Source organism: Kitasatospora sp. NPDC004272 (assembly GCF_053603035.1).
Genome location: NZ_JBSGET010000072.1, coordinates 1 through 40,944, shown reverse-complemented (window position 1 = coordinate 40,944; position 40,944 = coordinate 1). Strand labels below are relative to the sequence as shown.

Annotated in this window: 38 protein-coding genes and 3 pseudogenes; 30 read left to right on the top strand and 11 right to left on the bottom strand. The window is 74.4% G+C overall.

Translation table 11 applies throughout. The features are described from left to right. Positions 1 to 159 precede the first annotated feature (159 nt). From ACWEO5_RS22335 to ACWEO5_RS22325, 3 genes are read left to right on the top strand one after another with little or no spacing between them, the layout of a single operon-like run. On the top strand, positions 160 to 1,188 hold the full coding sequence (locus tag ACWEO5_RS22335) for a Rieske 2Fe-2S domain-containing protein (RefSeq protein ID WP_452164048.1): 1,029 nt from the start codon (positions 160 to 162) through the stop codon (positions 1,186 to 1,188). Beyond that, complete coding sequence (locus tag ACWEO5_RS22330) at positions 1,185 to 1,361, top strand: hypothetical protein (protein WP_452164047.1); 177 nt, start codon at positions 1,185 to 1,187, stop codon at positions 1,359 to 1,361. Before ACWEO5_RS22335 ends, ACWEO5_RS22330 begins: the two co-directional genes overlap by 4 nt. After that, positions 1,358 to 2,314 (top strand): PDR/VanB family oxidoreductase, encoded by a 957-nt coding sequence (locus tag ACWEO5_RS22325; protein ID WP_452164046.1) that lies wholly within the window; start codon positions 1,358 to 1,360, stop codon positions 2,312 to 2,314. Before ACWEO5_RS22330 ends, ACWEO5_RS22325 begins: the two co-directional genes overlap by 4 nt. A gap of 4 nt (positions 2,315 to 2,318) precedes the next feature. On the opposite strand, the gene ACWEO5_RS22320 is transcribed toward ACWEO5_RS22325, so the two are convergent. Then, positions 2,319 to 3,131: a PaaX family transcriptional regulator gene (locus tag ACWEO5_RS22320; RefSeq protein WP_344555948.1), complete on the bottom strand. Its 813-nt coding sequence runs from the start codon at positions 3,129 to 3,131 to the stop codon at positions 2,319 to 2,321. 124 nt (positions 3,132 to 3,255) lie between these two features. Between ACWEO5_RS22320 and ACWEO5_RS22315 the strand changes: the two genes are divergently transcribed. The 6 genes from ACWEO5_RS22315 to ACWEO5_RS22290 all read left to right on the top strand — a co-directional run bounded on the left by ACWEO5_RS22315 (position 3,256) and on the right by ACWEO5_RS22290 (position 10,930). Further along, positions 3,256 to 4,158, top strand: a complete 903-nt coding sequence (locus ACWEO5_RS22315; protein WP_452164045.1) for an SDR family NAD(P)-dependent oxidoreductase — start codon at positions 3,256 to 3,258, stop codon at positions 4,156 to 4,158. Between the two features lie 14 nt (positions 4,159 to 4,172). Further along, positions 4,173 to 5,066 carry an amidohydrolase family protein gene (locus tag ACWEO5_RS22310; protein ID WP_452164044.1) on the top strand — a complete coding sequence of 298 codons (894 nt, stop codon included), beginning with the start codon at positions 4,173 to 4,175 and terminating at the stop codon, positions 5,064 to 5,066. A gap of 21 nt (positions 5,067 to 5,087) precedes the next feature. Next, the gene (locus ACWEO5_RS22305) at positions 5,088 to 6,587 is read left to right on the top strand and encodes an acyl-CoA synthetase (RefSeq protein WP_452164043.1); all 1,500 of its coding nucleotides are present in this window, start codon (positions 5,088 to 5,090) and stop codon (positions 6,585 to 6,587) included. Positions 6,588 to 6,658: 71 nt separating this feature from the next. Beyond that, on the top strand, positions 6,659 to 7,114 hold the full coding sequence (locus ACWEO5_RS22300; protein ID WP_452164042.1) for a MaoC family dehydratase: 456 nt from the start codon (positions 6,659 to 6,661) through the stop codon (positions 7,112 to 7,114). A gap of 359 nt (positions 7,115 to 7,473) precedes the next feature. Then, on the top strand, positions 7,474 to 9,045 hold the full coding sequence (locus ACWEO5_RS22295) for an MFS transporter (RefSeq protein ID WP_452164041.1): 1,572 nt from the start codon (positions 7,474 to 7,476) through the stop codon (positions 9,043 to 9,045). A gap of 511 nt (positions 9,046 to 9,556) precedes the next feature. Then, entirely contained in the window at positions 9,557 to 10,930 is a 1,374-nt protein-coding gene (locus tag ACWEO5_RS22290) for an alpha/beta hydrolase (protein ID WP_452164040.1), read from the top strand. A 104-nt stretch (positions 10,931 to 11,034) separates the two neighbouring features. Here the strand turns inward: ACWEO5_RS22290 and ACWEO5_RS22285 are convergent, their stop codons facing one another. Then, a complete protein-coding gene (locus ACWEO5_RS22285) occupies positions 11,035 to 11,712 on the bottom strand; it encodes a type III effector protein (protein ID WP_452164039.1) in 678 nt (225 codons plus the stop codon). Positions 11,713 to 11,823: 111 nt separating this feature from the next. Between ACWEO5_RS22285 and ACWEO5_RS22280 the strand changes: the two genes are divergently transcribed. The 4 genes and pseudogenes from ACWEO5_RS22280 (at position 11,824) to ACWEO5_RS22265 (ending at position 13,168) form a co-directional block, all read left to right on the top strand. Further along, entirely contained in the window at positions 11,824 to 12,258 is a 435-nt protein-coding gene (locus tag ACWEO5_RS22280) for an Hsp20/alpha crystallin family protein (protein WP_452164038.1), read from the top strand. Positions 12,259 to 12,363: 105 nt separating this feature from the next. Then, positions 12,364 to 12,690: an STAS domain-containing protein gene (locus ACWEO5_RS22275; protein ID WP_452164037.1), complete on the top strand. Its 327-nt coding sequence runs from the start codon at positions 12,364 to 12,366 to the stop codon at positions 12,688 to 12,690. A gap of 63 nt (positions 12,691 to 12,753) precedes the next feature. Further along, a pseudogene (locus ACWEO5_RS22270) lies at positions 12,754 to 12,900 on the top strand (DUF2267 domain-containing protein); the annotation flags it as partial. Between the two features lie 22 nt (positions 12,901 to 12,922). After that, positions 12,923 to 13,168, top strand: a complete 246-nt coding sequence (locus ACWEO5_RS22265) for a hypothetical protein (RefSeq protein ID WP_452164036.1) — start codon at positions 12,923 to 12,925, stop codon at positions 13,166 to 13,168. 26 nt (positions 13,169 to 13,194) lie between these two features. Here the strand turns inward: ACWEO5_RS22265 and ACWEO5_RS22260 are convergent. The 3 genes and pseudogenes from ACWEO5_RS22260 to ACWEO5_RS22250 form a co-directional block, all read right to left on the bottom strand. Further along, a pseudogene (locus tag ACWEO5_RS22260) lies at positions 13,195 to 13,410 on the bottom strand (aldo/keto reductase); the annotation flags it as partial. A 44-nt stretch (positions 13,411 to 13,454) separates the two neighbouring features. Continuing rightward, positions 13,455 to 16,160, bottom strand: a complete 2,706-nt coding sequence (locus ACWEO5_RS22255; RefSeq protein ID WP_452164035.1) for a beta-L-arabinofuranosidase domain-containing protein — start codon at positions 16,158 to 16,160, stop codon at positions 13,455 to 13,457. A gap of 301 nt (positions 16,161 to 16,461) precedes the next feature. Beyond that, on the bottom strand, positions 16,462 to 17,493 hold the full coding sequence (locus ACWEO5_RS22250) for a LacI family DNA-binding transcriptional regulator (protein WP_452164034.1): 1,032 nt from the start codon (positions 17,491 to 17,493) through the stop codon (positions 16,462 to 16,464). Between the two features lie 464 nt (positions 17,494 to 17,957). Between ACWEO5_RS22250 and ACWEO5_RS22245 the strand changes: the two genes are divergently transcribed. From ACWEO5_RS22245 to ACWEO5_RS22210, 8 genes are all read left to right on the top strand, one after another. Beyond that, positions 17,958 to 18,941 (top strand): ABC transporter substrate-binding protein, encoded by a 984-nt coding sequence (locus ACWEO5_RS22245; protein ID WP_452164033.1) that lies wholly within the window; start codon positions 17,958 to 17,960, stop codon positions 18,939 to 18,941. A 67-nt stretch (positions 18,942 to 19,008) separates the two neighbouring features. Beyond that, the gene (locus tag ACWEO5_RS22240) at positions 19,009 to 20,529 is read left to right on the top strand and encodes a sugar ABC transporter ATP-binding protein (protein WP_452164032.1); all 1,521 of its coding nucleotides are present in this window, start codon (positions 19,009 to 19,011) and stop codon (positions 20,527 to 20,529) included. Then, a complete protein-coding gene (locus ACWEO5_RS22235; protein WP_452164031.1) occupies positions 20,526 to 21,608 on the top strand; it encodes an ABC transporter permease in 1,083 nt (360 codons plus the stop codon). The genes ACWEO5_RS22240 and ACWEO5_RS22235 overlap by 4 nt, the downstream gene beginning before the upstream one ends. After that, positions 21,605 to 22,576 (top strand): galactofuranose ABC transporter, permease protein YjfF, encoded by a 972-nt coding sequence (gene yjfF / locus ACWEO5_RS22230; protein WP_452164030.1) that lies wholly within the window; start codon positions 21,605 to 21,607, stop codon positions 22,574 to 22,576. The genes ACWEO5_RS22235 and yjfF overlap by 4 nt, the downstream gene beginning before the upstream one ends. A 236-nt stretch (positions 22,577 to 22,812) precedes the next feature. Continuing rightward, a complete protein-coding gene (locus ACWEO5_RS22225) occupies positions 22,813 to 24,516 on the top strand; it encodes a ribulokinase (protein ID WP_452164049.1) in 1,704 nt (567 codons plus the stop codon). Positions 24,517 to 24,522: 6 nt separating this feature from the next. Beyond that, on the top strand, positions 24,523 to 25,194 hold the full coding sequence (locus ACWEO5_RS22220) for an L-ribulose-5-phosphate 4-epimerase (protein ID WP_452164029.1): 672 nt from the start codon (positions 24,523 to 24,525) through the stop codon (positions 25,192 to 25,194). 13 nt (positions 25,195 to 25,207) lie between these two features. Beyond that, entirely contained in the window at positions 25,208 to 26,713 is a 1,506-nt protein-coding gene (gene araA / locus ACWEO5_RS22215) for an L-arabinose isomerase (protein WP_452164028.1), read from the top strand. Positions 26,714 to 26,828: 115 nt separating this feature from the next. After that, a complete protein-coding gene (locus ACWEO5_RS22210) occupies positions 26,829 to 27,914 on the top strand; it encodes an aldose epimerase family protein (RefSeq protein WP_452164027.1) in 1,086 nt (361 codons plus the stop codon). Positions 27,915 to 28,098: 184 nt separating this feature from the next. Here ACWEO5_RS22210 and ACWEO5_RS22205 read toward each other — a convergent pair whose 3' ends face one another. Together ACWEO5_RS22205 and ACWEO5_RS22200 are read right to left on the bottom strand one after the other, a co-directional pair. Beyond that, positions 28,099 to 28,887 carry a hypothetical protein gene (locus ACWEO5_RS22205; RefSeq protein ID WP_452164026.1) on the bottom strand — a complete coding sequence of 263 codons (789 nt, stop codon included), beginning with the start codon at positions 28,885 to 28,887 and terminating at the stop codon, positions 28,099 to 28,101. 177 nt (positions 28,888 to 29,064) lie between these two features. Further along, entirely contained in the window at positions 29,065 to 29,862 is a 798-nt protein-coding gene (locus ACWEO5_RS22200) for a methyltransferase domain-containing protein (RefSeq protein ID WP_452164025.1), read from the bottom strand. A gap of 136 nt (positions 29,863 to 29,998) precedes the next feature. On the opposite strand from ACWEO5_RS22200, the gene ACWEO5_RS22195 reads away from it, so the two are divergent. Together ACWEO5_RS22195 and ACWEO5_RS22190 are read left to right on the top strand one after the other, a co-directional pair. Further along, positions 29,999 to 30,673 carry a biliverdin-producing heme oxygenase gene (locus ACWEO5_RS22195; RefSeq protein WP_452164024.1) on the top strand — a complete coding sequence of 225 codons (675 nt, stop codon included), beginning with the start codon at positions 29,999 to 30,001 and terminating at the stop codon, positions 30,671 to 30,673. Positions 30,674 to 30,758: 85 nt separating this feature from the next. Further along, entirely contained in the window at positions 30,759 to 31,058 is a 300-nt protein-coding gene (locus ACWEO5_RS22190; protein WP_452164023.1) for a hypothetical protein, read from the top strand. Between the two features lie 112 nt (positions 31,059 to 31,170). Here the strand turns inward: ACWEO5_RS22190 and ACWEO5_RS22185 are convergent, their stop codons facing one another. After that, a complete protein-coding gene (locus ACWEO5_RS22185; protein ID WP_452164022.1) occupies positions 31,171 to 31,647 on the bottom strand; it encodes a MarR family winged helix-turn-helix transcriptional regulator in 477 nt (158 codons plus the stop codon). A 43-nt stretch (positions 31,648 to 31,690) separates the two neighbouring features. On the opposite strand from ACWEO5_RS22185, the gene ACWEO5_RS22180 reads away from it, so the two are divergent. Beyond that, the gene (locus tag ACWEO5_RS22180; protein WP_452164021.1) at positions 31,691 to 32,617 is read left to right on the top strand and encodes an alpha/beta hydrolase; all 927 of its coding nucleotides are present in this window, start codon (positions 31,691 to 31,693) and stop codon (positions 32,615 to 32,617) included. A 72-nt stretch (positions 32,618 to 32,689) separates the two neighbouring features. On the opposite strand, the gene ACWEO5_RS22175 is transcribed toward ACWEO5_RS22180, so the two are convergent. Beyond that, the gene (locus ACWEO5_RS22175; RefSeq protein ID WP_452164020.1) at positions 32,690 to 34,324 is read right to left on the bottom strand and encodes an HtaA domain-containing protein; all 1,635 of its coding nucleotides are present in this window, start codon (positions 34,322 to 34,324) and stop codon (positions 32,690 to 32,692) included. Positions 34,325 to 34,538: 214 nt separating this feature from the next. Continuing rightward, positions 34,539 to 36,023: an HtaA domain-containing protein gene (locus ACWEO5_RS22170; protein WP_452164019.1), complete on the bottom strand. Its 1,485-nt coding sequence runs from the start codon at positions 36,021 to 36,023 to the stop codon at positions 34,539 to 34,541. A gap of 171 nt (positions 36,024 to 36,194) precedes the next feature. Between ACWEO5_RS22170 and ACWEO5_RS22165 the strand changes: the two genes are divergently transcribed. The 5 genes from ACWEO5_RS22165 (at position 36,195) to ACWEO5_RS22145 (ending at position 39,751) form a co-directional block, all read left to right on the top strand. Then, positions 36,195 to 37,223 carry a heme/hemin ABC transporter substrate-binding protein gene (locus tag ACWEO5_RS22165; RefSeq protein ID WP_452164017.1) on the top strand — a complete coding sequence of 343 codons (1,029 nt, stop codon included), beginning with the start codon at positions 36,195 to 36,197 and terminating at the stop codon, positions 37,221 to 37,223. Then, positions 37,220 to 38,356, top strand: a complete 1,137-nt coding sequence (locus ACWEO5_RS22160; RefSeq protein WP_452164016.1) for a FecCD family ABC transporter permease — start codon at positions 37,220 to 37,222, stop codon at positions 38,354 to 38,356. Before ACWEO5_RS22165 ends, ACWEO5_RS22160 begins: the two co-directional genes overlap by 4 nt. Continuing rightward, the gene (locus ACWEO5_RS22155; protein WP_452164015.1) at positions 38,353 to 39,138 is read left to right on the top strand and encodes a heme ABC transporter ATP-binding protein; all 786 of its coding nucleotides are present in this window, start codon (positions 38,353 to 38,355) and stop codon (positions 39,136 to 39,138) included. The genes ACWEO5_RS22160 and ACWEO5_RS22155 overlap by 4 nt, the downstream gene beginning before the upstream one ends. A 171-nt stretch (positions 39,139 to 39,309) precedes the next feature. Beyond that, the gene (locus ACWEO5_RS22150; protein WP_452164014.1) at positions 39,310 to 39,453 is read left to right on the top strand and encodes a hypothetical protein; all 144 of its coding nucleotides are present in this window, start codon (positions 39,310 to 39,312) and stop codon (positions 39,451 to 39,453) included. Between the two features lie 91 nt (positions 39,454 to 39,544). Then, a complete protein-coding gene (locus ACWEO5_RS22145) occupies positions 39,545 to 39,751 on the top strand; it encodes a hypothetical protein (protein ID WP_452164013.1) in 207 nt (68 codons plus the stop codon). A 10-nt stretch (positions 39,752 to 39,761) separates the two neighbouring features. On the opposite strand, the gene ACWEO5_RS22140 is transcribed toward ACWEO5_RS22145, so the two are convergent. Then, positions 39,762 to 40,307, bottom strand: a complete 546-nt coding sequence (locus ACWEO5_RS22140; RefSeq protein WP_452164012.1) for a CGNR zinc finger domain-containing protein — start codon at positions 40,305 to 40,307, stop codon at positions 39,762 to 39,764. Between the two features lie 95 nt (positions 40,308 to 40,402). Here ACWEO5_RS22140 and ACWEO5_RS22135 point away from each other — a divergent pair. Then, a pseudogene (locus tag ACWEO5_RS22135) lies at positions 40,403 to 40,944 on the top strand (MFS transporter); the annotation flags it as partial.

Here is a 40,944-nt window from a genome sequence, read left to right as displayed (position 1 = left end):
CCCCGGCGGCGGGCCGCGCGGTGGTGGACCGGGCAGCGCGTCGGGCGGCGGTCCGGGCGGTGCCTTTCGCCTGACGGAAGTCCCGTTGTCGGTCCGCGGGGGGCGCTGGGAGCCTCGTCGCATCCCGCTGAAACCCCACCCGAGCCAGGGACGGCCCCCATGACACAGTTCGCCCGCAACCAGTGGTACGTCGCCGCGTACACGACCGAGGTCGGCGACGACCTGCTCGGCCGCACGATCCTCGGCGAGCCCGTGGTGCTCTACCGCTCGCGGGAGGACGGCCGGGCGATCGCGCTGGCGGACCGCTGCGTGCACCGCCGCTTCCCGCTCTCCGAGAGCCGCCGCGAGGGCGACACCGTCATGTGCGGCTACCACGGCTTCACCTACGACCGGGCCGGCGCCTGCGTGTCCGTCCCCGGCCAGACCCGGGTGCCGCGCACCGCGCGGGTCGCGTCCTACCCCGTCGTCGAGCAGGACTCGCTGGTGTGGATCTGGGTGGGCGACCCGGCCGCCGCCGACGCCTCCCGCGTCCCGCGCGCCCCGCACCTGGTCGACCCGGCGATGACCACCGTGCGCGGCATGGAGCCGATCGACGCCGACTACGGCCTGCTGGTGGACAACCTGCTCGACCTCTCGCACGAGACGTACCTGCACGGCGGCTACATCGGCACCCCCGAGGTGGCCGCCACCCCGATCACCACCGAGGTGGACGAGGAGGCCGGTGTCGTCCGGGTCTCGCGGCACATGGCCGACGCCGAGTGCCCGCCGTTCTACGCCCGCTCCACCGGCATCGAGGGCCGGATCAGCCGGCTCCAGGACATCGAGTACTCCGCCCCCTGCCTGTACCTGCTGCACAGCCGGATCACCCCGGTCGGGCAGTCCGCGCCCGTCTTCCGCACCGAGATCACCTACGCGATCACCCCGTCCGCACCCGGCAAGGTCTACGACTTCTGGGCCGTCTCGCGGGACTTCGCGGTCGGCGACGAGGAGGTCACCGCGTTCCTGCGGGACTTCAACCACACCGTGGTGATGCAGGACGTGGACGCCCTCAACCTGCTCCAGCGCGCCCTGGACACCGAGCCCGGCCCCTACCAGGAGCTCAGCATCAACATCGACACCGGCGCGCTGGCCGCCCGCCGGATCCTCGCCGCACTGGCCGCCGCGGGCACCGGCCGGGCCGACGCGTGAGCGCCGCCCCCGAACGCCGGGTGTACCGCGTCGACTGGCTGCCCGGCGGCGACGTGCTGGACGCCCGCTGCTTCTGCGGCGCGCGCTCCACCCAGCCGGACCCGGTCACGGTGTGGGCCTGGCTGCTCGACCACCCCCGGCACGCCGCCCCGCCGGAAGGAGAACGGCCGTGACCGCGCCCGAACCGACCCTGGACCTGGTCGTCATCGGCCGCCGGGACGAGGCCGAGGGCGTCGTCTCGCTCACCCTGGCCCGCCCCGACGGCGGCCCGCTGCCCGGCTGGACGCCCGGCGCCCACCTCGACCTGCTGCTCGGCGGCGGGCTGGAACGCCAGTACTCGCTGTGCGGCGACCCGGCCGAGAGCGCCGCCTGGACCGTCGCCGTGCTGCGCGAGGCCGGCGGGCGCGGCGGCTCGGTCCGCGTCCACGACACGCTCCACCTGGGCGCGGCCGTCCGGGCGCGGGGCCCGCGCAACCACTTCGCGCTGCTGCCCGCCCCGCGGTACCTGTTCGTCGCGGGCGGCATCGGGATCACCCCGCTGGTGCCGATGCTCGCCGCGGCCGAGGCGGCCGGCGCCGACTGGAGCCTGCTCTACGCCGGCCGCTCCCGCTCCTCGATGGCCTTCGCCGGGCAGCTCGCCGACCGCTACGGGCCGCGCGTCCTGCTCCACCCCCGGGACGAGGCGGGCCGACCCGACCTGGCCGCCCACCTCGACGCGCTGGACGAACGGGCCGAGGTCTACTGCTGCGGCCCCCGCCCGCTGCTGGAGGCCGTCGAACGGCACCGCGAGCGCACCGGCCGCCCGCCCGCCCGGGTCGAGCGGTTCCAGCCGCGCGAGCCGGCCGGGGCCGGGCCGGACCGGGCCTTCACCGTGGTGCTGGCCCGGTCCGGGCTCACCCTGACCGTCCCGGCGGACGCCTCGGTGCTCGACACCGTGCGGGGCGCGGGCGTCGAGGTCCTCTACTCCTGCGAGCAGGGCACCTGCGGGACGTGCGAGACCGACGTCCTGGACGGGCGCCCCGAGCACCGGGACGCGCTGCTCACCGAGGCGGAGCGGGCGGAGTCGGCCAGCATGATGGTCTGCGTCTCGCGCTGCCTGGGGGAGCGGCTCGTGCTCGACCTGTGAGCGCTCACCCGGTGCGCAGGACGTCCATCAGCCGGGCGGCCTCCTGGCCCGCGGCGGCGGCGACCTGCCGGGCGATGGTGCGGAACAGCTCCTCGGCCCGGATCGCCGGCCAGTCGGCCGGGAGGTGCTCGGCGGGCAAGTGGGGATCCCGCCGGACGAGCTCCAGCCAGTCGGTGTGGAGGAGGAGTTGGCGGCTCAGGGGGTCGTCGGGTTCGGTCGCGGGGCCGCTCCAGCGGGCCAGGAACGCGCGGTAGCCGGCGGCGATGGCCTCGGTGTCGAAGGCGGACTCCACCACCTGCGCGACCTCGGTCGGCGCCAGCACCGTGCCCCGGAAGACCCGCAGGTGGGCGTCGAGGTCGAGGTCGCCGAGCAGCGCGGCGACGTCCACCTCGCCCGGCGCCACCCACAGGCCGTTCTGCAGCGGCCCGAAGCCGCCCCAGGTCAGCCGGGAGCGCAGGTCGTGGCGCTGGCGGCGCCACGCCTCCGGGAGGGAGAACCCGACCAGGGTCCACTGCCCCCGCCAGTGCCGGTTGACCGCCCCGGTGCTCCAGACCCGGTCGTGGCCGTCCTGGAGGACGGAGACGGCCCTGGAGGTGAGGCCGAAGTACATCTTGCGCCCCTGCCGGTGCCGGTCGAGCAGCCCGCGGTTGACCATCCGGGTCAGCGTGGAGCGCACCGCCTCCTCGGTGACGCCGACCCGCTCGAAGATCTCGATGACGCAGCCGGAGGACAGGGCCGCGTCCCGCCCCAGGACGTGGACGCCGAAGAAGGTGAGCATCAGGGACTGCGGGCGGGGTGCGGGGTCGAGGTCGATCACGGGCCCAGCCTAGGACCCCGGACCGGGCCGGGGGACCGGGGACCACAATATTTGGCAATATCTTGACGGCTAACACGAACCTGCCTAAGTTGAGGCCGGTTCCACCCCACGAAGGAGAAGCCCCATGGATCTGAACGGCAAGGTCGCCGTGGTCACCGGCAGCGGTCGCGGCCTCGGACTCGCCTACGCCAAGGCGCTCGCCGCCGCCGGCGCGGCGGTCGTCGTCAACGACGTGGACGCCGAGGCCGCCGCCGGCGCGGTGAAGGAGATCGAGGCGGCCGGCGGCCGGGCGGTCGCCGAGGTCGGCGCGGTCGGCTCCGCGGAGACCGCCGAGGCGCTGGTCGCGCGGGCCGTCGACGCGTTCGGACGGCTGGACGTGATGGTCACCAACGCCGGCGTCCTGCGCGACCGGGTGCTGTGGAAGATGTCCGACGAGGACTTCGACACCGTCCTCCAGGTCCACCTGCGCGGCACCTTCACCTGCGTGCGCGCCGCCGTGGCGCGGATGCGCGAGCAGGGCGAGGGCGGGCGCGTCATCGTCGCCGGCTCCCCGGCGGGCCAGCGCGGCAACTTCGGCCAGACCAACTACGCCGCCGCCAAGGCCGGGATCGCCGCCATGGTCCGCACCTGGGCGATGGAGCTGGCCAAGGCGGGCATCACCGCCAACGCGGTCATCCCGGTCGCCGCCACCGCGATGACCAGGACCATCCCCGCCTTCGCCCCGCACGTCGACGCGCTGGAGCAGCACGGCACGCCGCTGCCGGACGGCCTGCGCAAGGGCGAGGGCTTCGGCACCCCCGAGGACGTCGCCCCCCTGGTCACCTACCTCGCCTCCGACGCCGCCGCGGCCGTCACCGGCCAGTGCATCGGCATCGGCGGCGACAAGCTGGCGCTGTGGTCGCACCCGCAGGAGGTCTCGGTCGCCTACGCGGACGGCGGCTGGAGCGCCGACGCGATCGCCGCGGCCTGGCCCGTCTCGGTCGGACGGGTGCCCGAGACCTACGGCATCCCCGCCCCGCGGATCTGAGCGGCGGCCGCCCGATGACCCCCCAGCAGCCCGCCCTGCGGCTCGACGAACTCGTCGCCATCGACGTCCACACCCACGCGGAGGTCTCGGAGAGCGGCCGGGGCTCGCTCTCCGAGGAGCTCGACGCCGCGGCCGGCGACTACTTCCACGCCGAGCACCGCCGACCGACCCTGCCGGAGATCGCCGCCCACTACCGCGAGCGGAAGATGGCCTGCGTGGTCTTCACCGTGGACGCGGAGGCCGCCACCGGCACCCCGGCCGTCCCCAACGAGGAAGTGGCCGAGGCCGCCCGCCGCAACCCCGACGTGATCATCCCGTTCGCCAGCATCGACCCGCACAAGGGCCGGGCCGGGGCCCGCCGGGTGCGCCGCCTGGTCGAGGAGCACGGCGTCCGCGGCTTCAAGTTCCACCCCAACGTGCAGGCGTTCTTCCCGAACGACCGGCTCGCCTACCCGCTGTACGAGGCGATCGAGGAGGCCGGCGCCATCGCGGTCTTCCACACCGGGCAGACCGGCATCGGCGCCGGCGCGCCCGGCGGCGGCGGCATCCGGCTGAAGTACTCCGACCCGATGCTGGTGGACGACGTCGCCGCGGACTTCCCCGGCATGCCGATCGTCCTGGCCCACCCGTCCTTCCCCTGGCAGGACGAGGCGCTGGCGGTGGCCACCCACAAGCCGCAGGTGTACATCGACCTGTCCGGCTGGTCGCCGAAGTACTTCCCGCCGCAGCTGGTGAAGTACGCCAACAGCCTGCTCCAGGACAAGGTCCTGTTCGGCTCCGACTACCCGCTCATCAGCCCCGACCGCTGGCTGGCCGACTTCGCGCAGCTGCCGATCAAGGACGAGGTGCGGCCGAAGATCCTCAAGCAGAACGCCGCCCGCCTGCTCGGCCTCGACAAGCAGCAGTGACGCAGACGAAGGAGTCCCGCGTTGCACAACGACGGCATCGGTTCCTGGCCCGCCCGCCGGGCCCGTAAGACCCCGCACCGCACCGCCCTGGTCCACGAGGGGCGCACCACCAGCTACGCCGAACTGCACCGCAGGACCGGCCGGCTGGCCCGGCTCCTGCGCCGGCGGGGGGTGCGCCGCGGCGACCGGGTCGCCTTCCTCGGCCCCAACCACCCCGCCTTCCTCGAAACGCTGTTCGCCGCAGGGCAGTTGGGCGCGGTGTTCGTCCCGCTCAACACCCGGCTGACCGCGCCCGAGCTGCGCTACCAGCTCCGCGACAGCGGCAGCTCCCTCCTGCTGGCGGTCCGTCAGGACGCCGCCCTGCTGGCGGAGCTGTCCCGGGACACCGAGGTGTGGGCGGCCGAGGGGGCGGAGTTCGAGGCGCTGCTCGCGGACGCACCCGGGGAGCCGCCGGACCTGCCGGTGGCCCACGACGACCCGTGCATGATCATGTACACCTCGGGGACCACCGGCCGCCCCAAGGGCGCCCTGCTCACCCACGGCAACATCGTCTGGAACAGCCTCAACGTGGTGGTCGACACCGACCTCGCCGGCGACGAGGTCACCCTGGTCAGCGCACCCCTGTTCCACACCGCCGCGCTCAACATGACCTGCCTGCCGACCCTGCTCAAGGGCGGCACCGCCGTCCTGGAGTCCGGCTTCGACGCCGAGCGCACCCTCGTGCTGATCCGGGAACTCGGGGTCACCTGCCTGTTCGGCGTCCCGGCCATGTACGACGCGATCGCCCAGGCGCCCGGCTGGGCCGGGGCCGACCTGAGCGGCCTGCGCACCCTGATGTGCGGCGGCGCGCCCGTGCCCGCCCGCACCATCCGCACCTACCTCGACCGCGGCCTGGCGTTCGTCCAGGGCTACGGCATGACCGAGGCCGCGCCCGGCGTGCTGCTGCTCGACCGGGCGGACGCCCTGGAGCACGCCGGCAGCGCCGGCGTGCCGCACTTCTTCACCGACGTCCGCCTGCTCGACCCGGCCGGCGAGGAGGTCGGCCCGGGCGAACCCGGCGAGGTGGTGGTCGGCGGCCCCAATGTCACCCCCGGCTACTGGGGGCTGCCGCAGGAGACCGCGAGCGCCTACCACGACGGCCGGTGGTTCCGCTCCGGCGACGTGGCCGTCCGGGACGAGGACGGCTACGTCCGGCTGGTCGACCGCCTCAAGGACATGATCATCTCCGGCGGGGAGAACATCTACCCCGCCGAGGTGGAGGACGCCCTGCTCGAACACCCCGCCGTCGCCGAGTGCGCCGTGTTCGGCGTCCCCGACGAGAAGTGGGGCGAGGTGGGCCGGGCCGTCGTGGTGCTGCGCCCCGGCGCCACCGCCAGCGCCGAGGAGGTCCTCGCCCACCTCGACGGCCGGCTGGCCCGCTACAAGATCCCCAAGTCCGTCCGCTTCACCGACGCGCTGCCCCGCAGCGGCGCGGGCAAGCTCCTCAAGGGGCCGCTCCGCACCGCCCACGGGCGCGCCTGACCCGCTCCCCGCGCGCCCCCGCGCGGGGGCCGCTCCCCGCGCGCTCGGCGCGCCACCAGGAAGGACCCCACGTGCCCCGCACCGTCCACGGCCTCACCGACCTGCTCGCCCTCGACGGCACCGACCTCGGCCACAGCCAGTGGCTGGAGATCGCCCAGGACCGGGTGAACACCTTCGCCGACGCCACCGGCGACCACCAGTGGATCCACACCGATCCCGAACGCGCCGCCGCCGGCCCGTTCGGCGCCCCGATCGCCCACGGCTACCTGACGCTCTCGCTGCTCATCCCGCTGTGGAGCGAGCTGCTCCAGGTCGAGGGCGTCGCGATGGCCGTCAACTACGGCCTCAACAAGGTCCGCTTCCCGTCCCCGGTCAAGGTCGGCGCCAAGATCCGCGCCCACGGGGCGATCGCCTCGGTCGCAGAGGTGAAGGGCGGCGCCGAGGTGACCGTCGACCTGACCGTCGAGATCGACGGTGTGGCCAAGCCCGCCGTCGTGGCCCAGGCCGTCTACCGCTTCTACGTCTGAGCACTGCTGCTACGCCTGAGCGCTGCTTCCGCGCCTGAGCGCTGCTGCTACGCCTGAGCACTGCTTCCCCGCCCGAGCACCGCTTCCGCGCCCGAGTACCGCCGCGGTGCCCGGGTGCTGCCCGAACGGCGTGCGTGCGTGCGGCGGACGGCAGCCAATCCTGTGCAGATTATTGACGGCCGACAAAGAGTAGCCCTACATTCGCCGCACGGCCGGTACCCCGCCCCCTCGCCGCCCACCCGGGCCGGCCCCACCCCCGGTGCCCCGCCGTCCCCCTCGTGCGAACGCCGACGTCCGGCCCCGGCCCCCGTCCGGGCCCACCGGACCCCGCCCGCGCCCTCCCCCCAGGAGAAGCACCCATGTCCACCTCCACCCGTCCGTCCGCGCCCACCGCCCAGGGCAGACCAACCCTGCGGCGCGGCACCCTGGTCGCCGGCCTGCTCGCCGTCTGCACGGCCCAGATCGGCCTGGCCATCCCGGCCACCCTCAACGGCCTCTTCCAGAGCCAACTGAACCCCGTCGGCTCGCAGTTGACCTGGATCTCGGACGCCTTCCTGCTGCCGGTCGCGGTGCTGGAGCTGACCTTCGGCCTGCTCGGCGACCTGCTCGGCCGCAAGCGGCTGCTGGTCGGCGGAGCCGCGCTGCTGGCCGTCGGCGAGATCGTCAGCACCACCGCCGACGGCATCCACCAGCTCTGGGTCGGCCAGGCCCTGGCCGGCCTCGGAGCCGCCGCGCTCTTCCCGACCTCGCTGGCGATCCTCGCCGCCGGCGCGGCCTCCACCGCCCAGCGGGCCAAGGTCGTCGCGCTGTGGGCCGCCCTGCTCTCCTCCGGAGGCTTCGTCGCCCCGCTGATCGGCGGCATCACCGCCACCTACGGCTCCTGGCGCTGGGCCTTCGTCGTCGTCACCCTGATCGGCGCGGCCAGCGCCCTGACCAGCGCCCTCTGCGCCGACGACTCGCGCGCCCCCGAAGGCCGCTCGCTCGACCTACCGGGCCAACTCACCATCGGCGTCGGCCTGTTCGCCCTGCTCTACGCGATCATCCAGGGCCCCGAGGACGGCTGGACCGCCGCCCCCGTGCTGATCGCCCTCGCCCTCGCCGTGCTCGGCCTGGTCGGCTTCGTGGCCGCCGAACTGCGCTCCTCCTCCCCGCTGCTGCGCCTGGACCTGTTCCGCAACCGCTCCTTCGCGGTCGCCTCCGTCATCACCGTGGTCGGCATGTTCAGCTTCCTCGGCACCGCCTACTCGGTCAGCATCCGCCTCGGCCCCGTCCAGGAACTGCCCCCCATGCGGACCGCCCTGGCCTTCCTGCTGCTCAACGGCATCGCCCTGGCCATGCTGCCGGTCACCCACCGGCTGCTGAACGCGGTGGCGCCGCGCCTGCTGCTCGGCTCCGGCCTGCTGCTGATCGCGGCCGGCAACTACTGGGCGGCCGCCCTGCCGGTCGACGACCACTCCTTCCTCCCGCTGATCGCGCCGCTCGCCCTAGTCGGCCTCGGCTTCGCCGTGACCGTCTCCTCCGTCACCGCCACTGCCGTCACCACCGTGCCCCCGCACCTGGCCGGCATGGCCAGCGCCACCACCAACCTGCTGCGCGACTTCGGCTTCACCCTGGGCCCCGCCGTGATCGGCGCGATCGCCCTCAGCCGGGCCGGCCACCACTTCACCACCGCCCTCGGCACCTCCGACCTGCCCGCCCCGCTCAAGGGCGCGGGCGCCGCGATCCTGGAGGAGGGTGGCCCGCTGGCCGTCAACGGCGCCTCGAACGCGCCCAAGCTCGCCGCCCTGCACCCGATCGCCGAGAACGCCCTCGGCGCCGGCTACTCGGTCGGCTTCGTGGTCTGCGGCTGCGCCGCGCTCTTCGCCGCCGTCCTCGCCCTGCTGGCCCTGCGCGGCCGGGCCGCGGACGGGGAGCCGGTACCCGTCCACTGAAGCACCACCCGCCCCGGCGACCGGTGACCACCGGCCTCCGGCGGCGGCTGCCGGTCACCGGCCTCCGGCGGCCGAGAACCGGCTTCGGCGGTTGGGGAGCAGCCCCGGGCAGTCGGGAGACCTCGGCGGTCGGGGAGCAGGCCCGGCGGTTGACGGTCACCAGCCTTCGATGGCCGACCACCGGCCGGGGAGCAGCCCCGGGCAGTCGGGAGACCTCGGCGGTCGGGGAGCAGGCCCGGCGGTTGACGGCCACCAGCCTCCGGCGGCCGGTGAGGTGACCACCGACCACCGGCCCCGGCGGCCGACCACCGGCCCCGGCCACCGGGAAGCAGTCCCGGTAGCAGCGACCAGCGCGCCGACGGCGAGCCGCGAGGCCGTCGGTGCGCTCCGCGGCCCGGCTACCGCCCTCCAACGGGTGGCAGCCGGGGCCCCCTCGACCCGCGGTAAGAGAACGGCCCCGTCCCCGCGGCGCGCCCGCGCCGCCGACCCACCCACCGTGTTGGAGCCCCTGATGACCCGATCGCCCCGCCGGGCGCTGGCCGCCCTGTGCGCCGCCACCGCGCTCGCCCTCACCGCCCCGCTCGCCGCCACCGCCCCGGCCGCCGCCGCCACCACCACCGCCACCGCCACCGCCCACTACAGCGGCACCCTGGCGGACGGCGCGACCTGGATCGCCGACAAGCCCGCCCGGTGGAACGGCGTCCTGCTGCTGTTCAGCCACGGCTTCGGCGCGCTCACCGCCGCCAACGCCCCCTCCGACGCCGTCAAGGACCGGCTGCTCGCCGAGGGCTACGCCCTGGCCGGCTCCTCCTACGACCCGAACGGGTCGGCCTGGGCCCTGCGCTCCGCCGAGCGGGACCAGTTCGCCACCGTCACCGCGTTCGGCGACACCGCCGGCCGGCCCGCCCACGTCGTCTCCGTCGGGCTCTCGATGGGCGGCCTGGTCAACGCCCAGATCGCCCGCGACGGCGCCGGTCGCATCGACGGCGCGCTGAACCTGTGCGGGCTCGTCGCCGGCGGCGTCGACCTGGAGGACTACCAGCTCGACGCCGAGTACGCCCTGGCCTGGTTCTTCGACCGCGCCGACCTGCCGAACCTGGTCGACCTGTCCGATCCGGACGCCGCCTCCGCGCTGGCCAACCGGCTCTCCACCGCCGTCGACGCCGCCCAGCGGACCCCCGCCGGACGGGCCAGGATCTCCCTCGCCGCCGCCTACCTCAACCAGTCGGCCTGGGCCCCGGGCCAGACCCCGCCCGCCCCCACCGACTACGCCGGCCAGGAGTACCAGCAGTACCAGTGGCTCCAGCAGGGCCTGCTGTACTTCATCGTCCCCGGCCGCTACGCCGTCGAGCAGTCCGCGGGCGGCAACCCCTCCTCCACCGAGGGCGTGGACTACACCGCCCTGCTCGACAAGTCCTGGCACGCCGACGAGGTCCGCGCCCTGTACGCCGCGGCGGGCCTCGACCCGAAGGCGGACACCGCCGCGCTCACCGCCCACGCCGACATCACCGGCTCCGCCGCCGCCCGGGCGAACCTGACCGCCAGCTCCACCGTCACCTCGCTCAACGTCCCGATGCTGTCCCTCCACACCACCTCCGACCAGCTCGTGCCGGTCGAGCAGGAGAACGCCTACGCGGCGCGGATCCGGGCCGCGGGCGACAACGGCCTGCTGCGGCAGGCGTTCGTCGCCCGGCAGGGGCACTGCAACTTCACCACCGCCGAGATCGTGGCCGGCCTGCACGCCCTGGAGCAGCGCCTGGTCACCGGCTCCTGGAGCAACGCCGCCACTCCCGGGTCCCTCCAGGAGCGCGCCACCGCGCTCCACCTGGACGGCGCCGCCTTCGTCGACTGGAAGCCCTCCGCGCTGTCCGGCGTCCGCCGCTGACCCGGCCCCCGCCCCCGAGCACCCGTCGGCCCACCGGCCGGCGGGCGCCCGGGCGTCCGGGGGCTCGGGTGTTCAGGAGCTTGAGGACTTGAGAAGTCGGGTGCTCAGGCGCGGCGCCGGTTGCTGGCGGCGCGGAGGTGGCCGGTGCGGTCGGCGAGGGCGTCGAGGCGGGTGGCCAGTTCCGCCTGGTCGCCGCACAGGTGGGGGCGCAGCTCGGTGAGCGGGGCGAGCAGGTCGGCCGCGTCCGCCGTCCCGAGGGCGGCGGTGAGGACCTCCTGGGCCGGGCGGGCGTCGGGGCCGAGCCCGGCCGCGCTGAGCTGGGCGGCCAGCACGCGCAGCTCGGCGGCGTGGTCGCGGGCCCAGGCCGAGACGGCCCGGTCGGCGGCCCGGTGGTCACGCACCGCCTTGACGCGCTCCGCGCCCGTCCCCGGAGCGCCCTCCCCGGCGCGGCGCAGCCGCAGGTAGCGGTTCTCGGCGGCCTGGCGGCTGGCCACCCCCATCGGGTGGGCGAGGTCGGCCCAGGTGGCGCCGCCCGCGCGGGCGCTCTCCACCAGCCCGGCCTCCCAGCCCGCGAGTCGGGCCCGCAGCTCGCGCAGCAGCAGCAGGGCGGCCAGGGCCGGCGCCGGGTCGTCCCGCCGCTCCTGCTGCTCCCGGGGCCCGGGCGCACCGGCGCGGTGGACGGCTTCCTCGATGGCGGCCAGCGCCGCGACGGCGGCGACCGGCGAGACCGGCTGGCCGGCCCCGCTGAGGGGGGTGTCGGATGGCGTCGGCTTGTCATTCATGACGTCATCCTAATGACGACACCTTTGCTTTGTCATCGGATGGACGACGTGCTACAACGGTTCCAGGTGATGTGCACCGGCACCCTTTGATCCCACAGGAGGTGTTTCGCGATGCTGCTGCGCACCGACCCGTTCCGCGAACTCGACCGTCTCACCCAGCAGTTCACGGGTGCGAACGGCACCTGGTCGCGTCCGGCCCCGATGCCCCTGGACGCCTACCGGGCCGGCGACGAGTACGTGATCCACTTCGACCTGCCGGGAGTCGACCCGGACGCGATCGACGTCGACGTCGAACGGAACATGCTGACCGTCAAGGCCGAGCGCCGCCCCCGCCTGCGGACCGAGGACGTCAAGTGGGAGCTCTCGGAGCGCCCCCTCGGCGTCTTCTCCCGCCAGGTGATGCTCTCCGACACCCTCGACCCCGGGGGCATCACCGCGGACTACGACCAGGGCGTACTGACGCTCCGCATCCCGGTCGCGGAGAAGGCCAAGCCCCGCAAGGTCGCCGTCGGCCACAGCGGGACGCGCAAGCAGATCCGCGCCTGACCCCGGCCCGGGCCCCGCCGACCGCAGGCACCGCCCGCGGACACCGCGGGGCCCGGCCGACCGCCGACCGAACGAACAGCGAACGGTCCCGTGCCGCAACGAACGGTGACCACCCCCCTGGTGCGGACCCACGGCGAGATCGACGCCGACACCGCCCCCCGCCTGCGCCGCCAACTCCTGCGCGGGCTGGCCGCGCACCCCGAAGCGGTGCTCGACCTCTCCGACGCCACGTTCACGGACTGCACGGGGCTGCGCGTCCTGGGCGAGGCCCGGACGGTCGCCGCCCGGAAGGGCGGCCACCTGGTCCTGCGCAGCGTCGGCACCCCCGTCGCCCGGCTGCTCCGCCTCACCGGCCTGGAGTCCCTCGCCGACCCGCCCCCGCCCTCGTCCCGCCCGTCCCGTCCGCCCCACGCCGAGCGGCGGACGCCTTGATCCTCCGCCCCCGCCACCCCGCCGCCGCGCGCACTGCGGCGGCCGCCCAGGAAGGCCCCACCGATGACCCGGCACCGCCGCCTCGTCCAGCAGGTCCGCGCCACGGGCCGCTACCCCAGCGACGAGGAAGCCGAACGCGTCCTGACCGCGGTCCTGAGCCGGCTCGGCGCCCAGCTCGACGGGGACGAGCGCTGCGCCCTGGCCGCAGCCCTGCCCCCCCTCCCTCCGCCGGGTGTTCGCCGACCAGATCCCGCTGCCCGCCCCCGTCAGCGCCCCGGCCTTCGTGGAGGCGCTCGCCGCCACCCTCGCCACCAGCCTGGCCGCCGCCCGCTGGGACGCCTCCTCCGTGCTGACCGCCCTGGCCGACCTCGCCGGCCCCGACCTCGCCGGCCCCGACCTCGCCGACCGCCTGCCGGCCCGGCTCCCGCGCGGCTACGCCCTGCTGTTCGGCCGCGCCGACCTGGCCGCTGCGGCCTGAACCACGACCTGAACCACGGACGCGCCCGGCCTGGCGGCCCGGGCCCCGGCGAGGTGGTGGGGGCGGACGTTGGACAGGCCCAGGTGGCGGATCAGCCCGGCCTCGCGCAGTTCGGCGAGCGCGCCGAAGCGCTCGGCGATCGAACCGGCTCCGACGACGCGCAGGTTCACCACGTCGAGGTGGTCGCGGCCGAGCCGGCGCAGGTTCTCCTCGACCTGGCCGCGCAACTGCCCGGTGGCAGCTACGTCCCCGACTTCCTCACCCCGGCCCCCGGCGTGCCGGTGCGTCAGACGAACCGCCACAGGTGGTCGCCGGTGCCGTTGTCGTCCCAGAGCACGACCTGCGCACCCTGCGCGGTGGACGCCCCGGAGACGCCGAGCACCCGGCCGCTGACCGCGGACTGCAGGCGGAAGGAGTCGCCGCCGCCGTGCCGCAGCAGCCAGCGGTGGTCGGCGCCCCCGTTGTCGGCCCACTGGACGATCCGGGAGCCGTTGGCCGTGCCGCCGCCCTCCACGGCGAGCACCTTGCCGCTGTTGGCGTTGCGCAGCCGCAGGTACCCGCCGGAGTCGACCACCGCGCTCCACAGGTGGTCGGCGGTGCCGTTGTCGCCCCACTGGACCACCAGAGCGCCGTCGGCGGTCGACATGCCCGACACCCCGAGCACCAGCCCGCTGGCCACGTTCTGGATCCGCCGGGTGCCGGTCGGGACGAACCACCACCGGCTGGTGGCCGCTGAGGTGTCCGGGGCCTGCACGGCGAACGCCCCCTGCGCGGTGGAGCCGCCCGCGAGGCCCAGCAGCTTGCCGCTGTTGACGTTGCGCAGGCCGTGCGCGCCGTCGGCCGTCGCGACCACCGTCCAGCGGTGGTCGGCCGTGCCGTTGTCCGCCCACTGCAGCACGGCGGCGCCGTCGGCCGTGGACATGTTCTGCACGCCCAGCACCTTGCCGCTGTTGGCGTTGCGCAGGCGCAGCGCGCCGCCGTCCACCACCAGGCCCCAGTCGTGGTCGGCGGTGCCGCTGTCGGCCCACTGCAGGGCGGCCGCGCCGTCCGCGGTGGACATGTCCTGCACGCCCAGCACCAGCCCGCTGCCCGCGTTGAGCAGGCGGAACCCGGAGCCGCTCCGGGTGCTCCAGTAGACGGTGTAGTTGAAGCCCTGCGCGTCGTGGAACGGGCCGAGGTTCACCGGCGCGCCGTCGGCGGTCGCGGTGAAGGCGAGGCCGGTGGTGCCGCTGCGGGTGATCGACCGCGGGTCCAGCACCGGGAGCGCGCCGAGCGTCGCGCTGCCGTAGTTCCCGCACAGCACGACCGGGCCGTAGGTGACCGCGGCGACGTCCGGGTCGTCGTCGGCGGCGGCGAGCGCGACACGCATGGGCAGCTTGACGGTCACCGTGTCGCCGGAGGCCCAGGCGCGGGTGAGGACGGCGTAACTTCCGGGCGTGGCAGCGGTGTTCTGCACGGTGCCGTTGACGCTGAGGGTGGCGCCGGAGGCCCAGGACGGGATGCGGACGCGCATCGACCAGGTGTCGCCGGTGGTGCCGGTGACCTTCAGCACGGTGGTGTCCTCGGCGGGGAACGCGGTGGTCTGGGTGACCGTCAGGCCGCGCTCGGTCCAGTTGAGGACGGTGGGCACGAACAGGTTCACGATCAGGGTGGTGCCGTCGCGGAAGTAGACCGAGTCCGCCAGCTTGGTGTTGGACTCCACGCCGGTGCCCTGGCAGCACCAGAACGAGTCGTAGTCGGTGCTCCAGGTGCCCCCGCCCCAGGCCGGGCCGACGCCGCGGCGGGCGCCGGGCTTCAGCGGGGTGAAATAGGTGACGTGCCCGTGCGGGTCGGCGGGGTTCTGCGCGCCGACCACGTGGTTGAGCAGCGTGCGCTCGTAGAAGTCGAAGTAGCCGGCCCGGGCCGGGTCCAGCAGCCAGAGCTCGCGGGTGAGCTTGAGCATGTTGTACGAGTTGCACAGCTCGCAGTTGTCGTTGGTCAACTGGGAGGCGATCGCGTGCGGGGCGCGGAAGTGCTCGGCCTGGCTGTTCCCGCCGATGGCGTAGCTGTGCGCGGTGGTGCAGAAGGTCCAGGCGTTCGCGGCGATGTCGTGGTAGCGGGCCGTCCCGGCGGCCAGGTACTCGCGGGCGGCGCCGATCCACTTGGGCACCTGGGTGTTGGCGTGCAGGCCGTTCAGCTGGTCCTGGCCCGCCGCCAGCGGGTCGAACACGGCGGCGTGGTCGAAGCGCTGGGCGACCGCCAGCCAGCGGGCGTCGCCGGTGTGCAGGTGCAGGTCGGCCAGCACCTCGTTCATCCCGCCGAACTCGGTGCCCAGCTGCGCCTGCTGCTGCGCCTGGGTCAGCCGGCCGGTGCGCTGGTCGATCCAGCCGGCCATGGCCAGCAGCACGTCGCGGGCCTGGGTGCTGCCGAGCAGCCGCCACACGTCGAGCAGCCCGGCCATGGTCTTGTGGACGCAGTAGTACGGGACGTTGCCGTTCTTGAGCGTCCCCGCCTCCAACTGGGCGAAGTCGCTTTCGGGGAAGCCCGAGAGGTAGCCGGGGGAGAACCCGGCCGCGCCGTTGTTGGCCTGGCACTTGGCCAGTTCGGCGACCATGTAGAGGGCCTTGTCCCGGCAGGTGGTGTCGCCCGTCCCGGCGTGGGCCTGGGCCCAGGCGCTGAGGAAGTGCCCCTGCACGTGGGTGCGGAACGGGAACGAGGGGGCGTCCCAACCCCCGTTCTGCGTCGCGGCGTTGGTGGACAGGCGGTGGTTGGAGCGGAAGTTGTACAGCAGGCGGTCGACGTCGACGAAGCGCAGGTACGCCAAGGTGCGGTCCTGGTTGTCGCGCAACCGGCCCGCGGTGAGCCGGACCTGGCCGAGGTCGAACGGCCGGGTCGAGGAGGTGACGGCCGCGGCGGCCGCGGCGCTCGGTGCGGCCAGGCCGACGGCGGGGGCCAGGGCGAGGACGCCGGTCGCCTTGAGCAGGCTGCGGCGGTCCATGGGGGAGGGAGACATCGCGGATCTGGTCCTTCCGGGTGGGGGAGGGAGCCGGGGCGGGGGATCTCGTGGGCGCCCATAGCTGGCTTGCACGCCTGGATTTCGGCGTTGTTAGCGCTAACAAGCCGTTATATCCCGCGCCTCGCGGCTCGTCCAGGGGTCCGACCGCACGGTGACGCAGCGTCAGCCGGGCGAGTCCGTGGTGTATCCGCCCGGACCGGCGACCGGCAACTGTGCTGCGCGGCGTCCGAGTTCGCCGAACTCCTGCTCGGCCGCGCCGCCACTCGTCCTCCGGTCCGGATGGTGGCCCGTGGTGTGCTCAGCCGCGCTTCGCCGGACCGGTGCTGCGGCGCAGGACCAGCTCGGGGGCGATCTGCACCCGGGTGACCGGGTGCCCGGTGCCGCCGAGTTCGGCCACCAGCAGTTCCAGGGCGCGGCGGCCGAGTTCGCCGAAGTCCTGCCGGACGGTGGTGAGCGGCGGGATGAAGTAGGCGGCCTCGGGGATGTCGTCGAAGCCGACCACGCTGAGGTCGCCGGGCACCGGGCGGCCGGTCTCGTGCAGGGCGCGCAGCAGCCCCAGGGCCATGTGGTCGTTGGCGCAGAAGACGGCGGTGACGTCGTCCAGCCGGGAGATCCGCTGCCCCGCCTCGTAGCCGGAGCGGGCGCTCCAGTCGCCGACCACCACGGCCGGCACCCGGGCGCCGGCGGCGGCCAGGGCCAGGCGCCAGCCCTCCTGGCGGTCCTGGCTCTCCAGCCAGCCGGGCGGGCCCGCCAAGTGGTGGACGGTGCGGTGGCCGAGGTCGAGCAGTTGCCGGGTGGCGGCCTCCGCGCCGGAGCGGTTGTCGACGGTGACGGTCGGGATGCTGGAGCGGGCGCCGGAGCCGACCGCCACCACCGGCACCGAACTGGAGAGCTTGGCGACGGCGCTGACCGCCGAGGTCTGCGGCGCGACCACCACGACCCCCTCGACGCCCTGGTCGCGCAGCCGGTCCACGGCCTCCTGGACGGAGCGGCTGTCCAGGGCGCGCAGGCTGGCGACGCTGACGAAGTACCCGGCGCTGCGGGCCGCGCGCTCGATGCCGTCCAGCATCGAGGCGGGCCCGTACAGGGTGGATTCGAAGCTGACCACGCCGAGGGTCTGCGAGCGGCGGGTGACCAGGGCGCGGGCCGCCGAGTTGGGCCGGTAGTCGAGTTCGCGGATGGCGGCGAGCACCCGGTCTCGGGTGCCGGGGCGGACGTGCGGGGCGCCGTTGAGGACGCGTGACACCGTCTGGTGGGAGACCCCGGCCAGTTTCGCGACGTCCGCCATCACGGGCTGCCGGGCCTCCGGGCCGGCCGTTTCGGTCCCCAACGTTCCACTCCTCACCGACCGCGAAGGCGGGCCGGGCGCGGCCGGTCCGCCCCGTGCGGTGCGGGGGGAGCGGTGCTGACGTCACGCGCCGGTGCCCCGGAATCGTACCCGCTGTTTCTGTTAGCGCTCACAACGCGGTGGAAATCCGGCCGCCGGAGCGTGCGGCGCCCCGACCTGCGGAAAGGGGCGCGCGGTCGCTCCGACGTGGTGCGAGGGGTGGTCAAGATTGGGTAACGGGCGGTGACTTGGGTTGTCGGCTTCGAATGTGAGCGCTAACAATCTCCCTCAAGCGAAACGGCGCCGCCACACCGCGTTCACCCGGACGAGACGGAGCGCCTTCCCCTGCCGCGCCCCGGTCCGGTCGTCTCGCCCCCCGTACGCCCCCGTACGTCCCTGCACCCCCCCGTGAGCGCCGGGCGGCCCCGCCGTCCGTGCGATCGACGATCCCGAGAGGAACTTCCCCCATGTCCAAGAGAGCTGCGGCGGCCCTGGTCGCCGGCGCGATGGTCGCCGTCCTCACCGCCTGTGGTTCCGGTGGCGGTTCGGGCTCCGCCGACAAGGGTTCCGGCCACAAGCTCACCATCGGCTTCTCCCAGGTCGGTGCCGAGAGCGGCTGGCGCACCGCCAACACCAAGTCGATCCAGGACGCGGCGAAGAAGGCCGGTGTCACCCTCAAGTTCTCCGACGCGCAGCAGAAGCAGGAGAACCAGATCAAGGCGATCCGCTCGTTCATCCAGCAGAAGGTCGACGTGATCGCCTTCTCGCCGGTGGTCGAGTCGGGCTGGGACACCGTCCTCAAGGAGGCCAAGGCGGCGCACATCCCGGTCATCCTGACCGACCGCGCGGTCGACTCCAAGGACGAGTCGCTGTACGTCTCCTTCCTCGGCTCCGACTTCGTCGAGGAGGGCAAGAAGGCCGGCGACTGGCTGGTCAAGGAGTACGCGGCCACCAGCGGCGAGGTGAACATCGTCCAACTGGAGGGCACCACCGGCTCCGCGCCCGCCAACGACCGCAAGTCCGGCTTCGCGGACGCCATCAAGGGCGAGCCGAAGTTCAAGGTCGTGGCCTCGCAGACCGGCGACTTCACCCGCGCCAAGGGCAAGGAGGTCATGCAGGCCTTCCTGAAGTCCCAGCCGAAGATCGACGTGCTGTACGCGCACAACGACGACATGGCGCTCGGCGCGATCCAGGCGATCGAGGAGGCCGGCAAGAAGCCCGGCACCGACATCAAGATCGTCTCCGTCGACGGCGTCAAGGACGCCTTCACCGCGATGAGCCAGGGCAAGATCAACTACGACGTCGAGTGCAACCCGCTGCTCGGCGACCAGCTGATGGAACTGGCCAAGAAGGTCAAGGCCGGCGAGACCATCGAGCGCCGGATCAAGACCGAGGAGAGCACCTTCACCCCCGAGCAGGCCACCGCGGCCCTGCCCAACCGCCAGTACTGACCCACCCCGTCCGGAGGGGGCCGCCGCGCGGCGGCCCCCGCCCGGAAGACACGAGAGGAGAACCGGGGTGCGGCAGCAACCGGTCCTGGAAGTCCGGGGGATCCGCAAGGAGTTCCCCGGGGTGGTGGCGCTGGACGGGGTCGACTTCCGGCTCTACCCCGGCGAGGTGCACGCCCTGATGGGGGAGAACGGCGCCGGGAAGTCCACCCTGATCAAGGTGCTCACCGGCGTCTACCAGTCGGACGGCGGCGAGGTCGAACTGGCCGGCGAACCGGTGCGGATCGCCGGACCGCTGCAGGCCCAGCAGGCCGGCATCAGCACGGTCTACCAGGAGGTCAACCTCTGCCCGAACCTGTCGGTCGCGGAGAACGTCTTCATCGGACGCGAACCCCGCCGGTTCGGCCTGATCGACTGGGCGGCGATGCGCCGCCGGGCCACCGAACTCGTCCGCGGGATCGACCTCGACATCGACGTCAGCGCCCCGCTGAACAGCTACTCCATCGCCGTCCAGCAGCTGGTGGCGATCGTCCGCGCGGTCGACGTCTCCGCCAAGGTCCTGATCCTGGACGAACCGACCTCCAGCCTGGACCGCGACGAGGTCCGCCAGCTCTTCACCGTCATGCGGCGGCTGCGCGACCAGGGCGTGGCGATCCTGTTCGTCTCGCACTTCCTCGACCAGGTCTACGAGATCTGCGACCGGATGACCGTGCTGCGCAACGGCCGCCTGGAGGGCGAGTACCTCACCAGCGAGCTCGACCAGGTCGCCCTGGTCTCCCGGATGATCGGCGCCGAACTCGCCGGACTCGACCAGCTCGGCGGCGGCAAGCGGCGCGAACGCACCGCCCGCACCGGCAAGGCGTTCCTGCAGGCCGACCGGCTGTCCCGGCGCGGCGCCGTCGAACCGTACGACCTCGACATCCGCCCCGGCGAGGTGATCGGCCTGGCCGGACTGCTCGGCTCCGGACGCACCGAGGCCGCCCGGCTGCTGTTCGGCGCCGACCAGAGCGACGGCGGCACGCTGCGGATCGAGGGCGCCGTCACCACGCTGCGCAGCCCCCGGGACGCCATCGCCCGCGGCATCGCGTTCTGCTCGGAGAACCGCAAGACCGAGGGCCTGGTCGGCGAACTGACCGTCCGCGAGAACATCGTGCTGGCCCTGCAGGCCGCCCGCGGCTGGACCCGCCCGCTCTCCCGCACCGCCCAGGACGCCTACGCGCTGAAGTGGATCCGCGCCCTGGACATCCGCCCCGGCAACCCCGAGGCGCTGGTGCGCAACCTCAGCGGCGGCAACCAGCAGAAGGTGCTGCTCGCCCGCTGGCTGATCACCGACCCGAAGCTGCTGATCCTCGACGAGCCCACCCGCGGCATCGACATCGGCGCCAAGGCCGAGATCCAGAAGCTGGTGGCGAACCTCGCCGAGGACGGCATGGCGGTGCTGTTCATCTCCGCCGAACTGGAGGAGGTGCTGCGGCTCAGCCACCGGGTCGGCGTGCTGCGCGACCACCGGATGGTCGCCCAGCTCGACAACGACGGCGAGCTCACCCCGGAGCGCGTCATGGCCACCATCGCGAGCGGAGCGCACCCATGAGTACGGCAACGGCGGCGAGCACGGTGAAGGCGGTGACCCGGTCCCGGCTGTTCTGGCCGGCGGTGGTGCTGGCCGTGCTCCTGGTCGCCAACCTCGCCTTCACCCCCGACTTCTTCGCCGTCCGCCTCCAGGGCGGCCACCTGTACGGCTCCCTGATCGACATCCTGCACTTCGGCGCCCCGCTGATCCTGGTCTCCCTCGGCATGACCCTGGTGATCGCCACCGGCGGCATCGACCTCTCGGTCGGCTCCACCGTCGCCATCTCCGGCGCCCTGGCCTGCCTGCACATCAGCGAGTCCACCGACCCGGGCAGCCTCGCCACCGTGCTGACCGCCGTCGGCATCGCGCTGGGCACCGCGCTGGTGCTCGGCGTCGTCAACGGCCTGCTGGTGGCCAAGGTCGGCGTCCAGCCGATCATCGCCACCCTGATCCTGATGGTCGCCGGCCGCGGCGTGGCCCAGCTGATCACCGACGGCCAGATCATCACCGTCACCAGCGACCCGTACAAGATGATCGGCGGCGGCTACTGGCTCACCATGCCGTTCGCGATCCTGCTCAGCGCCCTGGTGGTGCTGGCCACCGTGCTGCTGACCCGCTCCACCGCGCTCGGCCTGCTGCTGGAGTCCGTCGGCGGCAACCCGGTCGCCAGCCGGCTGGTCGGCATCCGGGCGATGCGCCTGGTCGCCCTGGTCTACGTGTTCAGCGCGCTGTGCGCCGCGCTGGCGGGCCTGATGGTCTCCTCCAACGTCTCGGCGGCCGACGGCAACAACGCCGGACTGTGGATCGAACTCGACGCCATCCTCGCCGTCGTGCTCGGCGGGACGTCCCTCAACGGCGGACGGTTCTCCATCGGCGGCACCGTCCTGGGCGCGCTCATCATCCAGACCCTCTCCACCACCGTCTACACCATCGGCATCCCGCCCGAGACCACCCTGGTGTTCAAGGCGTTCGTGGTGATCGCGGTCTGCCTGATCCAGTCGCCCGCCTTCCGCGCCAAGCTCGCCGCCCGCGCCGCCCGCACCCGGCGCACCACCCGGCCGCACCCCGCGGCCCCCACCAACCGGGAGGTCGGCGCATGAACGCCCACGCCCTGCTGACCCGCCTGCGCGGACAGATCCCGCTGCTGGTCACCGCGGTCCTGCTGGTGTCGATGTTCAGCGTCGGCTCGGTCCAGTACGAGGGCTTCTTCTCCGGCCAGGTCGTGCTCAACCTGCTGATCGACAACGCCTTCCTGCTGGTCGTCGCGGTCGGCATGACCTTCGTCGTGCTCACCGGCGGCATCGACCTGTCGGTCGGCGCGGTGGTGGCGCTGTCCACCATGGTCTCCGCCTGGCTGGTCGAACAGCACGGCTGGCCGCCGCTGCTGGTGATCCCGCTGGTCCTGCTGATGGGCACCGCCGGCGGCTGGCTGATGGGTTGGATCATCCACGTCTTCGAGATCCAGCCGTTCATCGTCACCCTGGCCGGCATGTTCCTGGCCCGCGGCCTGTGCTACACCATCAGCGTCGAGTCGATCTCCATCACCGACCCGCAGTACACCGCGATGGCGCAGACCCGGATCCCGCTCGGCGACCTGTTCGTCTCGCCCAGCGCGCTGATCGCCCTGCTGGTGGTCGCCGTCGGATTCGTCGTCCTGCACTACACCCGGTTCGGCCGCAACGTGTACGCGCTCGGCGGCAGCGAGCAGTCCGCGCTGCTGATGGGCCTGCCCGTGCAGCGCACCAAGGCCGGCGTCTACGCGATCAGCGGCTTCTGCTCCGCGCTCGGCGGCGTCCTGCTCACCTTCTACATGCTCTCCGGCTACGGCCTGCACGCGGTGGGCCTGGAACTCGACGCGATCGCCGCCGTCGTCATCGGCGGCACCCTGCTCACCGGCGGCTCCGGCTACCTGCTGGGCACCCTGCTCGGCGTGCTGGTGCTCGGCCTGATCCAGACCGTGATCAGCTTCCAGGGCACCCTCAGCTCCTGGTGGACCCGGATCGTCATCGGCGCCCTGCTGTTCGTCTTCATCGTCCTGCAGCGCCTGATCACCGCCCGCCGGCGCTGACCACCGGGCCCCGCCCCCGCGCCGCGGGGCCCACGGGCACCACGCCCGCCCCCGACCCCGCCGGGCCGCCAGGCCCCCCGCTTCCCTGCCGGGCGGCCCGCGCGGATCCCGTCCGAGCCCTCCCAACAGGTGACGACGGGACCCCGGCCGCCGGCCCGCAACGGCGCGGAACCCGCCGGCGGCCGCCGAGTCCACCCGCCACGCCCCCACCCCACGCCAAGGAAGAGACAGTGAGCTTGACTCCCCACCACGACCGGGCGAACGAGCCGGAGAGCTACGTCGTCGGTATCGATTTCGGCACCCTGTCGGGGCGCGCGGTGGTGGTCCGGGTACGGGACGGCGAGGAGCTCGGCAGCGCCGTGCACGCCTACCCGCACGCCGTGATCGAGGACCGCCTGCCCGGCACCGGCCGCCGCCTGCCCCCCGACTGGGCGCTCCAGCACCCCGAGGACTGGCGCGAGGTGCTGCGGGTCGCGGTGCCGCAGGCGCTGGCGGCCTCGGGCGTCGATGCGGCCGCCGTGATCGGCATCGCCACCGACTTCACCGCCTGCACGGTGCTGCCGGCCCTGGCCGACGGCACCCCGCTGGCCGAGCTGCCCGAGTGGGCCGGACGCCCGCACGCCTGGCCGAAGTTGTGGAAGCACCACGCCGCGCAGGGGCAGGCGGACCGGATCAACGCGCTGGCGCACGCCCGGGGTGAGAAGTGGATCCACCGCTACGGCGGGAAGATCTCCGCCGAGTGGCAGTACGCCAAGGCCCTGCAGGTGCTGGAGGAGGACGCCGAGGTCTACGCGGCGTGCGAGCGGTGGATCGAGGCCGCCGACTGGATCGTGTGGCAGCTGAGCGGCGCCGAGTCGCGCAACACGTGCACCGCCGGGTACAAGGGCATCTTCCAGGACGGCGGCTACCCGTCCGAGGAGTACCTGGCCGCCCTGCACCCCGAGTTCGCCGGCTTCGCCCGCACCAGGCTGGAGCACCCGGACGGTTTGGCCGCGCTGGGCTCGCGGGTCGGCTCGCTGACCGCGCAGGCCGCCGCCTGGACGGGCCTGCCCGAGGGCATCGCGGTCGCCGCCGGGAACGTGGACGCGCACGTGGCGGCGCCCGCCGCGCAGGCCGTCGACAACGGCAAGCTACTGGCGATCATGGGCACCTCCACCTGCCACGTCGTCAACGGCCCCGCCCTGGCGGACGTCCCCGGGATCTGCGGCGTCGTCGACGGCGGGATCGCCGAGGGCGCCTGGGGCTACGAGGCCGGGCAGTCCGCGGTCGGCGACATCTTCGCCTGGTGGCTGCGCCAGGGCCTGCCCGCCGACTACCTCGCCGAGGCCGAGGCGGCGGGCGAGGACGCCCACCAGCTGCTCACCCGCAAGGCCGCCGCCCAACGCGTCGGCGCGCACGGCCTGGTGGCGCTGGACTGGATGAACGGCAACCGCTCCACCCTGGTCGACCACCACCTCTCCGGCGTCATCGCGGGCCTGACCCTGGCCACCCGCCCCGAGGACGTCTACCGCGCCCTGCTGGAGGCCACCGCCTACGGCACCCGCACCATCGTCGAGGCCCTGGAGGCGGGCGGCGTCCCGGTCACCGAGTTCGTCGTCACCGGCGGGTTGAAGAAGAACGCCCTGCTGATGCAGATCTACGCGGACGTGCTGCGCCGCCCGGTCTCGCTGGCGGTCTCCGAGCAGGGCCCGGCACTGGGCTCGGCGATCCACGCGGCGGTGGCCGCCGGGGCGTACCCGGACGTGCGGGCCGCTTCGGCCGCGATGGGCCGCGTCCAGCGCCACGCCCACCGGCCCGACGCGGCCCGCGCCGACGCCTACGACGCCCTGTACGCCGAGTACCGGCTGCTGCACGAGCACTTCGGCACCGGGCCCGACCTGCTGCTGCACCGCCTGCGCGCCATCCGCAACGCCGCTCTCACCCACGACAGCGAGGACTGACACCCCATGAGCGACACCATCGACCTGCTGCGCCGCCAAGTCGCCGACCTGCACCAGGAACTGGTCCGCTACGGCCTGGTCGTGTGGACTGCCGGCAACGTCTCGGCCCGCGTCCCCGGCGAGGACCTGCTGGTGATCAAGCCCAGCGGCGTCTCCTACGACGAGCTCACCCCCGAGAACATGATCCTGTGCGACCTGGACGGCAACGTGGTGGAGGGCGAGCACGCCCCGTCGTCCGACACCGCCGCGCACGCCTACGTCTACCGCCACCGCCCGGATGTGGGGGGCGTGGTGCACACCCACTCGACCTACGCCAGTGCCTGGGCGGCGCGCGGCGAGCCGGTGCCGTGCGTGCTGACGGCGATGGCCGACGAGTTCGGCGCCGAGATCCCGATCGGCCCGTTCGCGTTGATCGGCGACGACTCGATCGGGCGCGGCATCGTGGAGACCCTGGCCGGGCACCGCTCTCCGGCGGTGCTGATGAAGAGCCACGGCGTGTTCACCATCGGCAAGGACGCCCGCGCGGCCGTCAAGGCGGCCGTGATGTGCGAGGACGTCGCCCGCACCGTGCACGTCTCGCGCCAGCTCGGCGAACCGCTGCCGATCGCGCAGGCCGACATCGACCGCCTCAACTTCCGCTACCAGAACGTCTACGGCCAGCGCCCCGCGGCCCAGTGAAGGAGTACCACCAGTGACCGAGGTTTTCACCGGACGCGAGATCTGGTTCCTCACCGGGAGCCAGGGCCTCTACGGCCCCGAGACGCTGCAGCAGGTCGCCGAGCAGTCCCAGCAGGTCATCAACCAGCTCGCCCGCACCGGTCTGCCCGTGCGCCTGATCTGGAAGCCCGTCCTCACCGACGCCGACGCGATCCGCCGGGTCTGCCTGGAGGCCAACGCGGATGACGCCTGCGTGGGCCTGATCGCCTGGATGCACACCTTCTCGCCCGCCAAGATGTGGATCGCGGGCCTGGACGCGCTGCGCAAGCCGCTGCTGCACCTGCACACCCAGGCCAACCGCGACCTGCCCTGGGCCACCATCGACATGGACTTCATGAACCTGAACCAGGCCGCCCACGGCGACCGCGAGTTCGGCTACATCCAGTCCCGCCTGGGCGTCGCCCGCAAGACCGTCGCCGGCCACGTCAGCGACCCCGCCGTCGCCGGGCGGATCGCCACCTGGTCGCGGGCCGCCGCCGGCCGGGCCGACCTCGGCTCCCTCAAGCTGGCCCGCTTCGGCGACAACATGCGCGACGTCGCCGTCACCGAGGGCGACAAGGTCGAGGCCCAACTGCGCTTCGGCGTCTCCGTCAACACCTACGGCGTCAACGACCTGGTCGCCGCCGTCGACAACACCGCCGACGCGGACGTGGACAAGCTCGTCGCCGAGTACGAGGAGACCTACCGCCTGGCCCCCGAACTGCGCGCGGGCGGCGAACGCCACGAATCGCTGCGCTACGCCGCCCGGATCGAACTCGGCCTGCGCGGCTTCCTCACCGCCGGCGGCTTCGGCGCCTTCACCACCAACTTCGAGGACCTCGGCGGCCTGCGCCAACTCCCCGGCCTCGCCGTGCAGCGCCTGATGGCCGACGGCTACGGCTTCGGCGGCGAGGGCGACTGGAAGACCGCCGTCCTGCTGCGCACCCTCAAGACCGCCGCCACCGGCCTGCCCGGCGGCACCTCCTTCATGGAGGACTACACCTACCACCTGGAGCCCGGACGGGAGTTGATCCTCGGCGCGCACATGCTGGAGGTCTGCCCGACCATCGCCGCCGCCACCCCGTCCTGCGAGATCCACCCGCTGGGCATCGGCGGCCGCGAGGACCCCGTCCGGCTGGTCTTCGACGCCGCCCCCGGCCCCGCCGTCGTCGTCGGCCTCGCCGACCTCGGCGAGCGCTTCCGGCTGGTCGCCAACGAGATCGACGTCGTCGAACCCAACGAGCCGCTGCCCAACCTGCCCGTCGCCCGCGCCGTCTGGCAGCCCAAGCCGAACCTGCGCACCTCCACCGAGGCGTGGCTGACCGCCGGAGCCCCGCACCACACCGTGCTCACCAGCGCCCTGGACACCGAGCACCTCGACGACCTCGCCGAGATGCTCGCCACCGAACTCGTCGTCATCGACGCCGACACCACCATGCGCGGATTCACCCGCGAACTGCGCTGGAACCAGGCCTACCACCGCCTCTCCCAGCGGCTCTGAGCCACCCGCCACCCAGGAGGGACGACGTCCGCACGCGGGCGTCGTCCCCCTTCCCCGTCCGTCCCCCTCCCCCTTCCGTCCTGTCCTTCCCCGTCCCCGCCGAACGGAGCCTCCCGTGCCGCCCGGAGCACCCGCCCGACTCAGGATCACCCAGACCGAGACCGCCACCCTCCCCGACGGCCGGTGGATCACCCGCTGGACGTTCGGCGCCCCCGGCGGCGTCACGGCGGAGGTGCTCAGCCTCGGTGCCCGCCTCGAAGCCCTCCACACCCCCGACCGGGACGGCCAGCGCGCCAACGTCGTCCTCGGTGGTGCCCACGTCGCGGACCTGCTCGGCGACGCCGCCTACTTCGGCGCCACCGTCGGCCGCTACGCCAACCGCGTCGCCCGCGGCCGACTGCCCCTCGACGGCACCGTCCACCACCTCGCCACCCAGCCCACCGGCCACACCCTGCACGGCGGCCCCGACGGCTACGCCACCCGCCTGTGGGAGGGCGAAGCCGTCCGGGAGGAACACCGGGTCGGCGTCCGCCTGCGCCTGCACAGCCCCGACGGCGACCAGGGCTTCCCCGGCGCGCTCACCGCCGAAGTCGGCTACCTGCTCGACGCCCACGGCGAACTGACCATCGAGTACCGGGCCACCACCGACGCGCCCACCGTCGTCAACCTCACCAACCACGCCTACTTCAACCTCGCCGGCGAGGGCAACGGCACCGTCCTCGACCACCGGCTGCGGGTCGACGCCTCCGGCTACCTGCCCGTCGACGACGACCTGATCCCGCTCGGCCCGGTCGCACCCGTCGACGCCACCCCCTTCGACCTCCGCGACCCCCACCCGCTCGCCGACCGCTTCGCCCTGCACCACCCGCAACTCGGCCCGGCCGGCGCCGGCTACGACCACACCTGGGTCCTGGACGGCACCGGCCTGCGCACCGCCGCCGTCCTCACCGATCCGGCCAGCGGCCGCCGCCTGGAGTGCCGCACCACCGAACCCGGCCTCCAGGTCTACACCGGCAACCTCTTCGACGGCTCGGTCACCGGCCGCTCCGGCCGCCCCTACCGCGCGCACGCGGGCATCGCCCTGGAGACCCAGCACTTCCCCGACTCCCCGAACCGCCCCGACTACCCCTCCACCGTCCTGCGCCCGGGGGAGGAGTACCGCTCCACCACGGTCTACCGCCTCGGCACCACGGCGGGCTAGTGCCGCGTCAGGCGACCTTCGCCCGTCGCGACGCCCAGCACGCACTCTCGCCGCACCGGCCGAAAACCCAAGTACATCCAGTACGAGGGCTTCCGGCCGGCACGCCGATAGCACGCACCGGACGCCGCTCCTTCACGGCAAAGGTCGCCTGACGCGGCACTAGCCTCCGGGGCGGCGTGCGGACTCAGGAGTTCCACCAGGCCGGGCGGACCCGCAGCGACTCCTCCTTGACGCACGCCGACCCGTTGACGACCTCCCGGGCGTGCAGGTCCCAGCCGACCACGCCGTTGCCCTCGCGGCGCAGTTCGATCAGCCGGGACTGCCCGGTGTGCGCCCCCGCCGCCACCTCGCAGCGCAGCACGGTGTCCCAGGCCAGCCCGTCCAGCGCGGCGGCGAACGCCGCCAGCGGCAGCAGCACGACGGTCAGCAGCAGCGCCGCCCACTGCTCGGCCGCCACCAGCCGCAGCCGCCAGGGGGCGAGCGCGGCCGCGTCCGGGCGCCCGTGCGGGTGGGGGCGGCGGCCCGCCCGGTACTCCTGGACCAGTCCGTTGCGCAGCGCCAGCGCGACCAGCGCCACCGCCAGCCCCCACCGGAACCCGTAGAACACCCAGCACAGCACGCCCATCGCCAGCGGGTTCACCAGCGTCAGCGCCACCGTCCGGGCCAGCGCGCCCGCCGAGTGCCCGCGCGGGACGGCGCCGCGCGCCGCGAACAGCGCGAACACCACCCGGGAGGTGACCACCGCCACCAGCGAACCCAGCAGCGGACGGGTCGTCACCATGCCGACCAGCACCTCGCCGAGGTTCGGCACGCCCATGGTGCTGACCACCTCGCGGGTGTGCGCGCCGCCGCCGACTGTCCAGGCGATCTTCACCAGCGGCACCGCCGCGAGCAGCGCCAGCAGCACGGTGTGCCCCGGCCCGCCCTTGCGGTCCGACTCGGTGCGCCCGTCCGCCGTCTCCTGTGCCGCCACCGCGACCGCCTCCCGTCGCTCGTCGTCCCGGGCCGTTCCCGGGCGGGATGCATAGCCGGTCCGGGGGGTCCCGTCCCGTCCGGTCACCGGTGCGGGTGACGGGTTGCGCCGGGTGCGCGGGCGGCCGGGCGGGTGGGGGCCGGGGGTCGAGGGTCGGGGGCCGGGGGCCGGGGGCGCTCAGCGGGCGGCGGGCTTGCGGGCCTCGAACAGGGTGCGGGACATGGTGGAGGTGAACGGGCCCGCGCGGCCGATCAGTTCGTGCAGTTCGCGCAGCCGCTCGCGGTACTGCCCGACCGAGAAGCCGGGCACCGTCCAGACCACCTTGCGCAGGAACCAGACCACCGCGCCGACGTCGGAGAACTCCAGCCGCAGCCGCTCGTTGCGGCAGCCCACCACCTCCAGGCCCGCCGCCCGGGCCCGCGCGGCCTCCACCTCGTGCTCGCGGTCGGTGGGCACCGGGAACGGCCCGAGGAAGAACGCGCTCAGCTCGACGTTGGTGCGCCCGCCCACGTGCTGCGCGAAGTACGTGCCGCCGGGGGCCAGCACCCGGGCGATCTCCGGGAAGTCGACCCGCGCCGGGTGACGGCTGGTCACCAGGTCGAACGCGCCGTCCGCGAACGGCAGCGGCGCGTCCTCCGGGACGGCCACCAGCACGGCGCCCAGCGGGTGCAGCAGCCGCGTCGCCCGGGCGGCGTTCGGCGCCCAGCCCTCGGTGGCCACCAGGGTGCGCGGGAAGTTCGCCGCCCCCGCGCCCGCCAGCACCTCGCCGCCGCCGGTCTGCACGTCCAGCGCCGCGCCGGCCGCCGCGAGCCGCTCGCCCAGCAGTCGCTGGTAGCCCCAGGAGGGGCGCTGCTCGGTGGCCCGGCCGGCCAGCCAGGAGAAGTCCCAGCCGTCGACGGGGGCGGTGGCGGCCTCGTCGACCAGTTCGTCGAAGGAGCGGCCCGGGTACTGTGTCGATCGGTCCATGGCGAGCATCCAAGCACGTCGGAGCCGGTGGGGCGGCGGATTCAACGGCTCGTGGAATCTTCCCGACAGGGCGTCGGCAACGGCTTGACTTAGGTGAGCCTCACCTAAATAATCGGGGGGATTCGATCTTTGGAGGCCCTCCCCGATGTCCAGCCCCGACCAGCGGCCCGCCGCCTTCTCCACCCTGCTCCGCACCGCCAGCGCCGAGGAGCACGAGGCGGCGGAGCACTCCTCCTTCATGAGCGACCTGCTCGGCGGGAAGCTCGGCGTTCAGGCGTACACCGACCTCACCGGCCAGCTCTGGTACGTCTACCGCGCACTGGAAGCCCACCTGGACACCCTCGCCGCGGACCCCGTCGCCGGCCCGCTGGTCGACCGCGCCCTGCTGCGCACCGCCGCGATCGAGCGCGACCTCGACCACCTGGCCGGCCCCGACTGGCGCGACACCCTCGCCCCGCTGCCCGCCACCGAGGCGATCGCCGCCCGGATCGGGGAGCTCGCCGAGACCTGGCCGGCCGGCTACCTGGCCCACCACTACACCCGCTACCTCGGCGACCTGTCGGGCGGTCAGATCATCCGCGGCGTCGCCGAGCGCACCTGGGGCTTCGAGCGCAAGGGCGACGGCGTCCGGTTCTACGTCTTCGAGGAGATCGACAACCCCGCCGCGTTCAAGCGCGACTACCGCGCCAAGCTGGACGCCGCGGGCGAGCTGATGGACGAGGTCGAGCGCTGCCGGGTCGCCGAGGAGTGCAAGCGCGCCTTCGTCCTCAACGGCGCGATATTCGGCGAGCTCGGCGACCGGTACCCGCTGAGCGCCTGAGCGACCGCCCGGCCGGGCGGGGGCCGGGCGGAGCAGGGGCGGGGCGGGTGACGGGGCGGCCGTGCGCTCGGGCATCATCGTCCGCATGAGCGACACGCACGATGACCAGCTGGCCACCCTCTGGCAGGCTTTCCTGGACCTGCCCTTCCCGCAGAGCTGCTACCGGCGCGCCCCCGCCGGTGAGGACCTGGTGCTGCTCGACAGCCACCTCGCCGGCTGCGTGTCCGCCGCCCTGACCGGGCCGCTGGACCAGCGCCGCAGAGCGGCCCTGCGCACCGGCATAGCGACCGTCCATCGGATCCTGCCCGAACTCGCCGACGACCCGGAGGCCGCCGACTACTTCACCCGGCTGCGCGAACTGGCCGTGCTGGCGGGCGAACGCTGAGCGCCGCGTGCCGCCGCCCGTCCTGACGTGACTCGGTCCGTCCTGGCGTGCCGCCGCCCGTCCTGACGTGACTCGGTCCGTCCTGGCGTGCCGCCGCCCGTCCTGACGGGACTCAGCCGGTGGGCGCGCCGATCCGGTCGCGTTCGAGCGCGGAGCGCAGCTCCGCGAGGAACCCGAGGACGGCCGGGCCCGCCGCGCCGTCGAGCGACTCGCCGAGCAGCGCGGCGAGTTCGCGGGTGAACGTCTCCTCCGCCGCGTCGACGAGCCGCGAGCCGTCGTCGGTCAGGGCCAGCAGGGAGGAGCGGCGGTCGGAGGGGTTGGGCTGCCGGGCGGCCCACCCCTCCCGCTCCAGGCGGTCGATCCCCTTGCTGGTCGCCCCGACGCCGATGGCGAACTCGGCGGCGAGGTCCGCCACCCGGCAGCCGGGGTGGTCGCGCAGGTAGCGCAGGAACTCGAACTGCGAGGTGACGATCCCGTGCCGCTCGCGGAGGCGGTCGTTGAGGGCGTTGTACAGACGTGTCTCGCACCGGACCAGGTCCGCGAAGAAGCCGGAGGGGTCGGCCGTCCCACTGCTCGATTTAGATGCCACAGCATATAGTGTAGCGGCATCCAATCGTGGCAGGAGTGCACCCATGAGCAAGGAACAGCGCGCCCGGATCGACGCGATGATGCGGCAGCCCCGGCCCGCGGGCCTCCGGACGGTCGCCGAACTGCGGGCCGGATTCGAGGCGCTGATGGCCCGGATGGCCGTGCCCGACACCGTCCGCACCACCCGGACCGCGCTCGGCGGCCGACCCGCCCTGCGCGTCGAGCCGGACGGCGGGCCCCGCCGTGCCGGGACGATCCTGTACTTCCACGGCGGCGGCTTCGTGTTCGGCTCCCCCGAGACCGCGCTCTGCCTGACCGGACACCTGGTGGCCGGGACCGGCTTCGAGGCGTACTCGCCGGACTACCGGCTGGCCCCCGAGCACCCGTACCCGGCCGCGATCGAGGACACCCTGCGCGCCTACCGCGAACTCCTCGACCGCGGCACCGACCCCGCGGCCGTCGCGTTCGCCGGCGACTCCGCCGGCGGCGGCCTCGCCGTCACCACCTGCCTCGCCGCCCGGGACGCGGGACTCCCGCTGCCCGCCGCCGTCGTGGCGTTCTCCCCGGGTCTCGACGCCACCCGCACGGGCCCGAGCATGGACAGCAAGGAGGGCGTCGACCCGATCTTCACCCGCGCGGCCGTCGAACACACCGGGGCCATGTACCTCGCCGGTGCCGACCCCCGCCACCCCCTGCTCAGCCCGGCCGTGCTGGCCGACCTGACCGGCTTCCCCCCGCTGCTGATCCAGGTCGGCACCAACGAGATCCTGCTGGACGACTCCACCCGCCTCGCCGAACGCGCGCGGGCGGCCGGGGTGGACGTCATCCTGGACGTCACCGCCGACGTGCCGCACGTGTTCCAGGCGTTCGCGGGCCTCCTGGACGAGGCGGACGAGGCGCTGGACCGGGCGGCCCTCTTCCTCACCCAGCGGATCCGCGCCCGGGCCGCGGCGAACGCGCCGGCGCGGTAGGCCGGCCCCCGCCGCCACGCGGGCCGGGCCCGCACGGAAGCTCCGTGCGGGCCCGGTTCGCGCGCGGCCGCCTCACTCGGCAGCGGTGCCGCCGGAGGAGCGACGGCGCGCCAGGACGGTGGTCGCCCCGCCGATCAGCAGCAGCCCGGCAGCCGTCGCCAGGATCGGGGCGGTGCCGGTGCCGCCGCCGGTGTAGGCGAGTTCACCGCCGTCGGCGCCGGAGGTGGTGAGGGTGGCGCCACCGGTCGTGCTGCCGGTGCCGGTGCCCGTTCCGGTGCCCGTTCCGGTGCCCGTTTCGGTGCCCGTTTCGGTGCCGGTTTCGGTGGAGGGGGTGGTGGACGGCAGGGTGGCGGAGCGGTCGAAGGAGAGCACCGCGGTCACCGGGGCCAGCGCCTTGCCCTCCTTGTACTGCCCGAACACCGGCTCGCCCTCCGCCGTCAGCGTCGCCGGGACCTGGCGCAGCGTCACCACGCCGTCGACCGGGGTGAAGTCGGCCTTCGACAGGTCCAGCTCGGCGATCCGGACCCCGGTCAGCACGACCGGCTCCCCGCCGGAGAGGGACTTGGCGGTCACGTCCGCCACCAGGTACGCCCCGGAGGCGTCCACCCGGATGCCCAGCTTCGACAGCGCGGTGTCCAGCTGGTACTGCCCGTCGGCCCCCCGGTGGCCCAGGAAGCGCACCGAACCGGCGAAGTCCGCCGACAGCGCGTGGGTGTCCGTCCGGTAGCTGCCGCTGCCCGAACCGAACCCGAAGCCGGCCGCGCCGCCGCCGAACTCCACCTTGCCCGCGGCGATCGGCCCCGTCACGTAGGCCAGGAAGTCCTCCTGCACCTTCCACTCCAACCGGCCGTCCACGACCGCCAGTTCGTTGCCCGCCGGGGTGGAGGCGGACGCGGAGGGCGAGGGCTCGGGCGACGGCCCGGCCGAGGGGGAGGAGGAGGGGCCGGTGGACGGCTCGGTGGAGGGCGCGGCGCTCGGCTCGGTGGACGGCTCCGTCGAGGGCTCGGTGGACGGGCCGCTGCTCGGCTGGGTGCTCGGCTCGGTGGACGGCTCGGCCGGGGTGGAGGGCGACGGGGACGGGGCGGGGGTCTGCTTGAGGACGATCGACAGCGGGTCCAGGGCGGTGCCGGCCGGGTAGAACCCGGCGAACGCCTTGGCGCCCTCCGCGGTCAGGGCGGCCGCGGTGGACCCGCCATTGGTGGTGTCGCGGGCCACGGTGAAGGTGGCCAGCGGGACGTCCTCGCGGACGGTTGGGGCGGCCGCGCCGACGGTCTCCTTCGAGGAGGTGTCCGCGATGAGGGTGCCGGTGGTGCCCTCGGTGCTGATCCGCAGGTCGCTGAACGCGACGTCCAGCGCGCCGTCGTGGGCGAGGAAGCGCACCCCGCCGTCGAACGTGGCGTTCAGCCTGTGGGTCGTGGTGTCGTAGCCCGCGGAAGCCAGGTTGAAGTGGTACGAGCCGTCCTGGTTGACGATGGCGCCACCGGTCGCGGTGGCGCTGCCGCCACCGATCGGGCCGGTCACGTAGCTGCGGAACTTCGCCAGGACGCCCCAGTTCAGCGAACCGGTGTCGTAGCTGACGGTGGTGGGGGCACCGGCGCCGAAGGCGAGGGAGGGCAGGCCGAAGGCGGTCAGACCGAGACCGGCGGTCGCGGCGGCGAGAGCGGCCAGCCGGGTGCGGTTGCGGTGGCGGGCGGGGGTGTGGGACATGGGTGTGGCTCCGGGAATCGGTGTGGTGGAAACGGGAGGGCAAAACAGGGGCTCGGGGAACGGCGAGCCCGGGTCTGCGCGAGGTTCACTGCCTTTGGGAGCATCGGCTTCTGGTTCGGTCAAAGACACGCAGCAGCACGGACACTTCGATGGGCTCCGGCCGTCAGCAGCACGAGCCCGCCGTTCCCCGGGCCCCTGGCGGGGGCTCTCCGTGTCAGGGGCGCTTGCGGCGGCGGACGACGAAGGCGGTGGCCGCTGCCGCCGCGGCGGTGAGGGTCAGGGCGAGGGCGGTGAGCAGGGCGGCGGAGGGGGAGGAGGAGTCGGCGGTCGCGGTGGGGGTGGTGGTGACCGGGGTGGCGCCGAGGTCGGGGAGCGGGGGAATCGTCGCGGTGGGGGTGAGCGGGAGGCTGACGGTGAGCGGGTCCATCTCGGTGCCGGCGGGGTAGAGGCCGCCGAAGGCGCCCGCGCCGGCGGAGGTGAGGGTGAGGGGGAGGTCGGTGGCGGTGAGGAGGTCGTTCTCGGTCTTCAGCGCGTTCGCGTCGAAGGTGGCGATCTCGACCGGGGCCGGGGTGCGGGTGGTGCCGTCGGGGGTGCGGCCGGAGACGTCGACGGTGAGGCGGCCCTCGGCGCCGGTGGCGGTGAGCCGGGGGTTGGCGAGGGTGAGGTCGAGGCCGTCGGTGTCGCCCTCGCGCAGGCCGGTGAAGCGGACGGTGCCGGTGAAGGAGGCGTCGAGGGTGCGGGCGGCCGGGTCCCAGCTGCCGCGGGCGGGCGTCCAGCGGAAGAAGGCCCCGCCGTCGGCCGCGCCGTCGCCGAGCTGCCAACTGCCCCGGGCGATCGAGCCGGTGACGTAGTCGCGGAAGGTGCGGCGCACGCCCCAGTCGAGGGCGCCCCGGTCGAGGGCGGTGGCGGTGGCGGTGGCGGTGGCGGAGGCGGTGGGCGCGGCGGTCGTCCCGGACGGTTCGGTGGCGGGGGCCGTCGACGGGGCCGCGGACGGGGTGGGCGTCGCGGACGGGGTGGGCGTCGGGGACGGAGTGGCGGCCGGGGTCTTGAGGGTGACCGAGAAGGTGAGCGGGTCGAGCGCCGTCCCGGCGGTGTAGAAGCCGCCGAAGGCGTTCGCGCCGGCCGCCGTCAGCGTCGCGGGGACGTTGCTGAGGGTGAGGGTGCCGGTGGCGTTCTTCAGCGAGACGCCCGCGAGCGAGAGGTCGGCCAGCCGGGCCTGGCCGGTGCTGGAGGTCCGGCCGCTCTCCCGGGACTTGGAGCTGACGTCCGCGTACAGGGCGGCGGCGCCGCCCGCGGTGGCCCTGACGGTGAGGTGGGAGATCACGAGGTCGAGCGCGTTGCCGCCGTTCTCCTGGTGGCCGGTGAACCGGACGCCGCCCTGGAAGGCGGCGGAGAGCGCGCCGGTGGACGGGTCGTAGCTGCCGGTCGCGGAGTGGAAGCGGAAGACCGAGCCGCCGACGGTGGCCGCGCCGCCGGTGAGGGCCCACTTGCCGTTGGCTATCGGGCCGGTGACGTAGCTGAGGAAGGACTGCTTGATGCCCCAGTCGAGGCGTCCGCCGGAGACGGCCGGGTCGGCCGCGGCGGCCCGGCCGGGCAGCCAGGCGAGGGCGAGCAGCAGGGCGAGCGGCAGCACGAGCGCGGTGCGCAGCCGTCCGGCCGGGCGGCGGGGTGGTACGGGGGGCCGTCCGGGGACGGGCATGGCGGATCACTCCTCGGCGGAGGGGAAACGGGCAGGTGGCAGGGGGCGCGGAGGGAAGGACCCCCCTGTTGAACTGAGGTAAGGCTAACCTAATATATGAGTCAAGTGTTCCGTCCACGACCCCCCGGGTCGGCTTCGACGGGACGTCAACGCACCGAGAAAGGCCCGAGGTTGACCCGCACCCTCCGCGACCGGACCAGAACCGCTCCCGCCGTCCTGCTCGCCGTCCTCGGACTCCTGCTCGGCGCCACCGCCTGCGCCACCGGCCAGGCCGCCACCACCGACCCCAAGGCCCCTGCCACCGCCACCGCCGACCCCGACCGGATCGAGGCGCTGCCCGACACCCCCACCCCCCGACTGCCCGTCACCGTGCCCTCCGCGGACGGCCGACAGGTCACCGTCAGCAGCGCCGAGCGGATCATCCCGCTCAACGGCAGCCTCGCCGAACTGGTCTTCAGCCTCGGCCTCGGCGAGCACGCGGTCGCCCGGGACGTCTCCACCACCTTCGAACAGGCCGCGAAGCTCCCCGTCATCACCCAGGCCCACGAGGTCTCCGCCGAGGGCGTGCTCTCCCTGCACCCCACCGTGGTGCTCGCCGACCGCAGCACCGGGCCGGCCGAGGCCGTCGAACAGATCCGGGCCGCCGGCGTCCCACTGATCGTCCTGGACGACGCCAAGCAGCTGTCCGACATCGGCCCCCGGATCGCCGCCGTCGCCGCCGCCCTCGGCGTCCCCGAGGCCGGGGCGCAGCTCAAGGAGCGCACCGAGCGCCGGATCGCCGAGGTGCGTGCGCAGCTCCCGGCCGCCGGGGCCGCCCGCCCCAAGGTGGCGTTCCTGTACCTGCGCGGCAGCGCCTCGGTCTTCCTGCTCGGCGGCCCCGACTCCGGCGCCCCCTCGCTGATCGAGGCCGCCGGCGGCGAGGACGCGGGCACCGCCGCCCACCTCACCGGCGACTTCACCCCGCTCACCAGCGAAGCCCTGGTCGAGGCCGCCCCCGACGCGATCCTGGTGATGAGCAAGGGCCTGGAGTCGGTCGGCGGCGTCGACGGCATGCTCAAGCTCCCCGGCGTCGCCCAGACCCCCGCCGGACTCGACCGCCGGATCATCTCGATCGACGACGGCCGCCTGCTCTCCTACGGCCCGCGCACCCCCCAGGTGCTCCGCGAGATCGCCGACCAACTGCACCGGGACGCCAAGTGACCACCCCCACCCCGCCCCAGACCGCCACCCCGCCCCGGGCCCCCGCACCGCCCCAGACCGCCACCCCGCCCCGGGCCCCCGCACCGCCCCGGGCGGACGGGCCCGCCCGCGACAAGCGCCCGCTGCTGCTGGCCGGACTCTGCGCCGCCCTGCTCGGCTTCGCGCTGCTCGCCGCCGGCACCGGCGCCTACGCCATCCCGCTCGGCGACATCCTCGCCTCGCTCGCCCACCGCGCCCACCTCGGCGGCCACGCCCTGGACCGCGTCCCCGAATCGGTGCTGTGGAACGTCCGGCTGCCCCGGGTCGTGCTCGCCCTGCTGGTCGGCGCCGCACTCGGCTGCGCCGGGGCGCTGATGCAGGGCGTGTTCGGCAACCCGCTGGCCGAACCCGCCGTGATCGGCGTCTCCTCCGGCGGCGCGGTCGGTGCCGTCGCCTGCATCGTGCTCGGCCTGGACGCCCTCGGCTCGTGGACCGTCACCGCCGCCGCGTTCGCCGCCGGACTGCTCACCGTCGGCGTCGTCTACGCCGTGTCGCGCAGCGGCGGCCGCACCGAGGTGGTCACCCTGCTGCTCACCGGCGTCGCCGTCAACGCGTTCTGCGGCGCCCTGATCGGCCTGCTGCTGTTCACCGCCGACACCGCCGCGATCAGCCAGGTCACCTTCTGGCAGCTCGGCTCGCTCTCCCAGGCGAGCTGGGCCAAGGTACTCGCCGTCCTCCCGTTCGCCGCCCTCGGCCTGGCCGTCGCCCCCCGCTACGCCCGCCGCCTCGACCTGCTCGCGCTCGGCGAACGCCCCGCCCGGCACCTGGGCGTGGACGTCGAACGGATGCGGATCGTGCTGATCACCGTCGTCGCGCTGCTCACCGCCGCCGCCGTCGCGGTCAGCGGCATCATCGGCTTCGTCGGCCTGGTCGTCCCGCACCTGCTGCGGATGCTCGCCGGGCCCGGCCACCGCTTCCTGCTGCCCGCGTCCGCCGTCGGCGGCGCGCTCGTCCTGGTCGCCGGCGACCTCGCCGCCCGCACCCTGGCCGCCCCCGCCGAACTCCCGCTCGGCGTCCTCACCGCACTCATCGGCAGCCCGTTCTTCTTCTGGCTGCTGCGCCGCACCCGACGCCGCCAGGGAGGCTGGGCATGACCGCACTGCTCGAAGCGGAGGGCATCGGCTTCGCCGCCGGGGGCCGCGCACTGCTCGCCGACGTCGACCTGGCCGTGCGCGCCGGGGAGATCCTCGCCCTGCTCGGCCCCAACGGCGCCGGCAAGTCCACCCTGCTGTCCGTGCTGGCCGGCGACCGGCGCCCGACCCGCGGCGAGGTCCGGCTCGACGGCCGCCCGCTGGCCGGGCACAAGCCGCTCGAACTCGCCCGCCGCCGCGCCCTGCTGACCCAGACCCACGAGGTGTCCTTCCCGTTCCCCGCCGCCGAGGTGGTCCGGATGGGACGCGCCCCCTGGAGCGGCCGCTGCTCCGCCGCCGAGGACGAGGACGCCGTCACCGCCGCGATGGCCGCCACCGACTGCGCCCACCTCGCCCGGCGCCCCTTCACCGCGCTCTCCGGCGGCGAACGGGCCCGGGTCGCGCTGGCCCGGATCCTCGCCCAGGACACCGCGCTGCTGCTGCTCGACGAACCCACCGCCGCGCTCGACCTGCGCCACCAGGAACTCGTGTTGCGGATCGCCCGGGAACGTGCCGCCGCCGGGTGCGGCGTGGTCGTCGTCCTGCACGACCTCACGCTGGCCGCCGCGCACGCCGACCGGATCGCCCTGCTGGACGCCGGACGCACCGTCGCCGTCGGCCCCACCGGCGCCGTCCTGGACGCCGACCTGCTCACCCGGGTCTACCGCCACCCCGTCGAGGTCCTGGCGCACCCGCGCGGGGGCGCGCCGATCGTGCTGCCCGAGCGCCCCCGCGAAGCAGATTGACGGATCGTCGGCCCGGGAAGACCTCCGAACGGTGGACGACCGAACGGGCGGGATCCGGGCCGGGTCGCGGTCCGGGCGGGTGACCCGGGCGATCCGAGCACATGACCGAGCCGGGCACGGGTAACCGCACCAGCAGGAACCGGACCACACCGGACACCCGGAGGCACCACGATGACCCTCACCATGGCCCTGCTGCTCACCCCCCTCGTCGTCGCCGCGGCCGTCACCGCGACCCGGGCCCCGGCCCGCCGCGGCCGCCACCGCGCGACCGCCGCGCCCGAGCGGCCTGCCGTCGGTTCCCGCGCCGGGCGCTGAAGCGGCCGATCCCGGACGCGGCGCCCCCGGAACCTGCCGCCACCTGCGCGGACGGGAGGACCGCGGCGCCCGTTCCGGATGAGGAGGACCAGTGGAAGACCGCTCGGAGCACGACCACGCCGCCTGGGAGGAGCTCGTCGGGGCGGCCCGCGAACGCGCCCGGGCCCGGCAGGGGCTGCCGGCCGAGCGGCTCGCCCCGCCGGGCGACGCCCAGTACCGGTGGTCGACGGACGAGGCGCGGATCACCTGGTCGCGCGGCGGGACGGCCTTCCTGACCGGTCGGCTCACCATGAGCTGACGGCCCGGGGTCAGGCCGGCCGGCCGTGCCGGCGGCGGTGGGCGGCCACCCGGGTGCGGGAGGCGCAGGCGGGGGAGCAGTAGCGGCGCGGGCTGCCGGGGCCGGTGTGCAGGTGGAGGGTGCGGCAGTCGGTGGCCGCGCACTCGGCCCAGGGCGGGCGGCCGTGCTCGGTCAGCAGGTGGGCCAGGGCCAGCGCGCCCGACGCCAGGAACCACTCGCACCAGCCGGCGTCCTCGCGGTCCGCGTGCAGGTGCCAGGGGTGGCCGCCGTGCCGGGACAGCCGGGGCGCGACCGCGTGCTCGGCCAGGACCGCGTTCAGGGCGGCCGCCGCCAGGTCCGGATCCGGCTCGGCGAGCAGGTCGGCCATCCGCCGGGCGGCGTCCCGCAGTTCGCGCAGGTCGGCGGCGGAGAACGCGTCCCGCGCCAGCTCCTCCGGACGCTCACCGTGGCGCACCAGCAGGGCCGCCGCCACCTCGCGGGGCAGTTCGGGGTGGGCGCGGACGGCGTTCGCCAGATCGATCACGCGCTGGGCGGTGCGGAAGCCGCGGGTGCTCATGCAGGTGCCTTCCTGGAGCCGGTGCCGGCGGGCGGGGGCTTGCCTTCCGGCCGGGTAACGCCTTTTGATGGTAAGCCGTTACGGGGGAGGCCGGAATGCTGCTGCGCTACGCGTCCACCGCGTTCCTCGCCCGCTCGGCCGACGAGGGCGCCGCCGTGGCGATGGTCCTGCTCGCCCTGCACCGCACGGGCGACGCGGCACCCGGCGCGTTCGTCCTCGCCGCCTGGACGGCCCCGCACGCGCTGGCCGCGCCGCTGACCGGCGCCCTCGCGGCCCGCACCCGCCGCCCCCGGCTCCTGCACGCCGCCGCGCTCGGCGTCCTCGCCGCGGCCGTGGCCGTCCTCGCCGCCACCCTGGGCCGCCTCCCGCTCCCGCCCGTCCTCGCCGTCGCCGCCCTCGGCGGCTGCTGCGGACCCGTCGTCTCCGGCGGACTCTCCGCCCTGCTGGCCCGGCTGCCGCCGGACGGGACGCAGGCGGGGGCGGGGGAGGAGGGGCGGGCGCAGGCGTGGGACGCGGTGACCTACAACGCCGCCGCCGTGGCCGGGCCCGGACTCGTCGCGCTGCTCGCCGCCCTCGGCTCCCCGGCCGCCGCCATGCCGGTGCCGGCCGTCGCCGCCGGGTGCGCGGCCGTCCTGAC

Bases quoted from the DNA above. Each gene is read 5' to 3' on its own strand.
- ACWEO5_RS22335 (WP_452164048.1), top strand. From the start codon at position 160: ATGACACAGTTCGCCCGCAACCAGTGGTACGTCGCCGCGTACACGACC.
- ACWEO5_RS22315 (WP_452164045.1), top strand. From the start codon at position 3,256: ATGGATCTGAACGGCAAGGTCGCCGTGGTCACCGGCAGCGGTCGCGGC.
- ACWEO5_RS22310 (WP_452164044.1), top strand. From the start codon at position 4,173: ATGACCCCCCAGCAGCCCGCCCTGCGGCTCGACGAACTCGTCGCCATC.
- ACWEO5_RS22295 (WP_452164041.1), top strand. From the start codon at position 7,474: ATGTCCACCTCCACCCGTCCGTCCGCGCCCACCGCCCAGGGCAGACCA.
- ACWEO5_RS22290 (WP_452164040.1), top strand. From the start codon at position 9,557: ATGACCCGATCGCCCCGCCGGGCGCTGGCCGCCCTGTGCGCCGCCACC.
- ACWEO5_RS22285 (WP_452164039.1), bottom strand. From the start codon at position 11,712: ATGAATGACAAGCCGACGCCATCCGACACCCCCCTCAGCGGGGCCGGC.
- ACWEO5_RS22280 (WP_452164038.1), top strand. From the start codon at position 11,824: ATGCTGCTGCGCACCGACCCGTTCCGCGAACTCGACCGTCTCACCCAG.
- ACWEO5_RS22255 (WP_452164035.1), bottom strand. From the start codon at position 16,160: ATGTCTCCCTCCCCCATGGACCGCCGCAGCCTGCTCAAGGCGACCGGC.
- ACWEO5_RS22245 (WP_452164033.1), top strand. From the start codon at position 17,958: ATGTCCAAGAGAGCTGCGGCGGCCCTGGTCGCCGGCGCGATGGTCGCC.
- ACWEO5_RS22235 (WP_452164031.1), top strand. From the start codon at position 20,526: ATGAGTACGGCAACGGCGGCGAGCACGGTGAAGGCGGTGACCCGGTCC.
- yjfF (WP_452164030.1), top strand. From the start codon at position 21,605: ATGAACGCCCACGCCCTGCTGACCCGCCTGCGCGGACAGATCCCGCTG.
- ACWEO5_RS22220 (WP_452164029.1), top strand. From the start codon at position 24,523: ATGAGCGACACCATCGACCTGCTGCGCCGCCAAGTCGCCGACCTGCAC.
- ACWEO5_RS22200 (WP_452164025.1), bottom strand. From the start codon at position 29,862: ATGCTCGCCATGGACCGATCGACACAGTACCCGGGCCGCTCCTTCGAC.
- ACWEO5_RS22195 (WP_452164024.1), top strand. From the start codon at position 29,999: ATGTCCAGCCCCGACCAGCGGCCCGCCGCCTTCTCCACCCTGCTCCGC.
- ACWEO5_RS22190 (WP_452164023.1), top strand. From the start codon at position 30,759: ATGAGCGACACGCACGATGACCAGCTGGCCACCCTCTGGCAGGCTTTC.
- ACWEO5_RS22180 (WP_452164021.1), top strand. From the start codon at position 31,691: ATGAGCAAGGAACAGCGCGCCCGGATCGACGCGATGATGCGGCAGCCC.
- ACWEO5_RS22175 (WP_452164020.1), bottom strand. From the start codon at position 34,324: ATGTCCCACACCCCCGCCCGCCACCGCAACCGCACCCGGCTGGCCGCT.
- ACWEO5_RS22170 (WP_452164019.1), bottom strand. From the start codon at position 36,023: ATGCCCGTCCCCGGACGGCCCCCCGTACCACCCCGCCGCCCGGCCGGA.
- ACWEO5_RS22155 (WP_452164015.1), top strand. From the start codon at position 38,353: ATGACCGCACTGCTCGAAGCGGAGGGCATCGGCTTCGCCGCCGGGGGC.
- ACWEO5_RS22150 (WP_452164014.1), top strand. From the start codon at position 39,310: ATGACCCTCACCATGGCCCTGCTGCTCACCCCCCTCGTCGTCGCCGCG.
- ACWEO5_RS22140 (WP_452164012.1), bottom strand. From the start codon at position 40,307: ATGAGCACCCGCGGCTTCCGCACCGCCCAGCGCGTGATCGATCTGGCG.